This is a genomic window from Providencia sp. PROV076, assembly GCF_028483405.1.
GTDB classification, from domain to species: Bacteria; Pseudomonadota; Gammaproteobacteria; order Enterobacterales; family Enterobacteriaceae; genus Providencia; species Providencia huaxiensis.
Window position 1 is genome coordinate 1 of sequence record NZ_JAMPRR010000030.1, and the last position, 57,671, is coordinate 57,671.

Below are 57,671 nucleotides of genomic sequence, written 5' to 3' on the forward strand. Positions count from 1 at the left end.
GTCAGAATTAGCAATAGCGAAAAAACAGTTAGCTGAGCAGCAAGCAGCACAAAATACATTATCAAAACAATATGCTGAGAGCCAAAAGCAACAGGAACAATTACAAACAAACTTAAAGCAAAATGAACAGAATTTTGTTGATGCTCAAAAACAATTGCAACAGGCCAATGCGGATCTGTTGAAGTTGCAAAAAGATGTTGAAAAACAAACGGCGCTAATAGGGCAAGCAAGTGACAAGCAAGTCAAAGAGTTAACGACAGACTTAAATAAACAAATTGCATTATTGAAACAGAAAGAAGCCGCTTTAGCTAAGTTGGAATCTGAGAAAAAATCAATTAATGATGCACTGACTGCCCAGGAAAGTGAGAAGAAAAAACTTGAGCAGCAAAACCAGCAATTTGTTAAACAGGCTAAGTCCCAAGAAGACAAAATTAGTAAACTTGAAAGCGATATTGCGGCTAAAACAAAGAAACAGTCTGAGATTGAGCAAAAACTGACAGAGACGAGTAAACTTTTTGGTGATTTAAAAACTAATTCTCAAAAAGAGTTGGCATCAGCACAAGAGAAGTTGAAAAAATTACAAACAGAGCTAGATTCGCGTAAATCCATTTCGAGTGATGAAACTTTAAAATCACAAATTATGGAATTAAACCGATTGATAACTCAGTTACAAGATGAAAATGATGCATTAAAAGCGAGAAGTGGCACAAAACCGAATACTGGCTTGGCAGGGCGAGTTCCACCTAGCAAAGATGCAAAAGCGGTTGCCGCAGAAAATGCGAAGAAAAACCAAAAAATTATTGAGCAAATCACCGCTCAAAAATACAGTAAGCTCGATAGCAACACTTACTATAAAATCATTCAAGCAGGTTCTCCTATAAAAGATGTTAAAAATAAAGACGTGACTTTTATTATGAGAGAGCAATTAACGGATGGTAAGGTTACGGTATTGTACACCGACCAAAACCCGGTCACATTACCTTATAGTCAGTTACCAACGCCATTAAATTCCTTTGTAGAACGAGCAGGGGAAGGGGGGATGGTTAAAGTCTATATTAAACCTGAAGGAGGGTATGGTGTTGACGGTATACCAGGAGAAGTGCCACCAAACTCCATGTCAATCATTGATTTAAAAATAATCAAAGCAAAATAATATAGCTTTTGTCTGAGTTCATCTTAAAGGTAATTTGTCACTGAAAGGCGAATTACCTTTTTTTGTGGTATATCAATCTGAAGGGATTATAGAAATTTAAGAAGTCTAAGAAGTGAATATGGCTGTGTAACGGAAGGGACTGAGACTTGCCTTTCTGCCAGATTATATTTCTATAACTGACAGGGCATGAGTTCGAAGATTGCTGAGCGGTTAAGCTGCTATTCTTGATCTACTCGGTGTGTATCCAAATCGTTTTCGATAAGTTTGGGTGAAGTAAGATTGACTGGAAAAGCCTGCTTCCATTGAAACCTCTACAATGCTCATTGTCGTGTTAATTAATAGCTGGTGTGCATACATGATACGTTTTTCACTAATCCACGAGCGTGGTGAGGTTGAATAAACGGTATTGAACAATTCTTTAAACGTTGTTAATCCCATACCAAAAGTACGTGCAAATTCACTTAGCCTCCATTCTTTAAGATAATTATTTTCCATAAATAACTGCAAACGCTCAACTTGGCGACTACTCAGCTGCCTAAAATTAGATAACAATAGAGCTCCTTGTTCACTGTAGCTGAGTAATAATAATAATTCGCTTACTCGGAGTGTGAAGATGACGTCAGGGTATTCATTATTAATAAATGCATTTAAGCTTGCTTTGATCTCATCAATGATGGGAGATGAATTAAATTTAATCACATCACATGGTAAGGCTTCATTACGGTCTATTTCGCTTAACTCTGCACCATGATTGGAGATGAAGTTACGCAAGAAATCATCATTTAAGGGGATCCAAAGTAATTTGCAATCTGTGGTTTCGGTGAGTTGCAAGGAGTAAGCCCCTTGTTTGTGATATAAAATGTCACCTTCATTTAAGTGTTGTGAGTTAGCTGGGGTTTCTAGTAACACAGAGCCTTGTTCTATGATCAAAAGCCCTTTGGTTTCTAAGTCGATGATATTATGAGATGCGTGACTATTAATGTTTATCTGTTTAATTACGTATTGATTCGGTGAATTTATTACTTGCATGACGATACCTTCATTAATTGTATTTCAAATATAATTTCAAAATAAAATATTCAACAATTTCAATCTGGTAATATAAAGCATGGGTGTTATTAGTATGGTTGAAATTATATAAATCGATTAATTTTGTGTCACATTGTAATTCCAAATATAAATAAATGTTTCCAAATATGCTTTTTCCGATCTTTTCTGGGTTTTGGTTCGGTATTTGTAGTGTTAAAAAAAGTTTATTTAGTTTTTTATTTTTATTATTTTTTTAGTTTGGGTTATTAATCCAAAATACTAAAATTAGTCGGTTGTTAATATGTTATCGTTTTTTACGCATAATAGGCGTTTTTTTTCTACTTTTTGCTCAATTGTCATTTTTAGTATAGTAATGTGAATTTTAGCTATGTTAATGATGATATTAAAATTCGTTAAAACCATCATTGATTAATATTATTTATGTAATAAATAATTGTTAACTTGAGTTATTTATTATGTTTATCGTATCGATAATACTAATTTATCAAGATAGGGCTGGATAGCGGGTTTATTGCGACAGGCATCTCATTTTTATAATGATAGGTTTGTACAATTGCTCTGATAGGCATTTCAAATATGTATTTTTATGCATAATTTCAAATGTTATTACTTTTTCATTCATCATTTTTCAGCCTACCTATGCCTTATTTTTCTCCTTATGCTGTGTTTTGTTTGAAACCTTAAATAGAGGGTGCCAATTTGAGCTAGGGTCTCACTCATCATGACCCATGCTTTTAGCTGTTCGCTTATTCACTTTAGCTGGTAAGTCAGGAACGGGTTTACGGTCATCAAGTAAGTGGCGTACAGCTAGTATTGGGTGATGGATTAGCATCTTAGGGCCAGCCCAGCGCATAACTAGCTTCATCTGCTCTCGCATTTTGGGTTGGTAACAATGGATTGGACATTGTTTACAAGCTGGTTTTTCTTCTCCATATCGGCATTTCTCTAACCTATTAACGGCATAGGAAAATAATTCTTGATAGAAATTAGGCGATTCTATGGGGGCGGGGTAGGTTTTTTCATAGATTTTTATCATTTTTTCAATCGTTTTAATTTCACGTTGAATGCGTTTACCAGCCATAAAATAAGTCTCTATAAAAAACAAACATACATTTAATATACAACTTTATATGAGGATAGCGAGTTAATGATAATGTATTCTTACTTTTATTGATGGAGCTCAACAAAATAAAGAGTTTTTCAATGTAACAAAAAAGAGGGTAAAAATTACCCTCTTTTAGTTGAATGAAAAATACTTAGCTAGGTACTAAATGAACAATAGAACATCGTCATTTTTTAGGGTGTTAGCTAATCTTTTTATTTTCATCATGTTAGAAAAACAACACATGTTGTTATCGTGATAGTCTATTGACTCGAGAGCATTATTTTTTGCATTTCATCTTTAAGATGTAATTTTTCTTTTTTTAGCTTAGCGACATGCTCATTGTAACCAGCACCAGAAGGGCCTTCTAATTTACTGATTTCTTTGTCGAGTTGATGATGCTTTTCATAAAGCGTTTGAAAACGGGGATGCGTAGAGATTAATTTTGAAACTAAATCTTGATCTGCTGATAACATACTACCTCCTCAGAATATATTAAGCCTCAGATTCAGTATAAACAGAGCGTACATTTTGTACATCCCAATAGCTTGTAATTTACATAATTTTTATTAGTTTTATGATCTTTCAACTAGAATTAAGTAGTATTACATTGTTTTTACCCGGGTTATCTATATTTTTGTAATTAAGAATCATCTATAGTGATAATTACGGTGTAAATGACTTAGTATGTATAAAATTCTGGTTTTTAAAATTGATTTTGTATTTCTAGATAGGAATAAATAATGAAAAAAGCGATTTTATCTGTAATGGCAGCGGCATTAATTTCATCATGTGCAGTCGCAACGGAGGATTTGGAAAAGATCGCGCCATACCCAAAAGCAGAATCGGGTATGACTCGTCATGTGATTGAATTAACCAAGCAACAAAATGAAAATGACTTTATGGTTGAGTTAGTTATTGGAAAAACGATCAAAGCAGATTGTAACCGCCAATGGTTTATGGGTGACCTAGACAGAAAGACGTTGGAAGGCTGGGGTTATGATTATTATAAACTTGACGAAGTAAAAGGCCCTGCATCTACTATGATGGGGTGTTCTGAACCTGCAAAAGACCGTTTTGTGCCAACTCAATTAGGTGATGATGCATTTGTGCGTTATAACAGCAAATTACCGATTGTGGTTTATGCTCCGAAAGATATGCAAGTAAAATACCGTATCTGGTCTACAGACGATAAATTAATGGATTCAGTTACAAAATAAATATTCAAGAAAATGCCGCATTTAGCGGCATTTTTTATAGAACCAATTTAGCGAATAACGAAGACAGATGTTTTCGCATGGCGCACGATTGCAGAGGCTGTTGAGCCTAATAGATAGGTTGAAGTGCTTGGGTGATGAGAGCCAACAACAATGAGGTCTGCGCTAATGTCTTGCGCATAATCTAAGATTTCATCTTTAGCTGAACCAATACCAATTTTGCAGTGGATCCGTTCATCAGCAACTTTGATATCTTTAATAACTTCTTCTAATGCACGCATTGCAAGGATTGAACGTTCCGCAGAATCTTTGTTACTTTCTGGTAATGCGGCAATTTCAATACCAAAAAATAACTCAAGGCTCGGAATAACGGATAGAAAATGAATTTCGGCTGAGCTTAGTTGCGCTAGTGCCTCAACGTGTTTGATGATCTCTTGGTTTAATTCATCTTCTAACAAATCAATAGGGACTAGGATTTTTTTATACATAGCTACCTCATTTTCGTATTATTTAAAATTAATTACAAAAGGTTATCTACAATATACTATAAGTTAAATGAAAAGTAATAAATGCTATAACGTGCGCATTTATGGCGATAATCTAAAAATGACATAACTTATTCTTTGAAAAGAAAGAATAATTATTATCAACTCTCTGTGTTATTTACAAATCACACAGAGACTTTTAATAAAATATATGCGAATATTGCGGTAAGTTGTTTAACTAATTGATTTAAATGTATTATTTGAATGATAATTGTTTTGTTTTTCATTAAAGAACCCATTTTATGACTATGAATAATGCTTCAGCACAGAAAAAAAGTGATTTTGAAATTCAACAAATAAAATTTAAAGCCGCAAAAAAAAGCACATTAGTCAGTGTTGTCGTAAATATTTTCTTATCGATTTGGCAGATAATTGTTGGCGTTTTTTCTCATTCTTCCGGGTTAGTAGCTGACGGTATTCATACATTATCGGATTTGGTTGCTGATTTTGTGGTGTTGATAGCGAATAAGAAAAGCCACAAAAAGCCAGATGAAGACCACCCATATGGCCATTTTCGTTATGAAAATGGTGCGTCATTAATATTAGGTATTATTTTATTAATTGTGGGTGTGGGAATGGTTTGGTCAGCGATTGAAAAATTACTGAAACCTGAGTTAATTCCTGAAGTTCACTCAATTGCATTGATTGTCGCACTGATTGCTTTAGTCGCAAAAGAGGGGCTGTTTCGCTATATGCTGCATGTCGCGAAAAAAGTGAACTCCAGTATGTTAGTGGCGAATGCATGGCATGCTCGTTCTGATGCGGCTTCTTCCTTAGTGGTGGCTATTGGTATTGTTGGTAGCTTGTGCGGATTTAAAATTTTTGACCCACTGGCCGCGTTGATTGTGGGGACATTTGTTTTTCGGATGGGGTTTAAATTCACCAATCAATCCATGCAAGATTTAATGGATAAAGGTGCAGATGAAGAAACTTTGCAGGAAATCCGTTCTATTTTGGATAATATCAGTGAATTATCAGGGTATCATGATTTAAAAACACGTAAGTCAGGCGACTTTTTATTGGTAGATGTACATTTAGAGCTTGATGGAAATATGAGTATTACTGTTGGCCATGAGATTGCGGTAAATGTGCGTAAAAAGCTGATGGAAAACCCATTAATTTTGGATGTCATGACACACCTTGACCCATATGACAAAGAGATTAAGCATTAATTATAGGTTGATTTTATTTTCCGATAAGAACCGAGCATAAAAGTGGCTCGGTTTTTTATTGCAAGCTATTATGTAAAAAGGCTCCATTAATTATTGCACCTAGTTGATAACAAGGTGAAAATTAATATGTTGTTTCAGCACGGCACAATATAGTATTTTTCCAACGTAAAGGGCAAATATAGCAAGCAGCTCTTTATAGTAATTATTGAATGATTGAGGAAAAAATGCAGTTAACTCAAGAACAATGTCAGATATTTCGCGCCCCAAAGGTTATTGCCCTTACAAATCAAAATGGTATGAAGATTATTCTCAGTAGTCTAGGCGCTAGTTGGGTTAGCTGTATACTTCCATTAGTAACAGGTAAACGAGACGTTGTTTTGGGGTCACCCAATATGGCGAAACAGATGGAACAAGGAGTATACCTTGGTTCAACCGTTGGGCGAGTCGCTAGCCGTATAAATAATTCACAGTTCACGTTAAATGAACAGCGTTATCAGCTTGCGAATAACCAAGGTGTACACTGCTTGAATGGTGGAAAGCATAATTTTAGCCAGCGTATATGGGGTATTTTTCAGCCAACTCCCCAGAAGGCTATTTTTTCTTTAGTGTCTCCTGCCGGTGAACAAGGCTTTCCAGGTCGGCTAGAGGTTGAGGTGAGCTATGAACTCACAGAAGATAATCAAGTCGTTATTCACCATACTTATCAATCGACAGAAGCTTGCCCTGTTAACCTCGCGAACCACATCTACTTCAACCTAGCGGGGGAAGATTCGGTCAGAACGGCTTTGGAACATGATTTATATATTGGTGCAGACCAATTCTTGCCGACAGATATGGACGGTATTCCAACGGGCGAATGGCATAACGTGGCTGAAACCAATTTTGATTTTCGCCAAAGCAAGCGTATTGGCCGAGATTTTTTACAAGACGATGTGCAGCACCGCGTTGGTGGGTATGATCATGGGTTTATATTAAACGATGCATTAACCGACGGTGAGCAGACAGTGGCAACACTGGGGGCGCCAAATGGGGATGTATGGCTCAATATCGCAACAACACAGCCTGCATTACATGTATATAGTGGAAATAACCTGCTTGCAACATCGGGGAAAACTCGAACGTATGTCCCTTATTCAGGGGTAGTGTTGGCAACTCAGTTTCCAGCGGATGCCATTAACCATTCAGAGTGGGGAGAACAATACAGTTCGATTGCGTTTCCTCAACAAGTGTACCGAAACCAAACTCGCTACCAATTTGTTTTTTGATACCTCAGTGAATGTTCAGCGCCTCAATATTAAGGCGCTGAATTGAATTGCTCGCTAATAATTGCTTTAGACTTAAATAACAAATAAATCCATATATTCATTAACGGGCATTTTTTCTAGCATTGGTTTATCGAGAGAGGCTTTTAGAATTCGAATTTGTTGAGCCTCAGGGAATTGCCTTGCTAAATTAACTCTAAATTTATTTAATAATAATGGCATACCCTCTTTACGGCGGCGCTTGTGGCCAACAGGATATTCGATAACAACCTCATCAAGCACTTGCCCATCCTTCAATGTAATAGTTAACCCATTGCTAATCGAGCGTTTTTCAGGGTCATGATAGTCTTGGGTGAACTGTACATCTTCTGTGCAATGCATTTTTGCACGTAATGCATCAATACGTTCGTCTTTAGCAACATTGTCTTCATAATCAGCGGCCGTTAGACGACCAAAAATTAATGGGACAGCGACCATATATTGGATGCAATGATCCCTATCTGCCGGATTATGTAATGGGCCTTTTTTATCAATGATACGAATACAAGCTTCATGGGTACGTATGGCAATCGACTCAATATCTTGAGCCGTTTTTCCTAGTTTTTCGAGGGTTTGATGGAGTTGTAACGCTGCTTCTACTGCAGTTTGGGAATGAAACTCAGCAGGGAAAGAAATCTTAAATAACACATTTTCCATGACATATGAGCCATAAGGGCGTTGAAAACGCAGTGGTTGCCCATTAAATAAAACATCGTAAAAACCCCAGGTTTTAGCGGTTAACGCCGTTGGGTAGCCCATCTCCCCTTTTTGAGCCATTAAAGCGAGCCGAACCGCACGAGATGTTGCATCACCTGCAGCCCATGATTTGCGAGACCCTGTATTGGGGCTATGGCGGTAGGTACGCAGACTGTGCCCATCAATCCATGCTTGGGAGACCGCATTGAGAATTTGCTCTCTTTCCAAGCCCAATAAATGAGAAACAACCGCAGTTGAGGCCACTTTGACTAAAATAACATGGTCGAGCCCAACTTGGTTAAAGGCGTTTTCTAATGCGATACAACCTTGAATTTCATGCGCTTTAATTAATGCCGTCAAAACATCTCTAATCACTAGCGGGGGCTTGCCTTTCGCAATATTTTCACGAGAAAGCCAATCCGCAGTAGCTAAAATACCGCCAAGGTTATCAGATGGATGCCCCCATTCGGCAGCAAGCCAAGTGTCATTAAAATCAAGCCAGCGGCACATTGTGCCAAGATTAAATGCGCCTTGCACAGGGTCTAATTGAAATTGTGTACCTGGGATTTTTGTGCCATTTGGGACGATAGTCCCCGGGACGATAGGGCCTAATAATTTTTTACATGCAGGGTATTCAAGGGATTCCATACCGCAACCAAGGGTGTCGAGCAGGCAATGATAAGCCGTATCATAGGCGAGCTCAGAAATAATCGGGTAATCCATTACATAATCAACAATATCGCTGATCACTTTATCAAATTCAATTTGTTGCGAACGCACGGTTTGTGTTGTCATTAGGTTACCTTTTAACGCTGTTCTATAGGAATAAATAATTGGTTTTCAGGCCCAACATAGTTGGCTGAAGGGCGAATAATTTTATTATCTTGTCGTTGTTCAATAATATGTGCTGACCAGCCCGCGGTACGTGCCATAACAAATAATGGAGTAAACATAGCGGTGGGAATGCCCATAAGGTGATAAGCCACAGCAGAAAACCAATCTAAGTTTGGAAACATATTTTTTTCACGTTTCATGACAGATTCAATGCGATCTGCAACGGTATAAAGATGTCGATTTAGATTTTGTTCTGATAACTGTAAGGCGACAGATTTGATTATGGGATGACGAGGGTCTGCGAGGGTATAAACTGGGTGGCCAAAGCCAATGATAACCTCACTCTTTTTAACCCGGGCGATAATATCTTGTTCCGCTTCGTCCATTGATGCATAACGTTGCTGAATTTCTAATGAAACTTCATTTGCACCACCGTGTTTTGGGCCACGCAGGGCGGCAATTGCCCCTGTCATTGCAGAGTAAAAATCTGTGCCTGTTCCCGCAATAACCCTAGCTGCGAATGTGGATGCGTTAAATTCATGTTCTGCGTATAAAATTGCCGCAATATGCATGAATTTTTCCCATTGAGCAGGGGGCTTTTTACCGTGTAATAGATGCAAAAAATGCGCGCCAATCGAATCATCATCCGTTTGGGTTTCAATGCGTCGTCCATGGTGGCTAAAGTGGTACCAATACAACAACATCGAACCCAGTGACGCTAACAAGCGGTCAGCGATATCTCTAGCGCCAGAAAAAGAGTGTGATTCTTTTTCGGGTAACACACATCCCATCATTGATACGCCTGTACGCATGACGTCCATCGGGTGTGCGTTCGCCGGTATTGATTCTAAGGTTTGTTTGACACTTGCGGGTAACCCTCGAAAGGATTGTAGTTTTTCTTTGTATGCAACGAGCTCAGTTGCCGTAGGGAGCCTGTCATGGATGAGCAAATGTGCGATTTCTTCAAATTCACATTGTGTGGCTAAGTCGTGAATGTCAAACCCGCGATAATGCAGGTCATTACCATTACGTCCAACGGTACAAAGCGCTGTGTTTCCAGCCGCTACACCAGAAAGTGCAACTGATTTTTTAGGTTTAAATTGAGGTGCTTCAGTACGACTAAGTTGTTCATTCATCATTTATTCCTTGTAGGGGACAGAAGAGATGCAACTTTGAGTAATGATAAGTGTTTAAAAATTATGATTTCTTTTGGGAAAATAGTGCATCCAGTTTTTGTTCATAATCGTAATAATGAATACTTTGATACAGTTCTTCTCGAGTCTGCATTAGTGGAATGACACTTTTTTGCGTGCCTTCTTTACGTAACGTTGTATAAACCTGTTCAGCTGCTCTATTCATGGCTCGAAACGCAGACAGTGGATATAGCGCAATGGCAATACCCACACTGCGTAATTCATCAAGGGTAAATAAAGGGGTTTGGCCAAATTCGGTTAAATTGGCCAGTACGGGAGCGGAAGTATTACTCGTAAACTGTTGATACATAGAAAGTTCAGTGATTGCCTCTGGAAAAAGCATATCCGCACCGGCTTCTATGTAGGCTTGTGCACGTTCCAGCGCGGCATCGAGTCCTTCGACCGCTAATGCATCGGTTCGAGCCATAATGACAAAACTGTCATCAGTTCGTGCATCAACGGCTGCTTTGATGCGGTCGACCATCTCTTGCGTCGATACAATCTCTTTATTAGGGCGATGGCCACAGCGTTTTGCGCCTACTTGGTCTTCAATATGTAACCCGGCTGCGCCCGCCTTGTAAAATGATTTTACCGTGCGTGCGACATTAAAAGCAGAAGGGCCAAAGCCAATATCAGCATCAACCATTAGTGGTAAGTCACATACGTCAGTAATGCGTCGAATATCAATTAAAACATCATCTAAGGTTGAAATACCTAAGTCCGGCATGCCCAGTGACCCAGCAGCAACGCCACCTCCAGATAAATAAATAGCTTTATAGCCAGCTTGTTTAGCAAGGAGTGCGTGGTTGGCATTGATGGCCCCAACAAGCTGTAGTGGAGATTCTTGGGTGATAGCCTCGCGAAACTTTTGACCTGCACTAAATGACGACATAATAGCCTCATGTGGTGTTAATTAATTGTAATTAAATTGAGATAACTATAGTCATATAGCAATTGACGTGCCAACCTTGAGTTAAATTACGTACAGGTAAAAAGTGTTTAAAATCAATGGTGTGATGATTTTCTCGATTTGTGATAAGAAAAACAAATTTAAAATAATCGGTTGGCATGTTTCATTGAAACCATATATTGTTAAATGAAACAAATTTGAAACGTATTGAGAAGGTAGGGTGATGGTGGAAAAACCCATTATTTGGACGGTTTCAGTGTCCCGGTTATTTACATTGTTTCGAGATATCAGCCCTGAATTTAGTGAGCAAGCGGAAATCACGCCGCTCAATCTTGGTTTTGAACAGGCGGTAGAGGCTGTTCGTCAACGACTAAAGGATGGACACTGTGACGCCATTATCAGTGCGGGTTCAAATGGGGCTTATTTAAAAAGCCATGTTTCAGTCCCTGTTATTATCGTGAAAATCAGTGGCTTCGATGTTATGCAAGCATTGGCTAAAGCCCGAGAGATTAGCGATAAAGTCGGGATCATCAATTATAAAAAAACGTTGTCTTCATTAGATGAATTTCAGCAGCGCTTTGGTTTACAAATCGAGCAGCGGAGTTATGTCACGGCAGAAGATGCAAGGTCTCAGCTTAAAGCACTAAAAGCTATGGGGATTTCTGTTGTCGTGGGGGCTGGGTTAATCATGGACTTGGCGGATGAAATGGGGATGACTGGGGTTTTTGTCTATTCCACAGAAACCATACAGCAAGCATTTTCAGATGCTATCGAATTAAGCCGAATGTCGAGGCGTGAAAACCATTCGCAAGGTAAATACCTTCCCCCTAACCCCGCAAAAGTTCGTTATACGATAAACGACCTGATTGGTTCGTCATTATCGATGGAGCGTGTTAGGCAAACTATTATGTTGTATGCACGTTCTGATGCAACAGTATTGGTTCAAGGCGCGAGTGGAACAGGAAAGGAGATGGTGGCGCAAGCTATTCATCACGAATATACCTTATTTAATCAACATAAGCGTAGTAAACAGCAAATGCCTTTTGTCGCTGTTAACTGTGGTGCGATACCTGAAACATTATTAGAAGCCGAATTATTTGGTTATGAAGAAGGCGCCTTTACTGGCTCTCGTCGCGGTGGTCGAGCAGGACTATTTGAATTGGCGAGTGGGGGAACTCTGTTTTTAGATGAAATTGGTGAAATGCCTATCGCATTGCAAACAAAGTTGTTGCGGGTTCTCGAGGAACGCTCTGTAGTACGAGTCGGTGGGTATAAACCGCTACAAGTGAATGTTCGAGTCATTTGTGCGACCCACTGTGACTTAGACCGTTGGGTGAAAGAAGGGCGTTTTCGAGCCGATCTATTTTATCGGCTCGGGGTGCTGAGAATGCGCGTGCCTGCGCTCAATGAACGTGGTGATGATATTTTAGTATTAGCGGAGCGGCTACTTAAGTTAGCCTTTGCTGGATTGGTCTTGCCACTCCCTGCTTTTCGCGTGCAACAGCTGTTAAGTTGTCGTGACTATTTTCTCAATTACGCGTGGCCAGGAAATGTTCGTGAGCTGCGAAATTTAATGGAGCGGGTGGCTCTCTATTGTAGCGCATACTCCGAAAAAGCCATCAGTGAGGAAATGTTAGCGAGTTTGTCTCCTGAGCGCAAATGGGAAGCAACTAGTCATGAGGTTGTTATTGATAAAAGTAAGGAATCACTCACTGACGTGATGGCTAGGTTTAATGGTGACCGCAAAGCTGTAGCTCAGTATTTAGGTATTAGCAGGACAACTCTTTGGCGGCGACTTTCTTCACATTCCTAATCATCCTTTGAAATGTCTGGGAGATCCGCTTATTGGCGACCAATCAAAATGGGCTTAATTTTTATTATTAGAAAATTTATTTCTCTATTTTAATTAAAAAGTGAAATAAATTGTTTTAGTAAATTGAGCAAGGTGAATTTGCTTCATCGATCAGCTTATGCAGCAGGAGAAAACAATAAATAGTTTTTTTTGTGATTAAGCACTTTTTAGGTATTTTATATTTAGTTTAAGTTGTATCTAAAAGTAACAGAGGTGGCTTTATTTGCGGTTTTTATAATTGGCTGTTTTTTAAGTGATTATCTTCTTTTTTCTGCCATTTTTGATCTGGATTCGCTGACATAAAAAACGTGATTTTTCTCACATAAATTATTTTGTTAGTCACCATTAGATTTTCTCATTTTAACTTCATGATTGAACGTTCTATATTGCGCTCAAATTAGTCTTATCTTTGTTTTTTTACTACTGCACTAATCGCCGAAATGTGTTCTTTAATTAGGAACACAATGTTGTCGTATTCTACGATGTAGTTGCAGCGCATATTATTTATTTTGTTAGTTGGAGAGTGGGGCGTGAATCAGTCCACTACTATCATGCGCAAACGCGACAATGCATTCGTTCCTGTTGCAGGGTTAACGATTTTTGCTATTGCATCGGGTTATTTAATGAGCTTAATCCCATTATCGATGGGAAGCTTTGGTATTGATACGCAATATGCGGGCTGGTTAGCGAGCGCGTATTATATTGGTCTATTAATTGGCTCAATGTTAATTGAACCAGTTATTGCCAAAATAGGCCATCGCCTTGCATTTATAGGTTTCTTATTGATGCTTGCCGCGACAGTTATCGTACTGCCATGGGCACCGACCATTGAATCTTGGTTACCGAACCGCTTAATTGCGGGGGTAGCAGTAGCGGGTATTTTTGTGGTTGTCGAATCTTGGTTATTGATTGGTGATAACCCGAAAGAGCGCGCTAAACGTTTAAGTTTTTATATGACGTCATTGTATGGCGGAACAACGCTTGGGCAGCTTGCTATTGGTGTCATTGGAACCCATGGTGCCTATCCGTTTATGGTGGTATTAGGGTTATTATTATTAGCGGTAATGCCACCGTTATTGGTACGTCAAGGCCAGCCAGATAGTGGTTCACATCAAAAATTGTCATTGAAGAAAATTGCTCGTTTAAGTAAACCTGCAATTATTGGTTGTATGGTTTCTGGTATTACCATGGGGACTATCTATGGGTTAATGCCGTTATCATTGAAAAAAGACCAGTTCACCACCGACCAAGTGGGGGTGTTGATGGCTTCAATTATTCTTGGTGGGATGTTAATACAGCCAGTTGTTAGCAAATTATCTATTTTAATGAGTAAAACCTTATTGCTTGCCATGGTTTCATTATTAGGTGTTTTTGCTATGGGGGTTATTTATATTTCGAGTGACTACTTGGTGATGATTGTCGCTTTAGCGTTACTCGGTATGTCAACTTTTGCCTTATACCCTGTAGCGATAACGTTAGCGTGTGATGGCTTAGACTCCTCCTATATTGTTGCTGCAACCCAAGTGATGCTGTTTAGTTACAGTATTGGTTCAGCGATGGGACCTATCGCTGCGGGGACGTTTTTAGGCCAATATAATGGGTTAGTGAATTTCTTCTTTATTGTGCTGTTAGTGACTGCAATTTATATGTTAATTGCTAGCTTACGCCGCAAAGCCAGTGTGTTAGCAAATTAATTTTGTCGACATAAAACTGATGAATAAAAGGCTCTGTGAGTTATCTCAGAGCCTTTTTTACGTTTTAATTATTTCTTTTTACTTGCAGCTGAAGGTGCAAGTTGTGCTTCGATGGGTAAATGTCTTGTGTTACGTACAATACGTTGTTCCCAAAGTTCTCCCAATTTGAAATCCCATGACAGCGGTGATATTTCTGTTCTGCCTGCATTTGGGGCGAAAGTGAGTTCACTGAAATACAACGTATTTTCATCAGACATCAAAAAATCAGCTCGGCAATAATCAAAGGGTGTGACGAGTATTTCTGCTAACCGTAACATTTCTTTGAATAATGGTGGCTCAGATACGGGTTCCATCATGTTTGGATAACCAAAAGTCACGGGTTGCAATTGCCAGTTGGTATCGTAAATATTAATAAATTCATTGCCAAATTCATCGGAGTAGTCAATCTCTGCATAGACAGGCTTGCCAGAGAAGCAGTGGATCCTGCATGTTTCAGGCACTAACTTTCGGTTTTTATTAGCGAATAAATCAATATATTCTTCACACATAATCTGTGCGGGAATCGTTTTATAATGGCGCTCTCGAGTAATATAGTAAAGATTTTTAGTTAAGTGAAAATCCAATTTGCTTTTAGCTTTTGGCCAATCAAATTGCGCTTTATTGCGACAAATAATGCTACTGCCACTATCATGATTGCATTTTAAAACAAAACGCTCTGGCAGTTTATTTATATCAATTTCATCGACATTTTTATAAGTAGCTATAATAGGAACTAAATATTCATTTCCTATTGTTCGGGAAATATACTCTCTAACGGTGAGTTTATCCGCAAATTGTGAATATAATGGATTTTTATCTCGTAGCATTCTAAAGTTGACCTTCTCATTAAAGCTTTTTGGTGCTTTAAAGTCAGGGCGATAATTGAGTTTTTTAGTAAATTTATTAGAGAGATAGATATTATCACTCATAATGAGTGTACGTAATTTTTTTATAAAATACTCTGCTTTTTTCATGCGAGCACCAACCATTCTAATATTGTAGTGTGTAAATGAAATCTAATTTTTATTTGATTATATTTTTTATAACTTAAATAAAGCATCAATAAATGTAACGACCAATTTAATAATCTCTTAATCAATAAATAGTAAACAAAAGATAAATAACGGTCATTTTGTTAATAATAGCCGGGTATCTGTCTGCTTTTATATCAATAATTCAATCGATTGTTTTAATTATTCGACATTAATAATGTGGGAATTGCTATTTAAAGTGTAACAAAGGCAAGGAAGATAAACCTTAAGGATTTATTTAGATATTATCTCTAAACCCATGGGCTCAGAGATAATACTTGAGAAGGTTATTATTTTCAAAATGACTAATATTCTTACTGTAATGGCGGTTGCCCCATTTTTTTTAGGAATCGTATTTGAGCCGCAACGAGTTGTTTGTAATCAATACAGCGGTATGGCATATCATATTGTTGCGCCAGCTTAGCTAAAATTTGAGCTAAAGCAGGGTAGTGACGATGATGCCAATGAGGAAAAATATGATGTGTAAGGTGGTAGCTTAATCCCCCTGTTAAACGCCATAAATAATGGGGGGTAGGTAGCCAGTCACAAGCCGTGACAAAATTATGGTGGTACCAGCCATGCTGAATTTGTTTATCTTCAGGCGCAGTGAAAAACTGTGTCTCTGCCCAATGTGTGCCTAGTAATAAATAAATTACAAAAATGGATGCGACCATTTGGCTCAATAAGTAAGTGATAAATATTGTTGCTAAGCTGATCCCATGGCTATGAGCTACGAACAACGGGAGGCCGAGCATCAGTATTAAATGGCATATTTTGCTGCCTAAAAATAGCCCCCAGCCCAGTTTACCCTCGAGTACTTTCTGCGTCTTTAAGCGTGTTTTCCCAGTCCTATCGGACCAATCAAATACGAGAGCTATCCATGTGAGTGACAACGATGCAATGAAAGGCCAATAAATATGCTGATATTTCATAAAAGGCCGCCACCGTTGAAATGGCGTTTGGCGGAATATACCATTTTCTTCAGTGTCTAAATCGTAATGTTCGATGTTGGCGTAGTGATGGTGATAATGAACGTGACGTGTACGCCAAAACTCCGGTTCTAAGCCTAATGGCAATGTCACCAAACGGCCAAATAACCGATTTTTCCAGCCTGATTTAAATAGGGTATTGTGGCAGGCATCGTGCTGGCCAATTACATTTAATAACATGATAAGTAAAACAAATACAAAATAGGACAATATGTAAATTGAGGTAGATGTTGTCATGAGTGTTGGAAGATAACTCAGAAGGGCAACAATAAATAAGACCCCAATTATAGTAAGGTCAGCTAGGCTGGCATACACATGATCTTGTTTAGCTTGCAGATATTCCTGACTTGCTTGTTTTAATGCGATATGAAATTGTTGTTCGTTAGCATTTGAGAACGTGAGTTCGAATTCAGTGTGATGCATGCGACTCTCATTTGATGTGATCTTCTTTTAATCAAAGAGTATATCCATACTAAGTTAATCGTCGCAAAATAAATATGACAGGGGAAGAACGTTTCGACCTATTCTGAATCAGGTTTCATCGAAAGTAATAAATTCCGACAATTTAAATAAGTGTTTTTGATGGAAATAAATATAAATGAATAATTCCAGCCGTATAAACGGTAAAATGTGAGTTATGGATTAATTAAACTGATATGTTTTTTTATGGGCGACTCAGTAAAACATGTATTATCAATCTATTGAAATACAAAAAACGGGCTACATCCTTGTAGAGAAATCCTTTAGCTGTAAAGTATCAGGGAAAAATATGTCTGTCTGTAATAAATCATGTGAAAAAATGATTTCATTTGCTTTCCTATGTTAATAATAAATTACGGTTATCATTTTTAGTTGGTTTACTTGAATTGCTCGTTATATTTATCTTGCTTAAGCTAAATTAGGAGCTTACCTATATTAATAATGTGTCAAAGTGATGAAATAGTTACTGGTAAATTATTTCTTGAATTAGGAATGTAATATGAAAAAAATACTGTTAATAATTTTATCAACACTGATTATTCCAGTATCCGCTCAAGCAAGTTATAAATACTATGGTTGTGATAAAAAAATCTATCAACTAGAAAAACAACTAAAATATGCCAAAATGCATGGGAATCGAAATAGGGTTGCAGGATTAGAGCGTGCGATTTCAAATGTACAAAATAACTGCTATGACCATTATTCTGGAGCGACAGGCCCAACTAAACTAAATCATCGATATAGTTTTACTGAAACTGATCATTTAGAGCAGCAGATAGAGGCGTTACAAGATGAAATCGAACGCTTAAAAGCCGCTAAAAAATAATGTAATAGGTAATATTAAAACCCAATATTATTTATAGAATAAAACCGTGTTGGATGAATTTAGCACTATTGCAGCTTGTTATAATTAGAGTAACTTTCACTTTAATTTTTGTTTGGCGCTAGCGTATTGAATTAATCAATGAAATAATAAGTTAATGTCGTTTTCTTAACACAATATGTATTCTTATGGTTATTCGCCCTCATCAACACTGGTTTTTTCGGTTATTTGACTGGCATGGTTCTGTACTGTCAAAAATAACATTTCGGCTTTCTCTAAATATAATGATATCCATCGTGGCTGTACTCAGTTTTCAATGGTACGAACGATTAGGTATACACTTAACGATAGCCCCTTTTAGTTTGCTAGGGATTGCTATCGCAATATTCCTAGGTTTTCGTAATAACGCATGTTATAGCCGCTTGATTGAGGCTAGGACGCTTTGGGCTTCGTTATTGATCAACCAAAGAAATATTCTAAGAAATATTAAAGGATTATTACCCAATGACCCATCAGCTCAAAAGGAATTTGCTAATTTATTGATCGCTTTTGGTTGGAGCCTTAAACATGAATTAAGAAAAACCAGCCCAGTCATTGATTTGTATAGGTTGCTACCCCGAGCTATTTTTGATGAAGTTATCCAAAGTCCGTTTCCCACTAGCCGAATATTATTGCAGATTGGCCTAAAGGTGGGGGAATTACGCGATAAAAAAGTCATCAGTGATGTGCTCTTTCAAGCCATTAATAAAGATATTAATGCGCTATCGGAGGTACTTGGTGGCTGTGAGCGGATTTCGAATACACCGATCCCATTTGCTTATACACTCATTTTGCAGCGAACAGTCTACTTATTTTGTTCATTACTTCCTTTTGCGTTGGTCGTTGACTTGCATTTTATGACGCCATTTGTGTCTGTTTTTATTTCTTATACCTTCTTAGCGTGGGATGCATTAGCGGAGGAACTTGAAGACCCGTTTGGGATTGCTGCAAATGATTTACCGCTTAATGCCATTTGTAATAGTATTGAACGTAATGCATTGGATATGTTAGATATTAAACCACTTCCCCCTCAGTACCAACCAGATAAATACTTCAACTTGTTGTAGCGTTGATCTATTCCTAATTGGAGACAGTAAAGCTTGATATTGGTGTTTTACTGTTTCACTTTTCCACTGGGTATTATTTTGTCTTTTTTGGTCATAAAAATAAGGAATTCTGTACAGATAATCTGACTAATACTATACTCCCCCTATGTATATCAAAGGGGCTTAAATATGCCACATTCCCCAAAAGAAAAAAAAGCAGTCCTTACACGGGTCAGAAAGTTGAAAGGGCAATTGCTTGCCTTGGAGTCGGCCTTGGAAGATGAAGTTGAATGTGCAGCCATTTTACAACAAATTGCTGCTATTCGCGGTGCAGTTAATGGCTTGATGGCTGGGGTATTAGAGAGTCATTTACGAGAAGGGCTTCAGGAGTCTGCGACAACACAGTTGCAAAAAGACTCTGTAGACGACGCTATCTCATTAATTCGAACATATTTGCGGTAAAAAGAAGGAATAACGATGAAATCACGTGCAGCAGTCGCATTTGGCCCTGGTGAGCCATTAAAAATTGTCGAAATTGATGTCATGCCACCAAAAGCCGGGGAAGTGTTAGTTAAGATTAGCCATACAGGTGTTTGCCATACTGACGCTTTTACATTGTCAGGTGATGATCCTGAAGGCTTATTTCCTGTGGTATTAGGACATGAAGGTGCAGGTGTTGTTGTGGAAGTCGGGGAAGGTGTTACCAGCGTTAGCGTGGGTGACCATGTCATTCCTCTTTATACGGCAGAGTGTGGAAAATGTGTTTTTTGTGAATCAGGTAAAACAAACTTATGTGTCTCTGTTAGGGAAACACAAGGTAAAGGTGTGATGCCAGATGGGACAACCCGTTTTTCTTATAATGGGCAGCCGGTTTACCATTATATGGGCTGTTCAACATTCAGCGAATATACGGTGGTTGCTGAAGTTTCTTTGGCGAAAATTAACCCTCAAGCTAATCATGAAGAAGTGTGCTTGTTAGGTTGTGGTGTGACCACGGGTATTGGTGCTGTACATAATACGGCTAAAGTACAAGAAGGCGACTCTGTTGCTGTTTTTGGGCTAGGTGGGATAGGTCTCGCGGTTATTCAAGGGGCAAGACAAGCAAAAGCTGGCCGTATTATTGCCATTGATACTAACCCGTCTAAGTTTGAATTAGCGCGTCAATTTGGTGCGACAGAATGTTTGGATCCTAATGACTTTGATAAGCCGATTCAACAAGTGTTGATTGAGAAAACCCAGTGGGGAGTTGATCATACCTTTGAATGTATTGGTAATGTTAATGTTATGCGTGCAGCACTTGAAAGTGCACATCGAGGATGGGGCCAATCAATTATTATTGGTGTCGCAGGGGCTGGGCAAGAGATCTCAACTCGCCCATTCCAATTAGTAACAGGGCGATCATGGCGCGGCACGGCATTTGGTGGTGTGAAAGGTCGTAGTCAATTACCAAAAATGGTTGAAGATGCTATGAAGGGCGATATTGAGCTGTCTCCATTTGTGACGCACACATTGCCATTAGAGAGTATTAATGACGCATTTGATTTAATGCATGAAGGTAAATCAATCCGCACCGTTATTCACTATGATTAAGGAGTCTTTGATGGAGAGAATTGAACGCCATGCGTGCTTTGGGGGCTGGCAGGATGTTTATCAACATCAATCCACCGTACTCGGCTGTGAAATGAAGTTTGCCGTCTACCTACCGCCACAAGCGAAAACAGCGCCTTGCCCAGTGATTTATTGGTTATCAGGGTTAACCTGTAATGAACAAAACTTTATCACTAAGGCGGGAGCCCAACAATTTGCGGCAGAATATGGCGTGATCTTAATTGCACCAGATACCAGCCCTCGTGGTGCTGAGGTCGCTGATGACGAGGCATATGATTTAGGGCAAGGTGCAGGTTTTTATGTGAATGCTCAGCAAGCGCCATGGCGCAATCATTACAAAATGTATGATTATATCGTATCTGAGTTACCTGCTTTAGTTGAAACGCATTTGCCTGTAACGGATAAACGCTCTATTTTTGGCCATTCAATGGGAGGGCATGGGGCTTTAATGATTGGCTTACGTAACCCAGGTCGATATTGTAGTTTATCTGCATTTTCTCCGATTGTTGCGCCAACCCAAGTTCCTTGGGGACGAAAAGCCTTTACGGCTTATTTGGGGGAAGAGACGAGTAGTTGGTCCCAATATGATACAGTTGAACTGATTGAAAAATCTGAGGCTATCCCACCTATTTTAGTGGATGTAGGCACTGCGGATCCTTTTTATCAAGAGCAATTAAAACCTGAGTTATTTGCTGGTGTTTGTGACAAAAAGCAATTTGAATATCGATTGAATCTACGTGATGGCTATGATCACAGCTACTACTTTATTAGTAGCTTTATTGGTGAGCATATTGCATTTCATGCACGCTATTTAAACGATAATCGCTAAATATAACTAGGTGGGACCAATAATTGGTTTCACCTAACTATTTCTATAATTTTACCATAATAAGACTAAATCACTATTCGAAGCCCCCGTATGAGAGCTTGCTTATTGCTTTAATGGCACTGATTGCGACATCTTTATTTGGGTCATTACATAATTCAAGCAGCCGATTAATCGTACTATGTTGTTTTAGCCGTATATTACAATCACCTAAAGCGGATATGGCGGCTATTTTCACATCATCATTTTTTCTTTTTGTTAAATCAAGTAATGTATTGATGACTTTGCTATCCATTTATTATCCTACTTATGGGTATTAATAAATAAGCTAATTAAAACTCATTTTTTTCAAATATTAATCTCAATGTTGGGAATGCTACTAAAAGAAATGGTTTATTAATATCAAAAAACACAACTAATATGAGTGTTGGTTGATATGGAGGGGAGCTAACGGATGAACAAGTGGAAATACCACTATCTATTCATCCGTTAGCTACTAGAGAGGTGGTGAGATTCAATTAAAAGCTTTTGGTTTTAAAAAGTATTAATGAAAGATATTGATTTTAGATTAAAAATGTTCAGAGAGTTTACTTAATGCTTTTATTGCAGACACTGCGACATCTCTATTAGGGTCTTTACAGAGTTCAAGTAAGCGGTTGATTGCATTTTGTTGTTCAACGGTGACTTTATAATCACCTAAGGCTGAAATAGCTGCAATTTTAACATCATCATTTCCACGATGTGTTAACTCAATTAATGTTTCAATAATGTTATTTTCCATGTAAACCCTTTGAAATACCTACGCGATGCCAAGGTATTCTAAGTGAAAGTACTTGAGATTTATTTTTGAAGTTTAAGGTTTTATTAATAGATTATATAGATTTTACTCATTTTTAGGCTAATAACTATTTTATTAACTAAAGTGCACTAAGGGAGTAAAGGTTATTGATATAAAAATTAAGATTATTAAATCTATTAGTTAAATATTAAAATAGATATGACTTGATGATTTTTTAATAAGATCTAAATAACAAAGCACCTTACCTTTAAAATGGGTTAAATAAAGTGCTTATTAAGCCTAAGTTAGTGACGCAAATAAATGTGAGGCGTGTTATTTTCAGGATGTTGAGTTACACCGAGGTCAGCTTGGTACCAACGTGTTAAGTTTTCAGTCGTTAAAACATCGGTAGGGGAACCTTGGGCGACCAACTTCCCATCATGAATTAATAACACTTTATCTGCATATAATGCGGTTAGATTAAGGTCATGTAATACACAGCAAACGCCTAACGGTCGTTGACGTGTAAGTTGATGTAGTAGCCGTAAGCTATGTTGTTGGTGATATAAATCAAGCGCTGAAGTGGGTTCATCGAGAAACAAACAAGCGGGTTGAGCTGTGGGTTGCCATAATTGCGCTAATACTCGAGCCAATTGAACGCGTTGCTGTTCCCCCCCTGAAAGTTGGCGGTAGTCTCGCTGCCGTAGTGATTGGCAACTGGTTTGTGATAAGGCTTCATCGATGGCGGTGTGTTTGTGCTCTGAGCCGTAGGGGGTTCTCCCCATCGCAACGACATCTTCAACAGTAAAAGCAAATTGTAAGTGACTATGTTGTTTCATGACGGCACGTTTTCGCGCTAATGCATTATGGTCCCAGTCAACCATCGCTCGGCCCTCAATAAAACATGCGCCATGAGTTGGGGTGTTATAGCCTGTTAGCAATTTTAATAGGCTGGATTTCCCTGCGCCATTGGGACCAATAATCACCACGAATTCCCCTTGCTCAATAGATAAACTCACATTATCTATAAGCGTTTTTTCACTGATTTTATACGATAAATTTTGGGCTTCTAACAAGAACGGTTTTGTTTGCATATTTAGATCCTCCCTGCAGGCTGGCGTAAAATAAGCCATAAGAAGTAGGGGCCACCAATCAAACCTGTCAGTAAACCAACAGGAATTTCAGCAGGTGCAACCGCAGTCCTCGCGACAGTATCGGCAATGAGTAATAACCCCGCACCGACGATAGCTGAACCTGGAATGAGCCAACGATGATCAGGCCCGAGCGTCATGCGAATGAGGTGCGGAACCACGAGGCCAACAAAACCAATAACGCCGCTCATAGCAACAGCACAACCGACTAACATGGCACTGAGGAATAATAAAATAAATTTGGTTCGTTCAACATTAAGCCCAAGGTAATGTGCATCTTCATCACCTAATTGCAGAATATTGAGTTTAGCGCCCTGCATTAGACAGATAGCACAAATAGGCAGAATCACTGAAGCTGCAATGGTCAATGACGTCCAGTCAACATTACCGAGTGTGCCCATCATCCATAAGCTGAATGTTCTTAGTTGTTGGTCATTGCTGATATAGCTAAGAACGCCAATGAATGACATGCACAGTGCATTGATAGCGATGCCTGCGAGAAGTAACTTTGCGAGGTTGCCATTTGATGAGCGATTTAAGCTAAAAATAATAAAAGAAACGGCTAGGCTACCAATAAAAGCGGCAGCAACATGGCCATACCCTTGCATCACGGTAGGTAATGAAACCGAGAAAACAATAAATGCAGCAACGGATAGGGCTGCACCGCTGCTGATACCGAGTAAGCTCGGATCTGCGAGAGGATTACGAAATAACCCTTGCATAATGGCACCAGACACCGCCAAAGCAAGGCCGACTAAAATGGCAATTAACACACGAGGAAGGCGGATATTCAGCCATATCTGCCAATCCGAGTCTGTGGCAGATGCCTGCCACAGTGCTTTTAATGAAAAGTTCATTGCGCCTGCATTCGACGCGATGAGAACTAAACCACCAAGTGCGAACAATAAAACGATAATCACCAAAAATGGGTTTTTAAAGCGACTCATTGGGATTTTTCTAATGCCTCACGTAGTTGTTTCATGACTTCAGGCGTACCTAAACTGAAGGTGAGCATGCCGACATCATCAACAACCAGAAGCGCTTTATTTTTCCCCGCGGGGGTCATTGACATTCCTTGTAATTTCCACACTTTTTCTATTCCTCCTAATGATTTAACCCCTTCTTTGGTGAAAATGATTAAATCGGGTTGGCTTGATAGCAAACCTTCTTGGGATAGAGGACGATAGCTGTCGAAGCTGCTCATGGCATTTTTTGCACCGACTGCGTTAATCACGCTGTCTGCCGCTGTGTGCCGTCCTGCCGCTAAAGGCATAACACCACCGTGGCTCATAATGAACAGGACTTTTTTATCGATAGGAGTTGTATTTACTTGGCTGAGCTGTTGGTTAAATTGATTAACTAATTGCTTTCCTTGCTCTGTTTTACCGACCACGTTAGCGATGGTGGTAATTTTTTCTGGAATGGCTTCTAAACTGGGTTTCCCTGTCACCTTAATAATTTTTACGCCACTTTTTTCGATTTGCGAGAGAGCCATTGAGGGTTTGGCTAACTCACTCGCAAGTACTAAAGTCGGGCGCATTGACAGCACGCCTTCTGCGTTAAGCATACGCATATAGCCTACATCAGGGAGCTTGGTGGCTTGCTCTGGGTGAAGGCTGGTGCTGTCACGGGCAACGAGCTGTTCCTGTGCTCCGAGTTCATACACAATTTCCGTCACATCACCCCCTAAGGTGACGATACGTTCTGCTGCATAAGAACCAAAAGAGATAAACAGCGTTGATAAGATTAGAAGCCATTGTTTCATAATAAGTTACCTATTTTAAATGCGGGGTAATGCGGTGACTTGTTGGCGCCATTGCTCTTGCTCTGGAGTCCCTTCCGTACGCTGCCCATACATTTGTGCGATTTGATTTCCTTGGTTATCGAAGACTTCAAGGCTAGTTACATGGCCATCTTGTGTTGGTTTACGTGTAACCCAGCATTCGGCAATCCCATTTTCAATCATGTGCAAGGTGAAATCAGGGTTGAAAATATTTAGCCACTTTAAGTCTGAACCTTCACTTTGATATGGCATGATTTTTTTGATTTCACCAGTAAAAATTTGCACACATCCGCGGTTACCCACAAAAATCATAATTTCGTTTTGATCTTTGAACGCCGTGTTAATCAGCTGATTGAAGGAATCATTAGGCACTTTCCACGCTAAATCATCGCTAACCGCAGCGAAAACTTGCTGGCGGCTGAGGTTGTTTTTCTTGAGCAGAACAAAGAACTGGTGAACGTCCGTCATGTTGCGCCACTCTTGCTCTAACTGTTGTTTCAGTTCTTCGCTGACGGGCTGATTAGTAAATGCAGCCGCAGGTTCGTGGGTTAACTCGGCATTGTCTGGCGTAGCGTATTTTTCAATCAGTGCTTGCCATGCCGCCATGTCCGTTTCATCGGTGGTGTAAACTTTATGTAGTGCATCACCTTGTTTATCAAAGAATTGGACACTATGACGTTCACCGTGCTTGCTGTCTTCTGTCAAAGCAAAGATAGCGTCCCAATGGCTGAAAAACATCCGTAAATCAAGGGCACGAGGGTTTAAAATCAAACCGCCATGGGGGCTAAATGTCGCATTGTCATAACGGCCAACTTGCTCATGAACCACGTACTCGTTACGGGTAATCGCTTTCACTTTTCCAACAGTGGCTAATTCTGTCAATAAAGTGGGGGCATCGACGTTTAAACGAACCGCTTTGTCGTGGCCAACACGACTATGCAGCAGTTGAGCTTCAGATACATTTAAATAAGCGGCGAGATCGCGAGCGTATTTGGCTTTGTTATCTGCTTTTGCTTGTTGGTAACGCTCGTAAAGTGCTGAATTCACGTTTATCTCCTTAATATTGTGTGAATTACCATTGGAAGCTGACAAGCAGCTTGGCATTACGTCCATCTTGAGGAATGCCTTGTGATGAGTAATATTCTTTATCAAAAGCATTGCCTAACACGACACTGGTTCCTAACCCTTTGAGTTGCCCGTCACCTTGGTAGCTGACGTAGAAGTCATGCACGGCATAGCCCGCTTGTTGCTCTGCTTTAGAGGCTTTATTGAATTCAGTATGGCGCGTAAATTCCCCTAACCAGCCCACGGAAAAACCGCTGTCTGAGATAGGCACGGCCAGATTACTGGTGACAGAATCAGGTTTAATTGATGTTATTGATTTTCCATTAGATTCATCTTTTCCTTCAGTATGGTTATAAGCCAAACTCCAGTTGAAATAGTCTGTTTTATAATCCATCGAGGCATCCCATCCCCAAATTTTGGCACGTTTAGTATTGATTGATGTTGTGTAGTTATTTTGCAGAACATATCTATCAACATTCACATATGTGTTTATGTAATCTTTCGCTTTGGTATCAAAATAGCTGGCTTTAAATTGCAGGTTATCGCGATCCGTCAATAAGTCATCGAAACGCAGACCAAAACCATATTCTGCAGTACGGGTTGATTCAGGTTTCAGATTAGGGTTTGGCTTCCATCTATTAACGATTGGCCCCATTTGGAAATGGACCTCGTCGTTATACATTTCCATCATAGAAGGGGCTCGGAAGGCTTCTGAATATGACGCAAATAGCATTGACCACTCTGTTGGTGTAATGCTAACGGCACCTTTAGATGACCATTTACCTTTTTTCACATCTTCATTGCCATCCGATGTGGCTTTATAATGGTCATAGCGCGTACCGACAATAAAGGAAACAGGTAAATCTTTTAGGCTAATTTCATCTTGTAAAAAGCCGGATGCAAAGGTGATGTCCGCATCGGGGAATTGGGTGGTGTTTGCATAAGGAGTTTGTTTTTGCTTATAAGCTTCACTGCCGTATGTCAGGTTGTGTGATGCTAATGGCAAGTCATAAAAGTTAGAGCGGTTATCAGCTTTTATGCCATAAGTTTTTTGTGTACGACCTTCATAGGGAGTTCCTTGGCCTTTTGCCGTGATATTAATATCGGAGTAATAAGGCGTGACTTTAAAATTTAGCCATTCCAGTGAGCCCGGTTTAATTTGATAAGTTATCTGAGCATCACGTTGGCGAGTGGTACGGTTAACTTTTAGATTGTCACTCCCTACATTAATTTCTTGCGGGTTTTTAGGCTCATTGGCATCGTTGTTGTAGTAACGCATTTGGCCTGATAATTTCTGTGCATCATCGATTTGCCATGTTCCTTTTGCGAGCAAGTTACCGATAGTTTCTTTGTTTTTCATGTCATCGCCATTACTCATGCGGACATTACCGGTTTCTTTGGTGACAAAGCTGAATAACCCATCAAGGTTATCACTACGTCCAAATGCGCTACCACCGAAACCGAAGCTATGATCGCCGGTAGCGGCTTCGGTAAAGACACGGAAACCGTGGTCTTGGCCTTCACGTAATAAGTCTTTGGCATCAACAGTTTCCCAAGCAATCACACCGCCCATAGCACCACTGCCATAAAGCAAAGCTGAAGGGCCACGGATGATTTCAACTTGCTTAATCAGTGCGGGGTCGATAAAGGTGCCATTGACATGGCCTGTATCTGTGCCTTGGCGAATACCATCAACTAAAGTCAAAATGCCGCGTCGATCAAACCCGCGCATATAAATATCTTGCCCATTCGCTCGGCTAGTTCCCGTGACGCCAATTCCGGGAACTTTGCGTAAAATGTCATTGACGGTGCTGGCCGTTTGCGTTTCAGGTGAATTATTTTTGATCACCGTGACCATCATCGGGGTTTCGAAGCTGTCTCGTTCGCTACCTGTCGCATAAACGGTCATCACATCATGATGGTTTTTTTTGGGTGTTGGCTCTGTCGTTTGTGCTTGAGCACTTGCTATCACGCCTAAGATGGCGCTGGTCAGGACTGACATTCGCAAAACAGGGGACATAATTGTGATACTCCATATAGTTTTTATCTGTATTAAGCAGAGTGAATTCGTATTAATTGATGACGATGCGTTGGTCTGGAGGACCTGAATTCGGTATGACACAGGAAAAATTGCATGTAAGTAGTGTCTGAACATAGCAAGAGGAGTAAACACATAATGAAAGTATAAAGCTGAGGTAATAGCAGACTACTGGTTTGTGTTCAGCAGGACTATTTAGGGTTTTGCACATGAAAGCGACCGCTGTGCGATAGTAAAGTATCGAGTGGCTATCCTTGCTAATTCGATATTTAGCGGTACAAATGTGGAATACAGACGTCAGTTTAAACTCCATAAGAAACCTTTTCCTATGTTTAGATTAAGCTGGCTGCCTGGATAACTGCTCTAGGTGGCTTGCGAATTAAGTTTTGGTGCGACTTACTTTGGGTATGGCTTACTTAGTTAAGATCAATTTACCGGTACGTGTTTGTCTCAATTGATAAAGCTCGCCATTATGTTGAATTGAGACCTTACCGGCAGGGCCCAATAATTGTTGGCTTTCTATCACGTCAGTTTTTACGGTGTGTTTTGCCGTTTCGACGGTATTTTCTGCAACTGGGGCTGTCATATTATTTACCATACTAAGTTTGTTGATAATCGAAATGATATTGAGAATGATTATCTTTAGAATGATTGCTAATATCAAGCAATTTTCACAATCAAACAACAAAAGAGCCACAAAAAACTAAGTTAGTACGAAAAAACAGCATTAATCTAGTGGAACCCCACTGACAAGGCTATAATTGAATTTCTCCATTCATTGCATGGGTGAATAAAATGAAAATATTACTTTTAGGTGCGACAGGCCTTGTGGGCAGCCATGTTTTATCATTGGCTCTGGCAGACTCTCGTGTGACTCAGGTGATAGCGCCAACACGACATGCATTAGTAGAACATGAGAAATTACAAGCACCTATTGTTGATTTTAATCATTTGCCTGACGAGGCTGCATTATGGGAAGTCGATGCTGTGATTTGTGCGCTGGGCTCAACCCTCAAAGCGGCGGGCTCGAAGGCGGCATTTCGCCAAGTAGACTACACCTATCCTTTAACCTGTGCGCAGCTGGCCAAAAAATGGCGTTGCCCAACATTTGTATTGACTTCAGCGTTGGGGTCAAATGCGAAGTCACCATTTTTCTATAGCCGAGTCAAAGGGCAGCTTGAACAAGATTTAATGTCACTGGGTTTTGATTCTTTAACTTTGGTTCGGCCGAATGTGATTGGTGGTGAGCGTGAACATACGCGTTTGGGGGAAGTCGTTGTGATACGAATTATTTCTTTTCTATCATCTATATTGCCCGCCAGTTGCCAAGTTAGCCCTGCAACACATATTGCGAAGGCATTATTTGAATCCGCAGTGAGCCCCACTAAAGGGGTTCATGTTATTTCATCTAAACAGCTTATATAACACTGGGTAGTTCATTTTTCTTTTGAATGTTATAGGGAAGAGATAAAAATATTCATTTCTTGATGAAGGTAACACTTTGTAATAAAACTGTAATAAAAATGTAACAATTAGGTGTTTTTACTTATTGTTGCCACTAAATTATTGTCATATTTTTGCCTGCTTGTACTTTTAGCCGGGGTTGAATATGTCAATATTTAAAGAACAACCAGATATACCAGTAACAATGTCGAAATCTGAAATCGACGCTAAATATAAATACTGGCGATTACACTTAATGATTGTCAGTTATATTGGCTATGCCGTTTTTTATTTCACACGCAAAAGCTTCAATTTTGTTATGCCTGAAATGCTAACTGATTTAGGTATTACAAAGGCCGATATAGGGATGGTTGGAACCGCATTTTACCTGACTTATGGGGCATCTAAATTCCTTTCTGGCATCATTGGTGACCGTTCAAATCCACGTTATTTTATGGGGATTGGCTTGATAGCGACAGGGGTTGTAAACATCCTGTTCGGGCTAACCTCCTCAATCAGTATGTTTATCGTGTTGTGGATGGTAAATGCATTTTTCCAAGGTTGGGGTTGGCCGCCTTGTGCAAAAATACTTAACACATGGTATTCACGTAATGAACGTGGGCTCTGGTGGGCCATTTGGAATACATCACATAATATTGGTGGCGCGATAATTCCAATTCTATCTGGCGGTGTCGCATTAGCCCTTGGTTGGCGCTATGGGATGATCATACCGGGAATTATTGCCATTGTGATTGGTATTGGATTATGTATTTTATTACGTGATAGGCCTCGGACAATGGGCTTGCCGACGGTTGGTGAATGGCGAAATGACCTTGAAGAATTAAAATATGAAGCCAAAGGGGCGGGTTTACCTTTAGGCAAAATATTGAACGAATATATCTTTAAAAATAAAGTATTATGGGTTCTTGCTATATCATATGCGGTGATTTACATCGTCAGAACAGGGATAAATGACTGGGCAAACCTGTATTTAATTGAAGAGCACGGTTTTAATTTATTGTCGGCCAATGCTGTCGTCATGATGTTTGAAATTGGCGGTTTCTTTGGTGCAATTGTTGCAGGATGGGGCTCCGATTTAATCTTTAAAGGAAACCGTGCGCAAATGAATGTTATTTATGCGCTCGGAATTATTATCACGTCATTCTGTTTATGGATTGTTCCTGTTGATAACGAATATGTATTTTCTTTCTTATTCTTTATGACCGGGTTCTTCATTTTTGGTCCTCAATTCTTGATTGCGATGGCAGCCGCTGAAAACTCGCATAAAAATGCCGCAGGAGCATCAACAGGGTTTGTTAGCTTGTTTGCGTATATAGGGGCATCAATCGCGGGGTATCCATTGTCAATCGTCATTGAAAAATACCAATGGAATGGCTTCTATTCCTTGCTATTAGTCTTATCCATTTTCTTAATTTTAATGTTAATTATTGCAATGATAATGACGAAGAAAAAAGTCAGTGTAGAAGGCTAGTACAGCGTGATTTATGAATGACAGAGCCCACAAATGTGGGCTTTTTACTTTCGAAGGTTACCCCTGAATCTGCGCTAATGAACCATATAAATCATAAAGCCTCTCATATTCATCTTGCTGATAAAATCGAATTTTATCCCAGCAAAATTGCTTAGCGACTTCTACAGTAAACCGCATGGCATCGATTAACTCGCTTTCATAACTTGCGCCTGTTTCACTGCCGGGAACAATCGACTTAGCCGTAATGGCAAGGCCAACAACAGGTGCCTGTGTTGCAATATGCGGTTGCATTATAGAATTAAAGTGATAAACACCGTTATCATAAGGAGAAATGTCTTGTGTGGTGATAGGAAACGTCTTTGCCACATCTCCTGTTGCATACTCCAGTAAGCGTACTAAATCAGGTGCGACGCGTAAAATATAGCCTTGCTTAGCCGTGGGAGAAATAGCAATCCCTCGCTGCTTAATGATGCTGTTTCCCTTTGATGTATCGATGGATAAAATAGCATCCATCTGTTTATCGACTTCATATTGGTTCATGGTATTGGATGAAACTGGCATTCCCATAAAATCGACAGGGTCATGAGGCGTAATCGAAACATGCGTGGCGATATGAGAGCTAATTATTACGTCCCCTTTGAGGGTTTGCCCCTTTGCTGCCATATCCAACAACTTCATCGCGCTGGCAAAAGCGACAATTGACCCATCTGCATCAGAAACTATCCCAATACGACTCGGCTGTGCCTGCTGTGCACCTAAACGACCGATAATGCCTAAAGTCGGGTAAGCGCCTCCACGGTGTTTGCCCTCAGAGCCTGGGATCAATACTTTTATAAAATGGCATAACTTACTCGTATCCTCTGGGGATTCATAAGGAATAGAAATAACAGTGATGATGGCATCACTTGAGCCAACAGAATGAAGTAGCGCTGCCATTTTTTCGCCATCAACATCAGGGGTGTCTAATAAGTCATAAACTTGGCTTAGATAATTCAAAGACATTATTGCACTCCTTTAATCATATTTAATTTGAATGGCTTGTTGGTAGCAATTTCTTCAATCTTATTAGGTCCCCGTAACCATAAGGCATTTTGCTCACCTAAAATGGTGCCATGGTCGTTTTCAATAAATAATGCAGTACCTTCATACAGTGCGATCAACTCTTCCATGGGGTTAATCGTTAAAAACTCATTTAACCGCTCTTCACGGCTTTCTCCATTATGGCCAACCGGTTTACCAGAAATAAAATGCGGATTAATTTGAAATGGGCAAATATTCAGTGCATTAAATGTAGGGGGTTGGATAATTGGCATATCATTGGTGGTGCGAATACTCGGTGTTGCAACATTACTGCCTGCACTCCATCCCATATAGGGAATGCTTTCGTATTTAACTCGTTGTGAAATCAGCTCTACTATGTTTGCATCATATAGGCGTTTTAATAAAGCAAAGGTATTTCCGCCACCAATAGCAATCGCTTGTGCTTGTTTAACTGCCGCAACAGGGTCGCTAAAGTGATGAATTGATGTTAACTCATAACCTAAAGCATTAAATACTGGTTTCACAATCGCTTCAAAATCATCAAAACTGAATGTAACTGCAGCATAAGGAATAAATAAAATACTTTGTTTTTTGTGTTGTAATAAACGATGGATTTGTTCGTCCGCATGTTGTAAATAATTCATATTCCCCATACGTGAGCTGCTCATTAATAACGCATTAGTCATTGCTATATTCCTTTTTGATTTCTTTTATTGAGTTAATTAATAAATCAATCTCTTTTTCACTATTAAAATAATGAAGTGATAAGCGAGCCATTTTTTCTATTTGATAGAACTCTAATATCGCGGTTGCCATAAAGTGACCTGATTCAATAATGATATTTTTAGCTTCTAATTTTTGCATTAATAAATCAGAGGGAATTCCGTTAATATTAAATGGAATTATTCCTATTCTCTGGTGGCTATTATTAGGACCATAATTTTCGACACCAAAAAGTTGAGATAATTGCTGCATTGCATATTGAGTAAGTGTTTGGTTACGTTCCTCAATTTGCTCAATACCGATATTTACTGCATAGTCTAAAGCCGAATCTAAACTAATAATAGCCGGAATATTTGGGCAACCCGCTTCAAAACGTTTTGCCGTTTGAGGCAGAATAATGTTCCCTGTTTGTGGGTCAATTGAGCTATTCCACCAACCGACCAGTGTGGGGGATAATGATGGGACCAGTGGTTCACGAACAAAGAGAATGCCACTGCCTTCTATAGCTCTCAACCCTTTTCGGCCACATGATGACATAAAGTCACATTGCCATTTTTGAACATTAACGTTATACATTCCAATGGCTTGTGAAGCACTAATATGGCTAAGTACACCATGCTTTCTGGCTATCTCACAAATAGCCTGCACAGGTTGAATTACCCCAGTTATGTTAGATAGCGCAACGAAACTGATGAGCTTTGTCTTAGAGGTTATCGCTTGCTCGATAGATTCAGGTGAAAGGACACCATAGCTATCCGCACTCACCTTAATAATTTTTATTCCTTTTTCATGCGCTAACAGTTGCCAAATTGCAATATTGCTGAGCATCTCAGTATCAGGGATTATCACTTCATCGCCAGCTTTCCAAGAAACACCTCTAGCAATCAAACTGATAGATTCTGTACCATTTTTGGTAAATGCAATTTCACTGGGCTTTGCTCCGATAAATGCGGCCAACTTTTTTCGACAAATTTCAACTTGCTCATAAGTTTGCTTGCGGAAGCTCGGTAAATAAATCCCTTGCTCTGCGGTTTTATCAAGATAGCGCTTTACTGCGTCTATTACTGGTTTGGGCGGTGGTGCCGCGGCTCCCGTATCAAAATAAGCGTAATGTTGTGAAACTAGCGTGTCTTTTTGCACTTGCGACCAGATATTCGTCATTATTATTTCCTATAAAATTATTTAGCCCAGAAGGAAAGTAGCTTCGCTTTGAGGGTTGGCAGGAAAGCTTTAGCCGTGGAGTAAAGAGCATCGCCGGCAATAAGCCCACCAGCGAAAGTTGAAATTTTATCGGAACTGATATTGAAGAAACGCTCAATGATAATTCGAACTGCGAGTGCGGTAAGAACAGTCCAACCTGCAATAGGATAGTTAATCATTAAGCCAGTTGAGAAGAGTACGCCAATCTGATTTTTAGCACCGCCAATCAACTGAATGATGGCTCCCGGTATGGCCCACAATAGCAACATCATCGCCACATTTGAGGAGCTTCCTGCTTGGATAGTAGCAGCATAAAGCCTTGATGCAGGAACGATTTTGTCTTGTTCGAAATAAAAATCGTAGGTAAGCGCAACCACCACCAAGGCGCAGAAAAAACCGATAATAGCGGCAAAATATTGTTGTTTTCTTCCATAATGTTCTGCAGATTGGTTTTTACCATAACCGCGGATCATAAACCCCGTTTTTAGGTCAAAACCCATATCGGCAAAAGCAGGGCCTGTCGCGGCACAAAAACCGACTAAAACAGCTAATGCTTCAGGAGGGAACCCCAGTAAAATGCCAATCATCAATGAGATAAGAGCTGCTGCAGTTGCAGGAAACCAGCCAGAATGCATTGCAGCCATACCCACAATCATCTCTTGGATTAAAGCGGCTAAGGTCGCAAAAATGAGGAACCCAATAAGTTGCGGCAATGTCATAGTGGCAAATATTTGGCTAATAAATGTGAGTGCTAACGCGGTTAAAAAGTAGAAAATTGCCCCTTTGATTAAGGTTGACTTGATACGTTTGCTACTTTGGCGTAATTCATCACTCTCCTCGTTTTGTTGCTGACTATCTTTCTTGTTGCGAAATACAATGGCTCCGATTTGGATTAAGGCGACGATACCTGCACCAATCATCACACCATGTGGGACATAGTTTTCATATAAATTATAAGTAATTAGCCCTGACTCAGAAAAACCACGAATAAGTAGTCCAACAGCAAACATGAATAACGCGAAAATACTGCCAATCAACGCGATCCCTGCGGATGCCATTGGGATACCAAAACCTGCACCGATGGCTCCAGCAGCAAAGCCTGTCAGCAATGCGCCAAGACGCTTTCCACCTTTATTTCCTGCCCATAAAGTTTCTGCGGTGGCAACACCAGCAGGCCAAGAAGCGCTGGCAGGATAGGCGCGGGTATTAAACAAACCATATAAAATCGTGCCATCAATGATAATCGCAACGAAAGCCCCAGCCATCATCGGATAAATTAATTCAGGCATACCCAACACCCAAGGTACACCGATGGCAACCATTAACCCATTTGCTGCAGCAAAGGTTGCTGCAGAGATGCTGGTTTGAATTAAATTTTGTGCATCTATAAATTTAAATGATGCGAAAATAGAAAGCGGGACACGAGATAATAAAATGGCGAGAACAGCTCCGATAATTGATGTGTTTGCGGAGATACCTAGTGTGACAATAATCTGAATGCCAATAATAGCACCAACAAAAAATAATATAATTATTGCGATGAGTAGTGCTGGGGAAAAAATAGATACACGTACCTCAGTATCATTTTTATCATGAGATATATTCATAGAGTTACCTATTTTATTTTAATAATTAATAACTGCTTTTTATTTTATTAATTTCACCATAGGTTTAAAATATGGCAGATAATTTACTGGCTGTGGATTTTAATAATGGGTAATACTCGGTTAAATTTTTACTTTGGCTTGATGCTGCAATGCATAACGAGCCTAATACTCCTTTTTCAAAAGAAAATATAGGAACGGATAACCCTTGTGTTCCTGCTAAATAAGCTTCTTTTGAATATGCATATCCTTCTTCAGCATAGAGACTTAATTGCTTTCTTAATAAGGTGTTATTTTGCAAATTATGTTTAGAAATATATTCATCGATATAAGAAATATCCATTGAGCTTAAAATTATTTGTGTAAATGGGGCTTCATGTAAGCTCAACGCTTCTCCTTCTTTAGATGTAAAGCGGATAAGATGGTCACTTTCTAAAATGAAATTACAAATAGCGATATCATTGTAACGGCGATAAATAAATATGGTTTCATGTGTTTTATCAGCGAGAGGGCGTAGGTAGTCACTCGCTAATTGTGAAAAATGGCGTGTGTTATTGGCTAAATGACCGATTTCAATACACCGCAAGCCTAATAAATATTCTTTATTCTTATTTTTTTGTAAGAAACCTTGCTCTTCTAAAATATTAAAACCCCGCTGTATGACGGAAGGGCTCTTATCAAGATGACGAGCTAACTCACGCACTCCCCATATGGGCTTGTTGATTGAAAAGCAATCTAACAAGGTTAATACGAATCCAGCAGATTGTAGTCGGTTATTCATAGCTTCCCCTGTTTGTAATCAATTGACTTAGCACTATTGTTATATTTTTGTTCCTGATGCAGGAACAGTGTGCCGCTTTGTAATACAAACATATTTAGATGAAACAATATGCAAAGTAAATGATTTGTTGCATCCGTGTTAAGTTGGTCACTAAAACAGTTCTTATTATTTATCTTTTTTTCTTGGTTTTGCTGTAATTATTTGAAATTAATCTATTTTTTTTGGTTTTTAGCTGTTCCTGTTAGCGAAACAATGGAAAAGACGCAAATAGATAAATAAGTTATTGGTGAGAACAGGAGAATTTGTTTAGCTTGAATGATCTTTTCCTGATGCGGTTCATTTTATGTGAGAAATAGGCTATTTTATAATTTTGTGTAAACGTTTACACTAAGTCGAGATTGATCACAGAATCTTATCCCAACTCGTTGTTATACTCCGTAGCAATGACACGTTGGAAGACAGAATGTAATTTAGGCTGTATTGGGGGGAAAGAGATGCAACAGGTTGAAATACTCGTTACAGGCGGGCTTGGATATATCGGTAGTCATACTTGTGTTCAATTAATAAAGGCTGGGCTATCGCCAGTTATTATTGATAATTTGTGTAATGCAAAGCGAGAAGTGCTTAATCGTATTGAGGCATTAACCGGTGTACGTCCGGTGTTTTATCAATGTGATGTCCGCAACGAGCAACAACTAGCATCTGTTTTTTCTTCTCATCAATTTCATTCAGTTATTCATTTTGCAGGGCTAAAAGCGGTTGGAGAATCAGTAGAAAACCCCCTTAAATACTATGATGTTAATTTTAATGGAACATTGGTATTAATGCGCTGTATGCAAAAAGCGAACGTGAAAAGTTTGATTTTTAGTTCGTCAGCCACGGTATATGGCGAACCCAGTTGTTTACCTATCACTGAAACGTTTCCAACGGGTAATACACAAAGCCCTTACGGCACGAGTAAATACATGGTTGAGCGTTGTTTATCTGATGTATTTCACTCAGACCCGTCATGGTCATTAACATTATTACGCTACTTTAACCCTGTTGGTGCCCATCCATCGGGTTTGATGGGAGAAGACCCGCAAGGGATCCCAAATAACTTAACGCCTTATATTACCCAAGTTGCGGTGGGAAAAAGAGAAAAACTGGTGATTTATGGAAACGATTACCCTACGGTAGATGGAACGGGGGTTCGTGATTACATTCATGTCATGGATTTAGCAGATGGCCATGTTGCCGCCCTGCAAGGGGTTGGAAATCAAGCTGGATTACATTGCTACAATCTAGGCACGGGTAACGGCACCAGTGTTTTGCAAATGTTACATGCATTTGAAAAAGCAGTTGGAAAAACCATCCCTTATGTGATTGAACCCCGTCGTGCTGGGGATATCGCAGAATACTGGTCCACACCGGAAAAAGCGTACCGCGAACTCGGATGGCAAGCGGAGCGAACCTTAGAGGATATGGCGGCTGACAGCTGGCGTTGGCAATCAAAAAATCCCAATGGTTATGAGGTTTAGGAGATAAATAATATGAATACAATGCCATTTAACCCTTCGGATTGCCCTCATCGTCGCTATAACCCATTAACGGGGCAGTGGGTGTTGGTGTCTCCTCATCGAGCAAAACGGCCGTGGAGTGGTAAAGATGAAAAGCCATCAATAGAGGATTTACCTCAATATGATGAGCATTGCTTCCTTTGCCCAGGTAATACACGGGTTTCCGGGGAAGTGAATCCTAACTACCAAGGGACTTATGTCTTCCAAAATGACCATGGTGCATTATTAGCACAACCCTGCGCCCAACCTGATAATCAATCTGAATTGTTTCAATCACAATCGGTGAGTGGCGTTAGCCGGGTGATCTGTTTTTCACCTGACCACAGTAAAACGCTGCCAGAGCTGTCTGTATCTGAAATTGAAGGCGTTGTCGAGACATGGCAGCAACAAATCGCTGAGTTAAGTGAGCATTATGCTTGGGTTCAGGTTTTTGAAAATAAAGGGGAAATAATGGGGTGCTCTCAACCTCATCCTCATGGACAAATTTGGGCGAGTGATTTTTTACCAAATGAAATTGCACGCAAGGACCATTTTCTTGCGCAATATTACCAACGCCATGGCCGTAATTTATTGATTGATTACATTAAAGCTGAACAACAAGATGGCTCACGTATTGTTGTCGAAACTGAAGAGTGGATTGCACTTGTCCCTTATTGGGCGGCTTGGCCATTTGAAACCATGCTATTACCGAAACGACACATTCGCCGTATGGATGAAATGAGTGAAGCCATTCGCGCAGACCTTGCTGTTGCGCTAAAAAAACTCACAAGCCGTTACGATAATCTATTTCACTGTTCTTTCCCATATTCAATGGGATGGCACTTTGCGCCTTTTATGAATGAAAGCCAAGGCATTGAACATTGGCAATTACATGCCTTGTTTTATCCACCATTATTGCGCTCAGCGACAGTAAAAAAATTCATGGTGGGGTATGAAATGTTAGCGGAAACCCAGCGAGACCTCACACCAGAACAAGCCGCACAACGTTTGCGTGATGTGAGTGACTGCCATTATAAGCAAAGCTAAACCGCTAAATAATTTATCAAATTACAATTAACTTAGCTGTTTGCTGGGTTAAGCAAATTATGCATTAAGGATAATTAAAAATGGAAACGTTAAAGCAAATTGTTGCCACGTCGTTTGAAAAAACCTTTGGCTATCAACCTGAAGTTTATGTTCAAGCCCCAGGGCGCGTGAATATTATCGGTGAACATACGGACTACAATGATGGTTTTGTTTTACCTTGTGCCATTGACTACCAAACGATGACCGCAGCGTCAAAACGTGATGATCGTATAATCCGAGTCGTTGCAGCTGACTACCATAATGAGTGCGATGAATTCAGTTTGGATAGCGAAATTGCATTTTTGCCTGAAAAAATGTGGGCAAACTATATTCGCGGTGTTGTGAAGTTTCTGTTACAACGCGGGTTTTCATTTAACGGTTGCGATATTGCTGTGAGTGGAAATGTACCGCAAGGGGCTGGTTTAAGTTCTTCTGCCTCACTCGAAGTCGTGATTGGGCAAACACTGAAAGCATTGTATCAATTAGATATTAGTCAACAAGATATCGCACTTAATGGCCAACAAGCTGAGAACCAATTTGTCGGTTGTAACTGCGGCATTATGGACCAACTTATTTCAGCGTGTGGTGATGAAGGCCATGCTCTATTGATTGATTGCCGCAGTTTGGCACTATTTCCTATTTCCATACCTGATGACTTAGTTGTGATGATAATTAATTCAAATAAACAACGCGGCTTGGTTGGAAGTGAATACAATACGCGTCGCCAACAATGCGAAGAAGCCGCTAATTTGTTTGGGGTGAAAGCGTTACGCGATGTCACTTTTGATGAGTTTTTGCAGAAGCAACATCAATTATCCCCTATCGTTGCCAAGCGAGCTAAACACGTGATCAGTGAAAATGAACGTACTTTGGCGGCAGCAAAAGCATTGACACAGAATGACTTATTGCAGCTAAGCGAGCTAATGGCGCAATCACATATTTCTATGCGTGATGATTTTGAAATTACAGTTCAAGAAATTGATACTCTAGTGGATATCGTTAAGTCCGTTTTAGGTGCTCAAGGCGGGGTGCGAATGACTGGCGGAGGCTTTGGTGGTTGTGTGGTGGCATTAATGCAGCAACAATGTGTGCAGCCTGTGATTGACGCAGTAGAAGCGCAATATCAGAAAGCGACAGGTTTGCAAGCCGATATTTATGTTTGCCAACCAAGCTCAGGCGCGAGTGTGGTGCGTTAAAACTAAACTAATATATTGAAAAAGTTGAGATAAAATGCCGTTTACTCAAGAGAAAGACCCGACATTAGGTACGCCCAAAGTCATCGCGTTGACCAATAAAAATGGAATGGAAATTACCCTGACAAGTCTAGGGGCAAGTTGGATGAGTTGCATTTTGCCGCTAGCGAGTGGAAAACGGGATGTCGTTTTAGGCTCACCGAATGTGGATAAACACACAGAGCAGGACGTGTACTTGGGCGCAACAGTAGGGCGTGTGGCTAACCGTATCGCAAATGCACGTTTTTCCATTCACGGTGAAAATTATTCAGTATCAGCCAATCAAGGAGCGCATTGCTTACATGGTGGGAAAGATAATTTTAGTTATCGGATTTGGGCGGTTTCGCAACTGAGTGCTCAACAGGTTATTTTTTCACTCACCTCACCGGATGGTGACCAAGGTTTCCCCGGGGAATTAAAGGTTGAGGTGAGTTATGAATTAACGGATGAAAATCAAGTGATTATCCGTTATAAACACCAAACCACGAAGGCCTGTCCTGTAAACTTAACCAACCACACTTACTTTAATTTGGCGGGGGAAGGTAGCGAAAAAACGGTGTTAGATCACGCTCTTACTATACACGGCGATTATTATTTACCTACAGATAAAGCAGGGATCCCGAGTGGAGATTGGCGTGATGTTACGGGGAGTTATTTTGATTTTCGCCAAAGCAAACTCATTGGTCGTGATTTTCTACAAGATAGTGACCAAGTTGCGGCTGGGGGCTATGACCACACTTTTGTGCTTGATTCAGCCTGTATCGATGGGCGCAAATCAGTGGCATCGTTGAGCGCTCCTGAGGGAGACGTAAAGATGAATATTTTTACAACGATGCCCACCATGCAGCTTTATACAGGGAATTATTTAGTTTCAGTGGCAGGTAAAACCAAATTGTATACGCCTTTTTCCGGTGTGGCATTTGAAACGCAGTTTCCACCCGATGCCGTTAATCACCCCGAATGGGGAGAGCGATACAGCCCAATTTCACAGCCTAATCAAATTTATTGCAGTGAAACCTGTTATCAATTTATTTTCTAAATCTATATATCATTAACACCGCATTTAAGCGGTGTTTTCTTTTTTGCACCATAAACCGATTATTTTAATTTAAATAATTTTAATATGCGTTATGCCATTGTTTTTAATTCTAGCGCATTGTTTAATAAGCCATCCTAATTGTAGAGGTATACGATGGCGACAATCAAAGATGTGGCAAAAGAAGCAGGTGTTTCGGTTGCAACTGTTTCTCGAGTGATTAACCAATCACCGAAGGCGAGTCAAGCTTCTATTGTCTCAGTAAAGAGTGCAATGAATAAGCTGGGTTATCGCCCCAATGCCGCTGCTCGTGCTCTTGTGAACCAAAGTTCAAATACCATTGGGGTGTTAGTTAACGATGTTTCCGACCCTTTTTTTGGCGTTATGGTCAAAGCCGTTGATGGCGTAGCGCATAAAAACGGTAAACATATTCTGATTTGTAATGGTTACCATAATGCCAAGGAAGAGCGCCAATCTATTGAGCTATTGATCAACAACCGCTGTGATGCCTTGGTGATCCACTCGAAAGCCCTTGATGATGCAGAACTGCTGCAATATGCGAAAGAAGTCCCAAGTATGGTACTAATAAACCGCCATATTGATGAAATTGCAACCCGTTGTATTTCATTAAATAACTACAAGGGCGCCTATTTAGCAACAGAACATCTCATTCGACATGGACATACTAAAATTGCGTACATTTCTTCAAATCACCAAATTGAGGATGCCGTGCAGCGTTTACAGGGTTATCGAGATGCGTTAAAAAATAATGGCATTCAACTGTCTGATAGTTATATTGAATATGGTACGCCTTATGGAGAAGGCGGGGAGCAAGCGATGACTAACTTGCTGATAAAATCACTCGAAATCACAGCGGTCGTGGGTTACAACGACTTTATGGCTGCGGGAGCCATCGCGGTATTAGATGAAAATGAAATTCACTCACCAGAACAGGTCTCAGTCATTGGTTTTGATGATGTGTTGATTGCCCGCTATATCCATCCACGCTTGACAACTATTCGTTATCCTATCCAAATGATGGCAGAAAAAGCCACTCAACTAGCGCTCTCTTTAGCAAGAGGGGAAAAAACGACAGGTGAAAGTTTGATTTATTCTCCGACATTGGTTCAACGTAATTCAGTTAGGCCTTTGCACGCCTAATTATTTTATAGTCCATAGAATGACGAAAAAAAATGTAAACGTTTTCATTTGTATTTGATGAACTTCACGAATTTATTATAAAACAGGTTTGTTCTCGCCACTTTCTCTCTACTTCTCAGTTATTTTTTGTATTGATTCCGGCTATTTAGCTTACTAAGTTAATATTTTAGATGATATTGTGAAAATATGTGATTCATTTAACGGTGATATTTTGTGGTAACGTTTACACTTGCTTTGTTATCACTTGGCGAAGGAATTTGACTATGCAAACTGAAGGGGTTGGGTTAAGCACATTAGATTACGGAATATTCATTCTGTATGTGCTTGTCATTATTAGTGTTGGTCTTTGGGTTTCTCGAGATAAAAAAGGGCAAAAGAAAGGTACAAAAGACTATTTTCTAGCAGGAAAAACATTACCTTGGTGGGCAATTGGTTCTTCATTGATTGCGGCAAATATCTCAGCAGAGCAGTTTATTGGTATGTCGGGCTCTGGCTTTTCAATAGGTTTGGCTATCGCGTCCTATGAATGGATGGCAGCACTAACACTGATTATTGTCGCAAAATACTTTATGCCAGTGTTTATTGATAAAGGCATTTTTACTATTCCAGAGTTTGTTGAAAAACGTTTCAATAAAACGTTAAAAACGATCTTAGCCGTGTTCTGGCTGGCATTATTTATCTTTGTTAATTTAACTTCAGTTCTTTATTTAGGGTCGTTAGCACTACAAACAATCCTAGGTATCCCAATGCATTATGCTATTTTTGGCTTAGCATTATTTGCAGTGATTTACTCTCTTTATGGCGGGCTGTCTGCGGTTGCGTGGACGGATGTTGTACAAGTTTTCTTCTTAATTTTAGGCGGCTTTTTAACCACAATAATGGCGGTAAGCTATATTGGCGGTGATGCGGGGTTATTCGCAGGTATGAGCCGTATGGCAAGTGAAGCACCCGCGCATTTTGAAATGATTTTAAGCCAAGACAACCCACAGTTTAGTAATTTACCCGGTATTGCAGTGTTAATTGGTGGTTTATGGGTTGCCAATTTATATTACTGGGGCTTTAACCAATATATTATTCAACGCGCATTAGCCGCTAAGTCTATTAATGAAGCGCAAAAAGGCTTGGTTTTTGCCGCATTTCTTAAACTCATTGTCCCAATCCTTGTTGTCGTACCGGGTATTGCGGCATTTGTGATTGTTTCTGACCCTGCATTACTGGCGGGATTAGGAACGATGGCACAAGAACATATACCAACACTGGCCCAAGCGGACAAAGCTTACCCATGGTTAACTCAGTTCTTACCAGTAGGCGCTAAAGGGGTCGTGTTTGCGGCATTAGCTGCGGCTATCGTCTCTTCTTTAGCTTCCATGTTGAACTCAGTGGCAACTATTTTCACCATGGATATCTACAAAGAATACATTGCTCCATCAACCGCGGATCATAAATTAGTGAATGTCGGGCGGATTAGTGCAGTCGTTGCGTTAATCGTTGCATGCTTTATCGCCCCATTACTGGGTAACATTGGACAAGCTTTCCAATATATTCAGGAATATACGGGGTTAGTTAGCCCAGGTATCTTAGCCGTATTCTTATTAGGTTTGTTTTGGAAGAAAACTAATGCGAAAGGGGCGATCATCGGTGTGCTGCTCTCAATTCCGTTTGCATTATTCTTAAAACTGATGCCGTTAGGTATGCCATTCCTAGACCAAATGATGTACACCTTCTTCTTTACTGCGGTTGTGATTGGCTTAATTAGCCTGACAACGGCAAAAGACGATGACTGTGAGGGTGCAATTATCCTAACGTCCGAAACGTTTAAAACGTCGAAAGGTTTCAATATTGCGTCATACGCAATTATGGTTATCTTGTGTGTTCTATATGCACTGTTCTGGTAACGAAATACATCGAACAAGCTGATAAGTAAAATGATAGCATAAGGCGGGAAAGGTAACTCCCGCCTTATTTTTTTGCGTTTGTTAAGCGCAATAATGGCTTATCATAAACACTGAAATCAGACTAACTATCTATTGCCCCGAACCCCACGAGAAAAAGCTATCTCACCTATAATTCAATTTTATCTATGAGAAAGCTTTCAGAGCAGTAAAAAGATTGCGATTAACGTTTAAATGACAACGTTGCTACCGCCACACTTTCATCACATCGCTCACTATTTTCAAATGGTTGCTTATACTTAGTTAACAACATCCATTCACCGGCAGGTAAATGTTTAACGGAAATAATGCCATTATTATTACTCGTCACTGAATACTCCGCTGTATGTGGCGGGTGCTTTGATTCGTTATTAGCGGTATGACTATGGTTATGACTATTTTTAATATACTCAGCAGAATCTATTTCAACTTGACTATAACTAAGTGGCTTACCACGGTAAAAAACCTGAAATAAATCTACCTGCTCATTTTTAGAAAAAATATTATTAATTGGAACTATTTCTAATTCTTGTCCTATTGGTTTAAAGATATAACTATCTAATTTGATATTACCGTCACTCACTATCGTTTTAGCGAATTTAACGCTAAACTGGCAATAGCTCGCTTGTTCTGCTTGTTGCTTATTTAATGGCCGCCACCCCTTCTTAGTTCTAGACCAAAACATCGGTTTCATATTTGTTGATATAATGAAATTATCGGCATTCTTTAGATTTTGCTTATATTCATAAACATAATCTGCTCCTGTACTTTCTAATGGTTCACTTCCTTGTTCTGTCGTTATTTGCGGTAATACAAAGTAATCCTGTCGATTAGGTAAACGTCCTTTCGACGGGAAATCATGGCCATAGCCAATCTCAGCAATAATACGGTCGCTTATTGGCTTAGCTGTGAGCCAAACATCATGAGCGGACGCTATAGATGTCATCAACAATGTGGATAAACTAATCGTAATTAATTGGTATTTCATTTCAGTATTCCTATTTACCATTGGTAACTAACAAAAACATTAACAGAGCGGCCCGCAATAGGAGCACCTTGAATTGAATTCGCTTGCTTATTTAATGCATTATCTAAAACTAACGCAGCTGTTACGCCTTTTAGATTTTCGAGAGGTTGATAATCCACAGAAAATGTATTTAAAACATAGCCTGCTTGAGTGTCTGTGCCTGTTTTCACATGGCGAGCTGGCGCGACAAAAGTGCCTCGCCAACCGACGGATACTCCACTGAGTGATGTGGGTATTTCTAGAGAAGTGACCACCGTATCAGGACTTAAATTTCCTAACCATTCACGATTATTTGCATCAATTCCTTCAGTATGGTTATAGGATAGGCCTAATTTGAAATCACGATGTTCATAACTTGATTGGATATCCCATCCCCAAATTTTTGCTAACGCGACATTATTTGCATAGGTAATTCCCTTTTTTCTATCGACATGCGTTGCTATATAATTTTTCGCATGGGTATTAAAGTAGCTGCCTTTCAGTTCGATGTTATCTCCATCAGAGAAAATAGAATCAAATGTCAGTCCTACCCCAATCTCTTGTGAATTATTAGTTTCAGGTTTTAAGTTTGGATTTGGTACCCAATAATTAGGTTTCCCTCGTGAGTAAAAATGTAATCCATCACGATACATTTCTTCCATTGTGGGCGCCCGAAAGGCTGAGGATGCGGAACCAAATTGCATCAGCCAATCGGTTGGATTTAATACAATTGCGGCTTTTGGCGAGTAGTTGCTAGCAGTTAAATCACCATATTTTGAATTGCTACTTTGATAATGGTCATAACGAGTACCAATGATAAAAGTCATTGGTAAATCACGTAATGTAATCTCATCTTGGATTAGCCCTGAGTAAAAATTGATTTTCCCATCAGGGTAGACGGTTTCAGTACCTGAAGGTTGGTGCTTTTGATGATAAAATTCGCCACCTACAATAATTTGTTGACCAAATAATGGCGATTGGATCACACTCGTATTTGTTATTTTTGTTCCATAACTTGTGCTATTGCGGTGTTTACTTTTTTGTCCCGCAGGTGTTGAATGAACATCCACTTCAGAAGAATAAAGCCGTGTATTCAAATCAATTAAGCCTGAATAAGTAGGGTTAAAATGATAATTCATTTGTATATCACGCTGAGTAATATTGCGGTGATAGTATTCTGAATTATCAACACTGGGGCTAGTGACTGTTGGGTTTCCGGGTTCTTTTGATTTACTACTATAGTGTTTGATGCTGCCGCTTATACTTTGGTTTTCGTCAATCGCATATTCACCTTTGGCAAACAAACTATTATTTCCCTCATCATTTGGTGCTGAGTATCCATCTCCTTGATAAATATTACCTCGCTGGCGTTGACTCAGCGAAAGCAAGCCATCAAATTGTGCTGTTCGCCCATATGCCATCACACCTGTCCCATAGCTATGGTCCCCTGTTGCCCCTGCGGTAAATACGCGAAAGCCATATTTTTCGTTACCATTCAGAAAATCTTTTGCATTTACAGTACGATAATCAATGACTCCCCCAAGTCCACCGCTACCATACAAACTTGACATAGGTCCCCTGACAACCTCAACTTTTTGGATTAAAAATGGGTCGACAAATGTCGCACTTCCCTTATCCATTCCAGTGTCCTGTTTCACGCCATCAACCAGAACTAAAACCCCATTTTTGTTATAACCCCGTAAGTTAAATGTTTGCCCATTAGTACGACCTACGCCAACTTCACTGAGCCCCGCGATCCCTTTTAACAGTCCCCCTGCAGTCATTGAGGTATAAGTTAATGCCGTATTGTTGTGTACTACATTAACGATGGAAGGTGCTTCAAATTGTTCCGTTTCTATACCTGTTGCTGTGACAGTAATTGTTGAGTCTTTTGCAGTAGAAACGGCAAAACTCGAATTATGGCTCCCTAGAAATAAAATAAAAAAAGTTGCTAATGCTGTTGTTCTCATTAATAAACCCAATATAGATCCGATACGTGAAAGTTATGTTATAACATAACAATATAACTTCAAGTTTTTCTCTCTAATTATTTTGAAATTATTATTTTGGATTTTGCTGCCGATACCACGCTAATTCTCTAATTTTGTTGTGTATCAGCTAATTATGGGTAAGATCACATTGGACATTAAAGCGAATGTTTCAAAAAGAATTTCAGCGGTAGCCGCCCAAACCCATCTGATTTTATGAGATAATCTTCTTCATACCTATTTTGTATACATTATCGGCAGCTGGCGTAAAAACAATCAACACTAACTCAGTGCTCTCCGATAATAACTGATAAGAAAAGAGAATCTATCGACATGGCAAAATCACCCGCGAAAAAACCAACCAAAGGCTTTGAAGAAACCCTTTGGGATACCGCTAATCAACTGCGTGGTAGCGTTGAATCCTCTGAGTATAAGCATGTGGTACTCAGTTTGGTGTTCCTGAAATTTATTAGTGACAAATTCGAAGCCAAACGTAGCGAATTAATCAAAAATGGTCAGGAAGCCTTTGTTGATATGGATGTTTTCTATCAACAAGATAACGTTTTCTTTTTGCCGCAACAGTCCCGCTGGTCTTATGTGCAAGAGCGTGCGAAACAAGATGATATCGCGGTGATTATTGATACTGCATTATCCACCATTGAAAAAAGCAACGCATCGCTGACGGGCGCATTGCCGGATAACTATTTTTCTCGCCAAGGGCTTGAACCGAAAAGGCTCGCCTCACTTATCGACAGCATTGAAAACATCGATACCCTTGCCACGGAGTGTGGGGTAGGGGAAGAAGATCTCGTCGGCCGTGTTTATGAGTATTTTTTAGGGCGCTTTGCTGCGAGCGAAGGTAAAGGCGGGGGCGAGTTCTATACCCCAAAATCGGTAGTAACCTTACTTGCTGAAATGTTAGAGCCTTACCAAGGTAAAGTGTATGACCCGTGCTGCGGCTCAGGCGGTATGTTTGTGCAGTCGTTGAAATTTGTGGAAAGCCACCAAGGGAAAAGCAAAGATATTGCGATTTATGGGCAGGAGCTGACCAGTACCACCTATAAACTGGCGAAAATGAACTTGGCGGTGAGGGGGCTGACGGGCAATTTAGGGGAACGCCCAGCGGATACCTTTTTCGCAGACCAACACCCTGACTTAAAAGCCGACTTTATTATGGCGAACCCGCCGTTTAACTTAAAAGATTGGCGTAATGAAGCCGAGCTGACCAACGACCCACGTTTTGCGGGGTTCCGTACCCCACCGACGGGAAACGCTAACTATGCGTGGATTTTGCATATGTTGTCTAAGCTCAGTGAAGACGGGGTTGCGGGCTTTGTGTTAGCCAATGGTTCGATGAGCTCGAATACCAGTGGTGAGGGCGAAATTCGCCAAAAACTCATCGAAGATGACCGTATTGAGTGCATGATAGCTTTGCCCGGTCAGCTCTTTTTTACCACGCAAATCCCCGTTTGTTTGTGGTTTATCAGTAAAAGTAAACACGCCAGCGCCAAATATGGCTATCGTGATCGCCAAGGGGAAACCTTGTTTATCGATGCGCGTAATATTGGCACGATGATCAGCCGTACCCAAAAAGAACTTACAGGTGAGGATATCGCCACTATCGCTGATACCTTCCATGCATGGCGCAGTAGCGAAAGTGAACTGAAACGTCGTGTTGCAGCCAATGAAATCAGTATTGAGCACTATCAAGACCAAGCCGGTTTTTGCAAAGTTGCCTCCCTTGACGATATCAAGGCCAATGATTTTGTACTCACACCCGGGCGCTATGTCGGTGCTGCGGAAGTTGAAGATGACGGTGTGTCGTTTGAAACCAAGATGCAGGAACTAACCCAAACTCTTTATCGCCAGATGGATGAGGCGGCAGAGCTTGATAAAGCTATCCGTAAAAATATGGAGGCGCTGGGGTATGGGGAGTAAATTTAAGTTGGGTGAACTGTTAAGTTTATTAACTGACTATCATGCTAATGGGGCTTATAAAAAGCTAAAAGAAAATGTTGAATTACTCGATGAACCTGATTTTGCTGTAATGATTCGTACAACTAACTTTGAACAGGAAGATTTTACTAATAATTTAAAATACATTAACAAACATGCTTATAGTTTTCTTGCAAAGTCTAAGGTGTATCCTAATGATATAATTATGAATAAAATAGCGAACGCGGGGTCTAGTTATTTGATGCCCAACTTGAAAGTTCCTGTATCATTAGCTATGAACCTTTTTTTGCTTAGAGTTGATGCAGCAAAAGCAAACCCAATATATGTTTACCTTTATTTGAGGATAAATGAGGCATATGTGAAGAGCTTTGCTAATGGTTCAGTAACTAAAACGATCACAAAAGATGCAGTTAGAAATTTAGAGATTGAACTACCAAGTCGAACTATTCAAGATCGAATCGCTGAGCAGTTTATTTGTATTAACGACAAAATCACACTTAATCGTGAAATCAATCAAATTCTCGAGCAAATGGCGCAAACTCTATTTAAATCCTGGTTTGTGGATTTTGACCCTGTGATTGATAACGCGTTAGATGCTGGTTTTTTTGAGCAGGATTTAGCCTTCTCTGATGAATTATTACGTCGAGTTGAATTGCGTAAAACGGCGCGTGAAAGTGATAAGTTTAAGCCGTTATCAGAAAATATTCGTCAGTTATTTCCTGATGCTTTTGAAGAAGGTTCAGAGCCTGCGTTAGGGCTTGGGGGATGGGTGCCAAAGAGTTGGTACTATTCTTCAATTTATGAAAGTATGGATATCATTTTTGGTGCTCCATTTAAGTCAAATCTTTTTAATGATTTAGGTGAAGGAAAACCAATTATTCGTATTCGAGATTTAAAAACAGGCACGCCACAAGTATTTAGTGTAGAACTGCATCCAAAGAAAACACAAATAATAGCTGGGGATATTATTGTTGGAATGGATGCAGAGTTTAGAGCGACTATTTGGTCTGGGGATGATGCTTATTTAAATCAACGATTATTTCTTGCAAAACCCAAAGGTACTAACATCAGTAATCTTTTTGTTAAATATTCTCTTGCTCCTCTTTTAGCTATAGAAGAAATGGCTCAGGTTGGAACAACAGTTGCTCATTTAGGAAAAAAAGATATAGATAAATTCAATATTATTTTACCTAATTCAAGTGTATTAGAAGCTTATAAAAAACAGAGTGATGATTTTTTAAGAAAAATAGTTGTCGGAATGAGAGAGAACAACACATTAACAAAACTCCGCGACACGCTCCTCCCTAAACTGATCTCTGGCGAGTTGTCTTTAGACGATATCAAAATAGACATTCCAGAAGAAACGCTCATCTAATTTATTCGACCGCTTCACATTTTTCTTATTGTGCAGCGGTTTTTGTTATCTAATCAATTAAACTAGCTTAATTAAAAAACGCGATAAAAAACAATTTATAAAACAGACAAGAAACCACTGACATGAGCCATATCTTCACCGAAGCCAAATTGGAACAGGCAATTATTGAACTGCTAGGACAACATGCAAACAATGCAGGAAAAACCTGCTATCCTCATTATGTCGGCAACACAATTCCACGCAAAGACAATAGCGAAGTGTTGATAGTGGATGACTTACGTCAGTACCTTGCTAACCAATATCAAGCAGATGGCATCACCGAAAGTGAAATCACCACGATTGTTCTGCAATTACAATCTTTGCCAGCCAGCGACCTCTACCAAAGTAATAAAACTTTTTGCCATTGGCTCAGTAATGGTTTTTTACTCAAACGCGAAGACCGCAAGCAAAAAGACCTGTATATCGAACTGATCGATACCCAAACATTGCCTGCTCAATTGGTTAAATTATTTGCCGGGGAAGATATCGTATCGGAGGCAGATAATAACCGCTATCGGTTAGTTAACCAGCTCGAAATCGAAGGGCAAGCCCGTGATGGGGGAGTCCAACTGCGCATCCCTGATGCAATTTTATACGTCAATGGTTTACCGCTGGTGGTCTTTGAATTTAAATCAGCGGTGCGAGGTGAAGAAGCTACCCTATTTGACGCATGGACACAGCTTTGCGTTCGTTATAGCCGCGATATTCCTAAGCTATTTGTTTATAACGCCTTGTGTATTCTTAGTGATGGCGTGAATAACAAAATGGGTAACCTATTTGCCCCTTATGAATTCTACTACGCATGGCGCAAAATCAGCGGTAACGAATCAACGGAAAAACAAGGTATCAATGGCCTATATACCCTGATCGAAGGGCTATTTCATCCCGTTCGTTTATTGGATGTATTGAAAAACTTTATTTTCTTTCCTGATACCAGCAAGACCCCAGTTAAGGTTTGTTGCCGTTATCCGCAGTATTATGCGGCTCGTAAGCTGTTTTACAACATCGAAAAAGAGCGTAAGCAGATAAACTCGGGCGGTGAAAACATCGGGGGTAGCGGTAAAGGGGGCACCTACTTTGGTGCGACTGGTTGTGGTAAAAGCTACACCATGCAATTTTTAGCGCGCTTATTGATGAAAAGCGTCGATTTCGCTAGCCCAACCATTATTTTAATCACCGACCGCACCGATCTTGATGAACAACTGGCAAAACAATTTTGCAATGCAAAAGCTTTTATTGGCGATGAAATTATTGTACCGGTCACCAGTCGACAAGATCTACGTGACAAGTTAGCAGGGCGTGCCAGTGGCGGGGTATTCCTCACCACCATTCATAAATTCACGGAAGATATTCAACTGCTTTCTGAGCGCAGTAATATTATCTGTATCTCTGATGAAGCTCACCGCAGCCAAATTAACCTCGACCAAAAAATCAGTATTAACCAAGAAGACGGCACGGTTAAAAAGACCTATGGTTTTGCTAAATATCTGCATGATTCACTGCCGAATGCCACTTACGTTGGTTTTACGGGAACGCCTATCGACGCCACCTTAGATGTATTCGGTGAAACTATCGATAGCTACACCATGACCGAATCGGTGAATGATGAAATTACTGTGCGCATTGTGTACGAAGGGCGTGCAGCTAGAATCGCCCTTGATAACAGCAAATTAGAAGAAATCGAACGCTATTACCAAGAGTGTGAAGCGCAAGGCACCAGCGAATATCAGATAGAAGAAAGCAAAAAAGCTACAGCGAACATGAACTCCATTTTAGGGGATCCTGACCGTATTGATGCGCTAGCGAAGGATTTTGCGCAACATTATGAAAAACGTGTTGAAGAAGGCTCGACTATCAAAGGCAAAGCGATGGTGGTTTGCGCTAGCCGTGATATTGCCTATGCATTTTATCAGAGCCTGAAGTTACAACGGCCAGAGTGGTTTGAGGCGAAACTGGCAATAGAGGGTGCTGAACTCACTGAGCAAGAGAAAAGCGAATTGATGCGCCTGCCGATGGTCAATATGGTGATGACTCGTGGAAAAGATGACCATGAGGCCATGTACAATTTGCTGGGAACGAAAGATTACCGCAGAGAGTTAGATAAACAATTTAAGAACCCGAAATCCAACTTCAAAATAGCCATTGTGGTTGATATGTGGCTGACCGGTTTTGACGTGCCAGAGCTGGATACTATTTACATCGATAAGCCATTACAAAAGCATAATCTTATTCAAACCATTTCCCGCGTGAATCGCCGTTTTGAAGAGAAAGAAAAGGGGTTAGTGGTTGATTATATTGGTATTAAAAGTCGCATGAATATGGCGTTGGCCATGTATTCGAAAGCGGATAAGTCTAATTTCGAAGATATTCAGCAATCTATCGTTGAAGTGCGTAATCACTTGAACTTATTGGCGCAAGTATTCCATAAATTTGATAGCGATGATTACTTTTCAGGTTCGCCAACACGACAGCTAGACTGCCTTAATCGAGCGGCTGAATTTATCCTGCAAACCAAGAAAGTTGAACTGCGTTTTATGGGGTTAGTGAAGCGGTTGAAAGCCGCTTATGATGTCTGTGTGGGCAGTGAAGATATTACTCAAGATGAACGGGAACACATTCATTTTTATCTCGCGGTACGCTCCATCGTTTACAAATTAACGAAAGGGGACGCACCGGATACAGCGCAAATGAACCAAAAAGTGCGAGAGATGATAGCCGAGGCCCTTAAATCCGAAGGTGTGGAAGAGATTTTCACGTTGGGTGATGACAAAGCGGAGACCATTGATATTTTTGATGATGAATACATGGCGCGCATCAATAAAATCAAGCTGCCAAACACAAAAATGCAGCTGCTACAAAAGATGCTACAAAAAGCCATTAGTGATTTTCAAAAGGTCAACCAACTCCAAGGGATCAACTTTTCCAAGCGTTTTCAAGCATTAGTTGAGCAGTATAATCAACGCAAAGAGAACGATGTGCTCAATGGTGAAGAGTTCGATGATTTCACACAGCAAATGGCAGATATGATTTACAACATCAAAACAGAAATGATGTCATTTAAAGATATTGGTATTGATATGGAGGAGAAAGCCTTCCTCGATATTTTGCAGCATATGTGCCAGAAATACGATTTCACCTACGATGACGCCAAAATGTTGGCGCTTGCTAAAGATATGAAGCTGATTGTTGATGACAGTACTCAATACCCTGATTGGAGCAACCGGGAAGATATTAAAGCGAAGCTGAAAGTTGACCTGATTTTATTATTGCACCGATATGGCTTCCCACCAGTGGCCAATGACGAGGTATATAAAAGTGTGCTGGAACAAGCCGAGAATTTTAAAAAATATCAGCTGTTGTTTGGCGCTTGCTGACATACCGCAGATTACTTCATTTTCCTTAGCAACTGCTTTTAGGTAGGCCGGGCTCGATTTTATTATCATAGTGTGCAATAACGTTTTGAGGCATTTTGAACCCTAAATTCAATGCCCTCTGGGTTGTTTGGAAAAGAAAAATATCAGTGACAGAAAGCCTACTATTCGCGATGTATGTGTTTCCGTTTAATGCAGAGCCGTGACTTAGGTGATGTAGTTCCTGAACTTGGCTCCGCAACTCGATACGCCTTTTATCTGGCTCAACAGAACGATATTTCCAGTATTTATAACTACTGCGATGAACCGCGAAAACATGGCAGAGAGTGACTATAGGATAATGCACTCTGAGCTTTCCGATTAACGCAAATTGTTCAGGGAGTCTGACATCAAGAGCGCGGTAGCCTTTTTTAATATTTCATTTCCCATTTCAATACGTTGAAGTTTTTTCTTTAATTCACGTATTTCAATTTACTCGGGTGTGATGGGGGACGCTTTTGGCGTTTTCCCAGCCCTTTCGTCCCGTAATTGCTTTACCTAGGGGCTGTTGATCTCTGTATAAAAATTACTCATCGGTATTTTGGTATCCACATCATGATTAATGAAAGGGCGACCATCGATGAGTAATTTCTTGCCAATTTATCATATCTACTTGATATGGCTCTAAAATGCTTAATCCGTGCGAACGCATTTTCAACAAAATGCCTTATCTTATAAAGTTCCCAGTCCATATGATCATTGTTTAATAGATTCACTTTTCGTCTTGGGATCATTGGCGTCGACCATTTTATATTCGTCAAGTAAGCACGAAATTTCTCACTGTCATAACCTTTATCCGCTACTGTGAAATCACATGTAGGGCTATTTGCAACTAATTCTTCAGCAAAAACAATATCGTTTCTTTGTCCACCGGATAACTCAAAATTGATAGGATAGCCATGACTGTCAACCGCTAAGTGGATTTTAGTAGAATTACCACCACGACTCTTTCCTATCTCTTCACTGTCTTCTGTTGCTGCTCCCGTAGCATGTTGATGATCTCAGACAATCGTTCCGTCAATGAAGAGGTATTTACTATCAGATGTTCGTGATAATTCATTGAATAGTAGACGAATAATCCCTTTTTTAGACCAAAGATTAAATCGTCTAAAAATCGTATTCCACTCCCCAAATGCTTTAGGAATATCTCGCCAAGGACAGCCCGTTCTCATTCGATATAGAATCCCTTCAAACGTCATTCGATGTTCGTATTTATTGTAAACTCGCCCTGTATTTTTCATCAGTTGAGATAGCATAACCCACTGTTTTTCTGTTAACATTGTTCGCAGCATGGTGACTATTTGTATTGTTAATTTTTGGCGAAATCAATTATACAACATCACCATGCCGTTCAAAAAAAACACAAAGACCAACAGCCCCTAGGATTGCAGACGCCAAAGCAGCAGGGACTAACGCACAAAATACAGCGAATGCTGCAAATACTGCGGCGACAAATGCGAATAATAACGCTAATAATCGAGTACCTAATACTCGTAAAGTCAACAACAAAGTCTTGAGTGCTGATGTATCATTGAACGCGGCAGATGTAGGTACTTATACAAAAGCGGAAATTGATAACAAACTTGCAGCAGGGAGTGGTTTGGGGTATGGGCAAACATGGCAAAATGTGACGGCTTCACGTGTAATTGGTACCAATTACACGAATGCAACGAACAAACCTATTTTTGTTTCTGTAACAACTAATGGTGCTCGTGATACTTATGTGGGATTAGATGCATATGTAAACGATGTACTAGTTGCAAGATCTGTGGGATATGGGGGGAATTCTAAGCCTCAGACAACAATCATTGTACCTTCAGGTGCAAGATATAAATTTAATTATTCAAGTGGCGTCGCGAATAGTGGGGTCAGTATTTGGTCTGAGTTGAGATAAGGCCATAAGCGTGCAAATGCACGCTTATTTTATCTAAGCTATTTTGTATCAACTTTGTTAACAAATTCGACAAACTCAGCTTCATCATTTTTATCTGCAGGGAATTTGATACCAACGATAGGAATAATTTCGCCTGTTTTATCAAAGAAACTACGTTGGTATAATAAAGCATTATTTAAAGTTGTAGTTTCCCCAATGGTATAGAATATAGCCATAATAGGAAGTGTTTCTGGTTTACTGCTATTCCATGCAGTAATAAGCAATTCATTGTTCCAGTTAGTTGGCTTATATTCTTCTTTTTCATCAAGTAGCTTTCTAATATCAGTAACTACACTGAATGATTCTGCACTTTTCTCATTCCCAGCCATCGGGTATGAGCAAGAGAACATATTCATAATGATAGATTTATCTTGGAAATAATGATTTTTAATATGGAAATCAAACCATTTTTGAGCTGTATCTAAATTGTAATCAAGGCAGTTTCCAGAATTCTTTTCGATGCCATTTTCTTTCACTTTGGCTAATATTTCTTTTGAATAGAAATCTGGGATAGTCTCATCAACTAAAGGCCCACAACCAAAGTTATTTGTTTTTTTAGCGTCCGTTGAACCATCCGCTGGGTATGCACAAAGAACGGTATAGCTATCTTTACTTTGCGGGACTGATTTTAATGGGAAGAAAATAAACCCACTGCCGTAGTCGGCAGAAGATGAAAATTTATGATCTTTGCGTAAAAAAGAGAATGCGACACTATTATTTTCATCAATTGGTCGGTGTGACCATGGCGATTGTTGTTCTTGCAATCTTAGACCATGGGTAACTAAACCTGAACACTCATAGGCTGGTGAGTTTGCACCACAATCCTTTGCTGTATTTTCATATAGTGCTTTGACAGTCTTATCAATACCGGTTTTTTCATATGATAAACCATTATTGATAAGGGTCTCGGTACCGATGGTACTTTGCAATACTTTGTTTTCATGCCTGTATTTCATATACATGCGATTAAACACGATAGCAGTAATTGCGAGTATGACGATAAGTGCAATTAAAATCGGAACGGTCTTTTTACGTTGTTGCATTATGAGCCTCGGTAACATAAATCATGGGAATACTAAAAAAACTTATAATCCATTATATTAGCGATATGAATGTATATCTATGATAAATGAAGCAGATTACTGAATTTTAGTTATGTTATTTTCGCAGGAGTAATATATCACTGGTAGATATTTAATATTGTTGGTCGAGACTCATCGTCTCTAATTTTTTGAGGTGTAATAAAAAAGCCCACCGAAGTGGGCTTTTAGTAACTCTCAA

General features: G+C 39.8%; 48 protein-coding genes and 2 pseudogenes. 23 read left to right on the top strand and 27 right to left on the bottom strand.

The features are described from left to right. Positions 1-1,153, top strand: a 1,153-nt coding sequence (locus PSF67_RS17415) for a hypothetical protein (protein WP_272677332.1), incomplete at its 5' end; no start/stop codon positions are given. A 210-nt stretch (positions 1,154-1,363) separates the two neighbouring features. Here PSF67_RS17415 and PSF67_RS17420 read toward each other — a convergent pair. The 3 genes from PSF67_RS17420 to PSF67_RS17430 all read right to left on the bottom strand — a co-directional run bounded on the left by PSF67_RS17420 (position 1,364) and on the right by PSF67_RS17430 (position 3,781). Next, positions 1,364-2,182 carry a helix-turn-helix transcriptional regulator gene (locus PSF67_RS17420; RefSeq protein WP_166267694.1) on the bottom strand — a complete coding sequence of 273 codons (819 nt, stop codon included), beginning with the start codon at positions 2,180-2,182 and terminating at the stop codon, positions 1,364-1,366. A 733-nt stretch (positions 2,183-2,915) separates the two neighbouring features. Further along, positions 2,916-3,284 (bottom strand): nitrous oxide-stimulated promoter family protein, encoded by a 369-nt coding sequence (locus tag PSF67_RS17425; RefSeq protein ID WP_102137441.1) that lies wholly within the window; start codon positions 3,282-3,284, stop codon positions 2,916-2,918. Positions 3,285-3,568: 284 nt separating this feature from the next. Further along, complete coding sequence (locus PSF67_RS17430; RefSeq protein WP_004261774.1) at positions 3,569-3,781, bottom strand: DUF465 domain-containing protein; 213 nt, start codon at positions 3,779-3,781, stop codon at positions 3,569-3,571. A gap of 267 nt (positions 3,782-4,048) precedes the next feature. On the opposite strand from PSF67_RS17430, the gene eco reads away from it, so the two are divergent. Then, positions 4,049-4,525: a serine protease inhibitor ecotin gene (gene eco, locus PSF67_RS17435; protein WP_272677333.1), complete on the top strand. Its 477-nt coding sequence runs from the start codon at positions 4,049-4,051 to the stop codon at positions 4,523-4,525. Positions 4,526-4,572: 47 nt separating this feature from the next. On the opposite strand, the gene PSF67_RS17440 is transcribed toward eco, so the two are convergent. Beyond that, on the bottom strand, positions 4,573-5,010 hold the full coding sequence (locus tag PSF67_RS17440) for a universal stress protein (RefSeq protein WP_102137443.1): 438 nt from the start codon (positions 5,008-5,010) through the stop codon (positions 4,573-4,575). A gap of 299 nt (positions 5,011-5,309) precedes the next feature. Here PSF67_RS17440 and PSF67_RS17445 point away from each other — a divergent pair, with 299 nt between their 5' ends. Beyond that, a complete protein-coding gene (locus tag PSF67_RS17445) occupies positions 5,310-6,239 on the top strand; it encodes a cation diffusion facilitator family transporter (protein WP_102137444.1) in 930 nt (309 codons plus the stop codon). Positions 6,240-6,463: 224 nt separating this feature from the next. After that, positions 6,464-7,504 carry a galactose-1-epimerase gene (locus PSF67_RS17450; RefSeq protein WP_102137445.1) on the top strand — a complete coding sequence of 347 codons (1,041 nt, stop codon included), beginning with the start codon at positions 6,464-6,466 and terminating at the stop codon, positions 7,502-7,504. A 72-nt stretch (positions 7,505-7,576) separates the two neighbouring features. On the opposite strand, the gene PSF67_RS17455 is transcribed toward PSF67_RS17450, so the two are convergent. The 3 genes from PSF67_RS17455 to prpB form a co-directional block, all read right to left on the bottom strand. Beyond that, on the bottom strand, positions 7,577-9,031 hold the full coding sequence (locus PSF67_RS17455; RefSeq protein ID WP_210844703.1) for a bifunctional 2-methylcitrate dehydratase/aconitate hydratase: 1,455 nt from the start codon (positions 9,029-9,031) through the stop codon (positions 7,577-7,579). A gap of 11 nt (positions 9,032-9,042) precedes the next feature. Further along, on the bottom strand, positions 9,043-10,206 hold the full coding sequence (gene prpC / locus PSF67_RS17460) for a bifunctional 2-methylcitrate synthase/citrate synthase (RefSeq protein WP_272677389.1): 1,164 nt from the start codon (positions 10,204-10,206) through the stop codon (positions 9,043-9,045). A 61-nt stretch (positions 10,207-10,267) separates the two neighbouring features. After that, positions 10,268-11,155 carry a methylisocitrate lyase gene (gene prpB / locus PSF67_RS17465; RefSeq protein ID WP_195697515.1) on the bottom strand — a complete coding sequence of 296 codons (888 nt, stop codon included), beginning with the start codon at positions 11,153-11,155 and terminating at the stop codon, positions 10,268-10,270. Between the two features lie 241 nt (positions 11,156-11,396). On the opposite strand from prpB, the gene prpR reads away from it, so the two are divergent. Together prpR and PSF67_RS17475 are read left to right on the top strand one after the other, a co-directional pair. Then, on the top strand, positions 11,397-12,986 hold the full coding sequence (gene prpR, locus PSF67_RS17470) for a propionate catabolism operon regulatory protein PrpR (protein ID WP_246501307.1): 1,590 nt from the start codon (positions 11,397-11,399) through the stop codon (positions 12,984-12,986). 590 nt (positions 12,987-13,576) lie between these two features. Next, a complete protein-coding gene (locus PSF67_RS17475; RefSeq protein ID WP_102137449.1) occupies positions 13,577-14,719 on the top strand; it encodes an MFS transporter in 1,143 nt (380 codons plus the stop codon). Between the two features lie 68 nt (positions 14,720-14,787). Here PSF67_RS17475 and PSF67_RS17480 read toward each other — a convergent pair whose 3' ends face one another. After that, on the bottom strand, positions 14,788-15,732 hold the full coding sequence (locus PSF67_RS17480) for an ATP-grasp fold amidoligase family protein (protein WP_102137450.1): 945 nt from the start codon (positions 15,730-15,732) through the stop codon (positions 14,788-14,790). Positions 15,733-16,103: 371 nt separating this feature from the next. Continuing rightward, a complete protein-coding gene (locus PSF67_RS17485; RefSeq protein WP_272677335.1) occupies positions 16,104-17,201 on the bottom strand; it encodes a fatty acid desaturase family protein in 1,098 nt (365 codons plus the stop codon). Positions 17,202-17,757: 556 nt separating this feature from the next. Between PSF67_RS17485 and PSF67_RS17490 the strand changes: the two genes are divergently transcribed. The 5 genes from PSF67_RS17490 (at position 17,758) to fghA (ending at position 21,603) form a co-directional block, all read left to right on the top strand. Then, positions 17,758-18,084 (top strand): DUF1090 family protein, encoded by a 327-nt coding sequence (locus PSF67_RS17490; RefSeq protein WP_102137452.1) that lies wholly within the window; start codon positions 17,758-17,760, stop codon positions 18,082-18,084. A gap of 185 nt (positions 18,085-18,269) precedes the next feature. Then, positions 18,270-19,187 (top strand): bestrophin family protein, encoded by a 918-nt coding sequence (locus PSF67_RS17495; RefSeq protein ID WP_102137453.1) that lies wholly within the window; start codon positions 18,270-18,272, stop codon positions 19,185-19,187. A gap of 168 nt (positions 19,188-19,355) precedes the next feature. Then, entirely contained in the window at positions 19,356-19,628 is a 273-nt protein-coding gene (frmR, locus tag PSF67_RS17500) for a formaldehyde-responsive transcriptional repressor FrmR (protein WP_004261729.1), read from the top strand. A 15-nt stretch (positions 19,629-19,643) separates the two neighbouring features. Next, positions 19,644-20,756, top strand: coding sequence for an S-(hydroxymethyl)glutathione dehydrogenase/class III alcohol dehydrogenase (locus PSF67_RS17505; RefSeq protein WP_102137454.1), 1,113 nt, complete (start codon positions 19,644-19,646; stop codon positions 20,754-20,756). Positions 20,757-20,766: 10 nt separating this feature from the next. Then, a complete protein-coding gene (gene fghA, locus PSF67_RS17510) occupies positions 20,767-21,603 on the top strand; it encodes an S-formylglutathione hydrolase (protein ID WP_195697512.1) in 837 nt (278 codons plus the stop codon). 73 nt (positions 21,604-21,676) lie between these two features. Here fghA and PSF67_RS17515 read toward each other — a convergent pair whose 3' ends face one another. The 8 genes from PSF67_RS17515 to hemP form a co-directional block, all read right to left on the bottom strand. After that, positions 21,677-21,895: a HEAT repeat domain-containing protein gene (locus PSF67_RS17515; RefSeq protein ID WP_102137456.1), complete on the bottom strand. Its 219-nt coding sequence runs from the start codon at positions 21,893-21,895 to the stop codon at positions 21,677-21,679. Positions 21,896-22,168: 273 nt separating this feature from the next. Next, complete coding sequence (locus tag PSF67_RS17520; RefSeq protein ID WP_102137457.1) at positions 22,169-22,381, bottom strand: HEAT repeat domain-containing protein; 213 nt, start codon at positions 22,379-22,381, stop codon at positions 22,169-22,171. 302 nt (positions 22,382-22,683) lie between these two features. Then, positions 22,684-23,472 carry a heme ABC transporter ATP-binding protein gene (locus PSF67_RS17525; protein WP_232368237.1) on the bottom strand — a complete coding sequence of 263 codons (789 nt, stop codon included), beginning with the start codon at positions 23,470-23,472 and terminating at the stop codon, positions 22,684-22,686. A gap of 2 nt (positions 23,473-23,474) precedes the next feature. After that, positions 23,475-24,476, bottom strand: a complete 1,002-nt coding sequence (locus PSF67_RS17530; protein ID WP_102137459.1) for a FecCD family ABC transporter permease — start codon at positions 24,474-24,476, stop codon at positions 23,475-23,477. Further along, complete coding sequence (locus tag PSF67_RS17535) at positions 24,473-25,294, bottom strand: heme/hemin ABC transporter substrate-binding protein (RefSeq protein ID WP_102137460.1); 822 nt, start codon at positions 25,292-25,294, stop codon at positions 24,473-24,475. The genes PSF67_RS17530 and PSF67_RS17535 overlap by 4 nt, the downstream gene beginning before the upstream one ends. Before the next feature lie 15 nt (positions 25,295-25,309). Beyond that, positions 25,310-26,359, bottom strand: a complete 1,050-nt coding sequence (locus PSF67_RS17540) for a hemin-degrading factor (protein ID WP_166267934.1) — start codon at positions 26,357-26,359, stop codon at positions 25,310-25,312. A 25-nt stretch (positions 26,360-26,384) separates the two neighbouring features. Next, positions 26,385-28,397, bottom strand: coding sequence for a TonB-dependent hemoglobin/transferrin/lactoferrin family receptor (locus PSF67_RS17545; RefSeq protein WP_272677336.1), 2,013 nt, complete (start codon positions 28,395-28,397; stop codon positions 26,385-26,387). A gap of 430 nt (positions 28,398-28,827) precedes the next feature. Then, a complete protein-coding gene (gene hemP / locus PSF67_RS17550; RefSeq protein ID WP_229597470.1) occupies positions 28,828-29,001 on the bottom strand; it encodes a hemin uptake protein HemP in 174 nt (57 codons plus the stop codon). Between the two features lie 209 nt (positions 29,002-29,210). On the opposite strand from hemP, the gene PSF67_RS17555 reads away from it, so the two are divergent. Continuing rightward, positions 29,211-29,840: an NAD(P)H-binding protein gene (locus tag PSF67_RS17555; RefSeq protein WP_195697509.1), complete on the top strand. Its 630-nt coding sequence runs from the start codon at positions 29,211-29,213 to the stop codon at positions 29,838-29,840. Between the two features lie 184 nt (positions 29,841-30,024). Next, positions 30,025-31,350, top strand: a complete 1,326-nt coding sequence (uhpC, locus tag PSF67_RS17560; RefSeq protein WP_164455324.1) for an MFS transporter family glucose-6-phosphate receptor UhpC — start codon at positions 30,025-30,027, stop codon at positions 31,348-31,350. A 57-nt stretch (positions 31,351-31,407) separates the two neighbouring features. On the opposite strand, the gene PSF67_RS17565 is transcribed toward uhpC, so the two are convergent. From PSF67_RS17565 to PSF67_RS17585, 5 genes are all read right to left on the bottom strand, one after another. Beyond that, positions 31,408-32,352 (bottom strand): DUF1177 domain-containing protein, encoded by a 945-nt coding sequence (locus tag PSF67_RS17565; RefSeq protein WP_195697507.1) that lies wholly within the window; start codon positions 32,350-32,352, stop codon positions 31,408-31,410. Next, entirely contained in the window at positions 32,352-33,077 is a 726-nt protein-coding gene (pepE, locus tag PSF67_RS17570; protein WP_210844667.1) for a dipeptidase PepE, read from the bottom strand. The genes PSF67_RS17565 and pepE overlap by 1 nt, the downstream gene beginning before the upstream one ends. Beyond that, complete coding sequence (locus PSF67_RS17575; RefSeq protein WP_272677339.1) at positions 33,070-34,275, bottom strand: aminotransferase class V-fold PLP-dependent enzyme; 1,206 nt, start codon at positions 34,273-34,275, stop codon at positions 33,070-33,072. The genes pepE and PSF67_RS17575 overlap by 8 nt, the downstream gene beginning before the upstream one ends. Before the next feature lie 17 nt (positions 34,276-34,292). Next, on the bottom strand, positions 34,293-35,921 hold the full coding sequence (locus PSF67_RS17580; RefSeq protein WP_272677340.1) for an OPT/YSL family transporter: 1,629 nt from the start codon (positions 35,919-35,921) through the stop codon (positions 34,293-34,295). Positions 35,922-35,985: 64 nt separating this feature from the next. Further along, positions 35,986-36,699: an IclR family transcriptional regulator gene (locus PSF67_RS17585; RefSeq protein WP_102137469.1), complete on the bottom strand. Its 714-nt coding sequence runs from the start codon at positions 36,697-36,699 to the stop codon at positions 35,986-35,988. Between the two features lie 494 nt (positions 36,700-37,193). Between PSF67_RS17585 and galE the strand changes: the two genes are divergently transcribed. The 6 genes from galE to PSF67_RS17615 all read left to right on the top strand — a co-directional run bounded on the left by galE (position 37,194) and on the right by PSF67_RS17615 (position 44,647). Further along, the gene (gene galE / locus PSF67_RS17590; protein WP_272531157.1) at positions 37,194-38,219 is read left to right on the top strand and encodes a UDP-glucose 4-epimerase GalE; all 1,026 of its coding nucleotides are present in this window, start codon (positions 37,194-37,196) and stop codon (positions 38,217-38,219) included. A gap of 12 nt (positions 38,220-38,231) precedes the next feature. Continuing rightward, positions 38,232-39,284 carry a UDP-glucose--hexose-1-phosphate uridylyltransferase gene (locus tag PSF67_RS17595; RefSeq protein ID WP_272531156.1) on the top strand — a complete coding sequence of 351 codons (1,053 nt, stop codon included), beginning with the start codon at positions 38,232-38,234 and terminating at the stop codon, positions 39,282-39,284. Positions 39,285-39,364: 80 nt separating this feature from the next. Beyond that, positions 39,365-40,519, top strand: a complete 1,155-nt coding sequence (galK, locus tag PSF67_RS17600; RefSeq protein ID WP_272531155.1) for a galactokinase — start codon at positions 39,365-39,367, stop codon at positions 40,517-40,519. Between the two features lie 34 nt (positions 40,520-40,553). Next, positions 40,554-41,594 carry a galactose-1-epimerase gene (galM, locus tag PSF67_RS17605; protein WP_210844672.1) on the top strand — a complete coding sequence of 347 codons (1,041 nt, stop codon included), beginning with the start codon at positions 40,554-40,556 and terminating at the stop codon, positions 41,592-41,594. Between the two features lie 153 nt (positions 41,595-41,747). Continuing rightward, positions 41,748-42,752 carry a substrate-binding domain-containing protein gene (locus PSF67_RS17610; RefSeq protein WP_166267918.1) on the top strand — a complete coding sequence of 335 codons (1,005 nt, stop codon included), beginning with the start codon at positions 41,748-41,750 and terminating at the stop codon, positions 42,750-42,752. 263 nt (positions 42,753-43,015) lie between these two features. Then, on the top strand, positions 43,016-44,647 hold the full coding sequence (locus tag PSF67_RS17615) for a sodium/sugar symporter (RefSeq protein WP_102137475.1): 1,632 nt from the start codon (positions 43,016-43,018) through the stop codon (positions 44,645-44,647). 220 nt (positions 44,648-44,867) lie between these two features. Here the strand turns inward: PSF67_RS17615 and PSF67_RS17620 are convergent, their stop codons facing one another. Together PSF67_RS17620 and PSF67_RS17625 are read right to left on the bottom strand one after the other, a co-directional pair. After that, positions 44,868-45,671, bottom strand: a complete 804-nt coding sequence (locus PSF67_RS17620; protein ID WP_272677344.1) for a DUF4198 domain-containing protein — start codon at positions 45,669-45,671, stop codon at positions 44,868-44,870. A gap of 14 nt (positions 45,672-45,685) precedes the next feature. Then, the gene (locus PSF67_RS17625; RefSeq protein WP_272677347.1) at positions 45,686-47,659 is read right to left on the bottom strand and encodes a TonB-dependent receptor domain-containing protein; all 1,974 of its coding nucleotides are present in this window, start codon (positions 47,657-47,659) and stop codon (positions 45,686-45,688) included. A gap of 351 nt (positions 47,660-48,010) precedes the next feature. Between PSF67_RS17625 and PSF67_RS17630 the strand changes: the two genes are divergently transcribed. From PSF67_RS17630 to PSF67_RS17640, 3 genes are all read left to right on the top strand, one after another. Next, positions 48,011-49,615, top strand: a complete 1,605-nt coding sequence (locus PSF67_RS17630; RefSeq protein WP_272677348.1) for a class I SAM-dependent DNA methyltransferase — start codon at positions 48,011-48,013, stop codon at positions 49,613-49,615. Then, positions 49,605-51,008, top strand: coding sequence for a restriction endonuclease subunit S (locus PSF67_RS17635; RefSeq protein WP_272677351.1), 1,404 nt, complete (start codon positions 49,605-49,607; stop codon positions 51,006-51,008). Before PSF67_RS17630 ends, PSF67_RS17635 begins: the two co-directional genes overlap by 11 nt. A gap of 122 nt (positions 51,009-51,130) precedes the next feature. Beyond that, complete coding sequence (locus PSF67_RS17640) at positions 51,131-54,421, top strand: type I restriction endonuclease subunit R (RefSeq protein WP_272677352.1); 3,291 nt, start codon at positions 51,131-51,133, stop codon at positions 54,419-54,421. 190 nt (positions 54,422-54,611) lie between these two features. On the opposite strand, the pseudogene PSF67_RS17645 reads toward PSF67_RS17640, so the two are convergent. After that, a pseudogene (locus tag PSF67_RS17645) lies at positions 54,612-54,955 on the bottom strand (IS3 family transposase); the annotation flags it as partial. A gap of 32 nt (positions 54,956-54,987) precedes the next feature. Continuing rightward, positions 54,988-55,749: pseudogene (locus PSF67_RS17650) on the bottom strand (IS5 family transposase). Positions 55,750-55,763: 14 nt separating this feature from the next. Between PSF67_RS17650 and PSF67_RS17655 the strand changes: the two are divergent. Continuing rightward, the gene (locus PSF67_RS17655; protein ID WP_272677391.1) at positions 55,764-56,351 is read left to right on the top strand and encodes a hypothetical protein; all 588 of its coding nucleotides are present in this window, start codon (positions 55,764-55,766) and stop codon (positions 56,349-56,351) included. A 38-nt stretch (positions 56,352-56,389) separates the two neighbouring features. On the opposite strand, the gene PSF67_RS17660 is transcribed toward PSF67_RS17655, so the two are convergent. Beyond that, positions 56,390-57,433 carry a hypothetical protein gene (locus PSF67_RS17660; protein ID WP_272524223.1) on the bottom strand — a complete coding sequence of 348 codons (1,044 nt, stop codon included), beginning with the start codon at positions 57,431-57,433 and terminating at the stop codon, positions 56,390-56,392. Positions 57,434-57,671: the final 238 nt, after the last annotated feature.

Coding starts and splice junctions, on each gene's coding strand:
- pepE (WP_210844667.1), bottom strand. CDS start 33,077: ATGACTAATGCGTTATTAATGAGCAGCTCACGTATGGGGAATATGAAT.
- galM (WP_210844672.1), top strand. CDS start 40,554: ATGCCGTTTACTCAAGAGAAAGACCCGACATTAGGTACGCCCAAAGTC.
- PSF67_RS17580 (WP_272677340.1), bottom strand. CDS start 35,921: ATGAATATATCTCATGATAAAAATGATACTGAGGTACGTGTATCTATT.
- PSF67_RS17615 (WP_102137475.1), top strand. CDS start 43,016: ATGCAAACTGAAGGGGTTGGGTTAAGCACATTAGATTACGGAATATTC.
- PSF67_RS17640 (WP_272677352.1), top strand. CDS start 51,131: ATGAGCCATATCTTCACCGAAGCCAAATTGGAACAGGCAATTATTGAA.
- PSF67_RS17440 (WP_102137443.1), bottom strand. CDS start 5,010: ATGTATAAAAAAATCCTAGTCCCTATTGATTTGTTAGAAGATGAATTA.
- PSF67_RS17450 (WP_102137445.1), top strand. CDS start 6,464: ATGCAGTTAACTCAAGAACAATGTCAGATATTTCGCGCCCCAAAGGTT.
- PSF67_RS17630 (WP_272677348.1), top strand. CDS start 48,011: ATGGCAAAATCACCCGCGAAAAAACCAACCAAAGGCTTTGAAGAAACC.
- PSF67_RS17520 (WP_102137457.1), bottom strand. CDS start 22,381: ATGGAAAATAACATTATTGAAACATTAATTGAGTTAACACATCGTGGA.
- prpC (WP_272677389.1), bottom strand. CDS start 10,206: ATGAATGAACAACTTAGTCGTACTGAAGCACCTCAATTTAAACCTAAA.
- galK (WP_272531155.1), top strand. CDS start 39,365: ATGGAAACGTTAAAGCAAATTGTTGCCACGTCGTTTGAAAAAACCTTT.
- PSF67_RS17530 (WP_102137459.1), bottom strand. CDS start 24,476: ATGAGTCGCTTTAAAAACCCATTTTTGGTGATTATCGTTTTATTGTTC.
- fghA (WP_195697512.1), top strand. CDS start 20,767: ATGGAGAGAATTGAACGCCATGCGTGCTTTGGGGGCTGGCAGGATGTT.
- PSF67_RS17635 (WP_272677351.1), top strand. CDS start 49,605: ATGGGGAGTAAATTTAAGTTGGGTGAACTGTTAAGTTTATTAACTGAC.
- hemP (WP_229597470.1), bottom strand. CDS start 29,001: ATGACAGCCCCAGTTGCAGAAAATACCGTCGAAACGGCAAAACACACC.
- PSF67_RS17595 (WP_272531156.1), top strand. CDS start 38,232: ATGAATACAATGCCATTTAACCCTTCGGATTGCCCTCATCGTCGCTAT.
- uhpC (WP_164455324.1), top strand. CDS start 30,025: ATGTCAATATTTAAAGAACAACCAGATATACCAGTAACAATGTCGAAA.
- PSF67_RS17430 (WP_004261774.1), bottom strand. CDS start 3,781: ATGTTATCAGCAGATCAAGATTTAGTTTCAAAATTAATCTCTACGCAT.
- PSF67_RS17620 (WP_272677344.1), bottom strand. CDS start 45,671: ATGAAATACCAATTAATTACGATTAGTTTATCCACATTGTTGATGACA.
- PSF67_RS17565 (WP_195697507.1), bottom strand. CDS start 32,352: ATGTCTTTGAATTATCTAAGCCAAGTTTATGACTTATTAGACACCCCT.
- PSF67_RS17515 (WP_102137456.1), bottom strand. CDS start 21,895: ATGGATAGCAAAGTCATCAATACATTACTTGATTTAACAAAAAGAAAA.
- PSF67_RS17555 (WP_195697509.1), top strand. CDS start 29,211: ATGAAAATATTACTTTTAGGTGCGACAGGCCTTGTGGGCAGCCATGTT.
- PSF67_RS17485 (WP_272677335.1), bottom strand. CDS start 17,201: ATGCATCACACTGAATTCGAACTCACGTTCTCAAATGCTAACGAACAA.
- PSF67_RS17525 (WP_232368237.1), bottom strand. CDS start 23,472: ATGCAAACAAAACCGTTCTTGTTAGAAGCCCAAAATTTATCGTATAAA.
- PSF67_RS17575 (WP_272677339.1), bottom strand. CDS start 34,275: ATGACGAATATCTGGTCGCAAGTGCAAAAAGACACGCTAGTTTCACAA.
- prpB (WP_195697515.1), bottom strand. CDS start 11,155: ATGTCGTCATTTAGTGCAGGTCAAAAGTTTCGCGAGGCTATCACCCAA.
- PSF67_RS17425 (WP_102137441.1), bottom strand. CDS start 3,284: ATGGCTGGTAAACGCATTCAACGTGAAATTAAAACGATTGAAAAAATG.
- PSF67_RS17660 (WP_272524223.1), bottom strand. CDS start 57,433: ATGCAACAACGTAAAAAGACCGTTCCGATTTTAATTGCACTTATCGTC.
- PSF67_RS17585 (WP_102137469.1), bottom strand. CDS start 36,699: ATGAATAACCGACTACAATCTGCTGGATTCGTATTAACCTTGTTAGAT.
- galE (WP_272531157.1), top strand. CDS start 37,194: ATGCAACAGGTTGAAATACTCGTTACAGGCGGGCTTGGATATATCGGT.
- eco (WP_272677333.1), top strand. CDS start 4,049: ATGAAAAAAGCGATTTTATCTGTAATGGCAGCGGCATTAATTTCATCA.
- PSF67_RS17535 (WP_102137460.1), bottom strand. CDS start 25,294: ATGAAACAATGGCTTCTAATCTTATCAACGCTGTTTATCTCTTTTGGT.
- PSF67_RS17610 (WP_166267918.1), top strand. CDS start 41,748: ATGGCGACAATCAAAGATGTGGCAAAAGAAGCAGGTGTTTCGGTTGCA.
- PSF67_RS17480 (WP_102137450.1), bottom strand. CDS start 15,732: ATGAAAAAAGCAGAGTATTTTATAAAAAAATTACGTACACTCATTATG.
- PSF67_RS17625 (WP_272677347.1), bottom strand. CDS start 47,659: ATGAGAACAACAGCATTAGCAACTTTTTTTATTTTATTTCTAGGGAGC.
- PSF67_RS17495 (WP_102137453.1), top strand. CDS start 18,270: ATGGTTATTCGCCCTCATCAACACTGGTTTTTTCGGTTATTTGACTGG.
- PSF67_RS17545 (WP_272677336.1), bottom strand. CDS start 28,397: ATGTCCCCTGTTTTGCGAATGTCAGTCCTGACCAGCGCCATCTTAGGC.
- PSF67_RS17455 (WP_210844703.1), bottom strand. CDS start 9,031: ATGACAACACAAACCGTGCGTTCGCAACAAATTGAATTTGATAAAGTG.
- PSF67_RS17420 (WP_166267694.1), bottom strand. CDS start 2,182: ATGCAAGTAATAAATTCACCGAATCAATACGTAATTAAACAGATAAAC.
- PSF67_RS17490 (WP_102137452.1), top strand. CDS start 17,758: ATGAAAAAAATACTGTTAATAATTTTATCAACACTGATTATTCCAGTA.
- prpR (WP_246501307.1), top strand. CDS start 11,397: ATGGTGGAAAAACCCATTATTTGGACGGTTTCAGTGTCCCGGTTATTT.
- PSF67_RS17445 (WP_102137444.1), top strand. CDS start 5,310: ATGACTATGAATAATGCTTCAGCACAGAAAAAAAGTGATTTTGAAATT.
- frmR (WP_004261729.1), top strand. CDS start 19,356: ATGCCACATTCCCCAAAAGAAAAAAAAGCAGTCCTTACACGGGTCAGA.
- PSF67_RS17475 (WP_102137449.1), top strand. CDS start 13,577: ATGCGCAAACGCGACAATGCATTCGTTCCTGTTGCAGGGTTAACGATT.
- PSF67_RS17505 (WP_102137454.1), top strand. CDS start 19,644: ATGAAATCACGTGCAGCAGTCGCATTTGGCCCTGGTGAGCCATTAAAA.